The following is a 55117-nucleotide window of genomic DNA, read 5'->3' as shown; positions in this document are numbered from 1 at the left end:
CAGCGCGTCGGGCGGCAGGCCCGCATCCATCGCGAGCCGCGCGAAGGCCAGCGCGGTCAGGCTGGCTTCCTCGGCCGGTTTCAGGACGCAGGCATTGCCCATCGTCAGCGCCGCACCGACCGAGCGGCCGATGATCTGCATCGGGTAGTTCCAGGGCACGATATGGCCGGTGACGCCGTGGGGTTCGCGCAGCGTGTAGACGGTGTAGCCGTCGAGATAGGGAATCGTCTCGCCCATGATCTTGTCGGCGGCGCCGGCGTAGAATTCCAGATAACGGGCCAGCGCCACCGCATCGGCACGGGCCTGGGTCAGCGGCTTGCCGACGTCCATCGCCTCGATCCGCGCCAGCGCGTCGGTGCGTTCCAGCACAAGCTGCCCGATGCGTGCGAGAATCCGGCCGCGTTCCAGCGCGGTCATGCGCCCCCATTCGCCGGTGCGCGCGGCCTCGGCCGCCTTGACCGCCGCGTCGATCTCGGCCGCGCGGCCACGGGCGATCCGGCCGATCGTCTCGCCGGTCGAGGGGTTTTCCACCGGCAAGTGATCGGTCGCGTCCTGCCACGCGCCGCCGATCAGGATCTGATCCGAGGGAAACCACAGGTCTTTCATGCCACGCTCCATTCCGCGGGAATTTCAGGGGCGGCGGCGATCAGCCGCTGCGTATAGGGGTGGGCCGGTTCGGTCAGCACCGTGTCCGTCGGGCCGGTTTCGACGACGCGGCCCTTTTCCATCACCAGCACGCGGTCGGTGATGCCGCGCACGACCGACAGGTCGTGGCTGATGAATAGGTAGGCCATGCCGTGGTCCCGGCGCAAGGTGGCCAGAAGATCCAGCACCTGCGCCCGGACGCGCACGTCGAGCGCGCTGACCGCCTCGTCCAGCACGATCAGGCGCGGCCGGATGATCAGCGCGCGGGCGATGGCGATGCGCTGGCGCTGGCCGCCGGAGAATTCGTGGATGTACTTGCCCGCATCCGATGGCTGCAGGCCGACTTCCTCCAGCGCCTGGCCGACGCGGGTGCGCCAGTCGGCGGGGCGGCCGGTCAGGTGGAAGGGCTCGGCCACCAGCCTCTCGACGCGCCAGCGCGGATCGAAGCTGCCGAACGGGTCCTGGAACACGACCTGCATCTTCGCGCGGAGCGCGGGCGGCATGGCGCGGCCGGCGGTGACCGCCTGACCGTCCAGACGGATGCGGCCGCCCTGCAGGGGATCGAGCCCGAGGATGGCCCGGGTCAGCGTCGATTTGCCACAGCCGGATTCGCCCACGAGGCCGACGCTTTCACCCTCTGCAATGGTCAGGGAGACGTCGTCGACCGCGCGCAGGACCGGATGCGGCGCGAAGGCCGAGGGGCGGGGCAGGCCGTATTCGCGGATCGCGTGTTCGACCTGAAGCAGCGGCGTTTCGGCGCGCGTGGGCACGCGGTCCGGGGCATGGCGCGAGGCCGCGAAAAGTTGGCGGGTATAGGGATGGGACTGGGTGCGGAAAAGTTTTTCAGTCTCGCCTTCCTCGACCACCGCGCCGTCGCACATCACCGCCACGCGATCGGCGATGCCCGCAACCACGGCCAGATCATGGGTGATGAGCAGCAGCGCCATCCCCTCGTCGCGGACGAGATCGCGCAGGAGGTCGAGGATCTGCGCCTGCGTGGTGACATCCAGCGCGGTCGTCGGCTCGTCCGCGATCAGCAGGTCCGGACGCAGCGCGATGGCCAGTGCGATGGCGACGCGCTGGCGCTGGCCGCCGGACAATTCGTGCGGGTAGAGGCTCAGCGGGAAGCGCGGCTCGCGCAGGCCGACGCGGTCCAGCCGGTCGCGGGCGCGCGCCAGCGCCTGGTCGCGGGGCATGTCGCCGTGGATGGTCAGCGTTTCCGCCACCTGGTCGCCGATCGTCATCAGCGGGTTCAGCGCGGTCATCGGCTCCTGGAAGATCATTCCGATGCGATGGCCGCGGATGCGACAGAGCTGGGGTTCCGGGGTGGTCAGCAGGTTCCGGCCATCCATCAGGACCTGACCGCTGGCCTGGGCGCGGTGGGGCAGCAGACCCATGATTGCCAGGGCCGACATCGATTTGCCCGAGCCGGATTCGCCCACCAGACCGGTGATCGTTCCGGGGGCGAGGGTCAGGTTGACGTCCCGCAGGATCGGTGTCGTGCCGATGGTGACGGACAGGTCGCGGGTCTCGATCATCGCATCACCCGCAGGCGTGGGTCGAGCCAGTCGCGCAGACCGTCGCCCAGCAGGTTCAGCCCCAGCACCGTCAACACGATGGCGAGGCCCGGGATCACCGCGACATGGGGGGCGATGGTGACCATGGTCTGCGCCTCGGCCAGCATCCGGCCCCAGCTGGGCGTGGGCGGCTGCGCGCCAAGGCCGACATAGGACAGCCCCGCCTCGGCCAGGATGCCGAGGCTGAACTGGATCGTGCCCTGCACGATCAGAAGGTTGGCGATGTTGGGCAGGATATGTTCGACACTGATCCGGGCGCGGCGCTTGCCCGCGACCTCGGCGGCGCGGATGTAGTCGAGCGTCCAGAGCGGCATCGCGCCGCCGCGGGTCACGCGCGCGAAGACCGGGATGTTGAAGATGCCGATGGCGATGATCGCGTTGACGGCGGACGGGCCGAAGACCGCGGTGATCAGGATCGCGATGACGAGGCTGGGGAAGGCGAAGATCAGGTCGTTGCCGCGCATCACCGTCTCGTCGATCCACGATCCGCGGTTGGCGGCGGCGAGCAGCCCCAGCGGCACGCCGAGGCCCATGCCGATGCCGACCGCGACCAGCGCCACGGCGATGGAGGTGCGCGCGCCGACCATCAGCATCGACAGGATGTCGCGGCCGAAATGGTCGGTGCCGAAGGGATGGCTGGCCGACGGTGTCTGCAGCTTGTCGGCGATGGCCATCGCGGTGACGTCGTAAGGCGTCCACGCGAAGGAGATCAGCGCCGCCAGGACGGCGATGCCGGCAAGGATCGCGCCGAGGATCAGGCCCCATCTCATCGACGCCGCAGCCTCGGGTCGACGGCGGCATAGGCCAGATCGACAAGGAAGGTGACCGCGATGACGGCGGCGACCAGCACGAGGACCGCCGACTGCACCACGATCAGGTCGCGCTGGGTGATCGCCTGGAAGATCAGGCGGCCAAGGCCGGGCAGGTAGAACACGTTCTCGATGATGATCGCCCCGGCCAGCAGGAAGGAGAACTGCATGCCCATGATGGTCAGAACCGGAATCAGCGCGTTCCTTAGCGCGTGGCGGCGCAGCGTCTGGCCCCGGGTCAGGCCCTTGGCGCGGGCGGTGCGGATGTAGTCCTGCCCCTGGGTCTCGATCAGGGCGGAGCGCAGGACGCGGGCGAGGATCGCGGCCTGCGGCAGCGCCAGTGCGATGGCGGGCAGAAGCAGGCTGCGCAGCGCGGCCAGCGGATCGGACCAGCCGGGAAAGCCGCCTGCGGGCAGCCATTGCAGGTGCACGGCAAACAGAAGGACCAAGAGCATCGCGAACCAGAAGTTCGGCAATGCGATCCCCAGTTGCGTCGCACCCATCACCGCCGCGTCGCTGGCGCCGCCTCGGCGGGATGCGGCGAGGATGCCGATCGGAAACGCGATCGCGGTGGACAGCAGCAGCGCCATCAGCGCCAGCGGCAGCGACACCTGCATCCGGTCGAGGATCATCCCCGCGATGGGGGTCTTGTAGGTGAAGCTGGTGCCGAAATCGCCGGTCAGGATCGCGCCAACCCATTGCGCGTAGCGCAGCGGCAGCGGCAGATCGAGGCCCATCTGATCACGCAGCGCGGCGACGGTTTCAGGGCGCGCGCCGGTGCCCAGCATGAAGCTGGCCGGATCGCCCGGAACCAGTTCCACGATGGAAAAGATCAGCGCCGAGGCGACGATCAGGCTGATCGCGAGGATCAGGAGACGGCGGGCGACATAGCGCAGCATGGCGCGACGCTAGTGCGCGTCGCAGGGGGCGTAAAGCGGGTCTTGTCGCCGCGGCGCGCTCTGCCATTGTGGCCGCCAACCAAGGGGGCAAGCATGAGACTTCAGGACAAACTGGCCATCGTGACCGGTGGCGGATCGGGCTTTGGCGCGGGCATCGCGAAGAAATTCGCAGCCGAAGGCGCGCAGGTCGTGGTGGCCGACATCAACCGTGCGGCGGCCGAGAAGGTCGCGGCCGAGGTCGGCGGCATCGCGGTCGAGGTCGACGTGGCCAGCGGCGACAGCATCCGCGCGCTGGTCGCGGGGCTGGACCGCGCGCCCGACGTGCTGGTGAACAATGCGGGCGTGACCCATCTGCCCGCGCTGATGGAAGACGTGTCGGAAGAGGATTTCGACCGTGTCCTGGCTGTGAACTGCAAGTCGGTCTACCTGTTCGCGCGCGAGATCGTGCCGCTGATGAAGCAGGCGGGCGGGGGCGCGATCGTGAACGTCGCCTCGACCGCCGGCGTGTCGCCCCGACCCCGGCTGAACTGGTACAACGCCTCCAAAGGCTGGATGATCACAGCAACCAAGGCGATGGCGGTGGAACTGGCGCCCTTCGGCATCCGCGTGAACGCGCTGAACCCGGTCGCGGGCGAGACGCCGCTGCTGAAAAGCTTCATGGGCGAGGACACGCCCGAGATCCGGGCGAAGTTTCTGTCGACGATTCCGATCGGGCGTTTCTCGACACCCGAGGATCTGGGCAATGCTGCGTGTTTCCTCGCCTCGGACGAGGCCTCGATGATCACCGGCGTCGCGATGGAAGTGGATGGCGGCCGCTGCATCTGAGCGCGCCATTGTCGGGAAGGGTCGCGATGCTATAGCTGATGGACGTTTTGTCCATCGCAGGTCGAACCTTGCCCGATCCCGACGCCACTTCCGGTTTCGTTTCTCTCGTGTCGGCAGGGCCGGGCGATCCCGGTCTGCTGACGCTGAAGGCGGCCGAGCGGCTGCGCGACGCGGATGTGGTCCTGTATGATGCGCTGGTGTCGCAGGCGGTTCTGGATCATTCCGGCCCGCAGGCGGAACGGATCGCCGTGGGCAAGCGCGCCCGCCGCCCGTCGGCCAAGCAGGAATTCGTCAATGAATTACTGGTCGAGCAGGCAAGGTCCGGGCGTCGCGTGGTGCGGCTGAAATCCGGCGATGCGGGCATCTTCGGCCGGCTGGAGGAAGAGATCGTGGCCCTGGATGCCGCCGGCATCGGCTGGGAGATCGTTCCGGGCGTCACCTCGGCCTCGGCTGCCGCGGCGGTGGCGGGGCTGCCTCTGACAAGGCGGCTGACGGCGCGGCGGCTGCAATACGTGACCGCCGCCGACGTGACGGGCAAGCTGCCCGCGGACCTGAACTGGGCGGCGCTGGCCGATCCGCTTGCCGTGACGGTGGTGTTCATGGGCCAGCGCACCTTCCCCGCGATGGCGGCCGAGTTGATCGCGCGCGGCCTGCCCGCGACCACGCCCGCGCTGTTCGCCGAAGCCGTGGGACATCCGGCCGAGCGGCTGGTCAGGACCGACATCGCGGGGCTTGCGACGATGCTGGAGACGGCAGAGATCACCCATCCGGCGCTGATCCTTTACGGGGCGCTGGCACCCGCGCGCGAACCCGCTGCCGGGTCGCCGGTTTCGGGTCAAGCAATCGCTGACAGCTTAAAATTCTAGCCATTTAGCATTGGTGAAGGCATCCGGGATTAAGGTTTTCGCGAACCGGAATCGATAGGGTCGGGACGACGATTCATAGAATGGATTTCCCCTGTGATGGCCGTGATGCGTCATGTGGCCACATTCACCGCTGCGGATTACCTGTCCCGCGTTTCCGACCTGTCGCTGGCACGGGTCGATGGCCATACGGTGCTGTTCAGCGCATCGGAACGGGGTGGCGGGCTGACGGCCTTTGCGGTGGACGGGGCGCTGGACCCGCTGCGGATCATCGATGAACGCGTCCTCACAGGCCCCGCGCAGGCGATGCGCGCGCCGCAGACGGCGCTGATCGATCTGCCTTCGGGATCGTGGATCCTGCCCATCGACGCGCGCGGCAGCAGCGGCGGAAGCTGGCAGGTCCTGGCCGACGGCACGATCGGCAGCGCGGGGCGGCCGCTGGATGCGCGCGTGCTGGGTTCCGGCATCGTCGAGATCGGCCAGTTCGAGACGGTCAGCGGGCAGTTCATCTTCACCGCGCAGAAGGCCTCGCTGACATTGACGACCTGGCGGCTGAACGCGGATGGCAGCCTTGGCGGTGTCTCGATCTCGCCGATGCCGCTGATGTCCGAGATGCGGGACGCCACCTTCGATTCAATCCAGGCCGTCGATGTCGGCGGACGCAAGATTCTGGTCACGGTGTCCGCACTGGGCAATTTCATCGCGACGCATCAGGTTTCGGACGATGGCCGGCTGACCCGCGGCGAATACATGCACATGGAGTCCGGGACCGGCTTCAACATGCCGCGCGACCTTGTCACCGTCATGGTCGACGGCAAGAGCTTTGCGGTGATGTCATCCTCGGCCGCATCATCGCTGACGGTGTTCCGCATCGCCGTCGATGGCAGCTTCCAGCCGACCGACCACGTGATCGATGAGCTGTCGACCCGGTTCAGGGGCGCGACCGCGCTGGCGGCGGCCGAGGTGGGCGGGCGCGGCTATGTCTTCGCGGGCGGCACCGATGACGGGGTCTCGATGTTCCTGATGCAACCCGACGGCAAGCTGATGCATCTCGACACGATCGGTGGCGATCAAGGGGTGCCCCTTCGCGGCGTCAGCGACATCGAGGCCACGGTGATCGACGGCAAGATCGTGCTGTTCGTGTCGAGCGCGGGCGCCGCAGGGATCGTCCAGTTCGTGATCGAACCCGGGCCGGTCGGTCTGACGGTGACCACGACCCAGGATACGGCGCAGGGAACCGCGCAGGACGATTACATGGTCGCTGGCAAGCCGACGATCTGGATGCATGGCGGAGCGGGGGACGACACGCTGGTTGCGGGTGAAAGCTCGATCGCGATGCTGGGCGGGCAGGGCGCCGACACCTTTGTCGCGTCGAACATCACCGGCCGGATCGCGATCAAGGATTTCGAGGTCGGCGTGGACAAGCTGGACCTGTCGCAACTGGGCATGGTGCGCAGCGTCTACCAGTTGACCGTCGTGCCGCAATCCTACGGCGCAAAGGTCTTCTATCATTCGGCGGTGATCGACATCTTCACCAATGACGGCCGGACGCTGCCCGCGAGCTTCTTCACCAATGCGCTGTTTCCGATCGCGCATTACACGCCGCCGGGCAGTTCGACACAGATCTACGGCTCGGATCGGGGCGACATGCTGCGCGCCTCGCTGGTCGGCTCGACCATCCGGGGGCGGGGCGGCAACGACGTGATCCTGGGGGGCACGCGTGACGACACCCTGATCGGCGGTGATGGGCATGACGCGATCTCGGGCGGGCTGGGTGCGGACGTGCTCTATGGCGAGCGGCACAACGACCGCCTTCGGGGCGGTGGAGGACGCGACCGGCTGTTCGGCGGCGACGGCAACGACACGCTGCTGGGCGAGGATGGGGACGACGCACTCGACGGCGGTCCGGGGGCCGACCTGTTGCTGGGCGGAATCGGCAACGACCGCCTGAAGGGCGGATCGGGCAACGATTATCTGCAGGGCGAGGACGGCGATGACCATCTCGACGGTGGTCTGGGCGACGACAGACTGAACGGCGGACGCGGCAACGACACGCTGATCGATACCGCCGGGCGCAACCGGCTGTTCGGACATGATGGCGATGACGTGTTGCTGGGCGGCATTCACCGCGACACGCTGGACGGTGGAATGGGAAACGACACGCTGACCGGCGGCAGCGGCGACAACATCCTGGCGGGCGGGGCTGGTAACGACGTGATCATGGCCGGTCGCGGCAACGACCGGGCGCGGGGCGGACTGGGCAACGATTATATCGACGGTGAGTCCGGCGACGACTTCCTGCACGGTGCGCAGGCCAACGATACGCTGCGCGGCGGTGAGGGCCGCGACACGCTGCTGGGCGGGGATGGAGACGACCTGATGGATGGCGGGCCCGGCGACGATACGCTCGTGGGCGAGCTGGGCAACGACACGCTGGAGGGCGGGGATGGCAACGACCGGCTGCGCGGGCTGTCGGGAAACGACGCGCTGTTCGGCAGTACCGGCGACGACTGGATGAATGGCGGTGGGGGCAATGACACGCTGGACGGCGGTGACGACAACGATACGCTTTACGGACTGAACGACGACGACCTGCTGCGTGGCGGCGCAGGCAACGACTTTCTGGCGGGCGAGACCGGCAACGACTGGCTGGACGGTGGTGACGGACAGGACCGGCTGTCGGGTGGTCCGGGCGACGACACGCTGTTCGGGGGCCGGGGTGCCGACCGGCTGGATGGCGGTTCGGGTCTGGACCTTTATCTGTATCGGGACGCGCTGGAATCGAACGCGGCAACCGGGATCGACACGATCACCGGCTTTACCCGGGGCGACGACCACGTCGATCTGTCGGTGCTGGACCTGGGCTTCATCTTCAACGCCGACTTCACCGGCGCTAGGGAGTTGCGGTTCGTCTATGGCGACAATTTCACCCGGCTGGAGGCGGATCTGGACGGCGACCTGGTCGCCGATCTGCAGATCATCCTGACGGGTATCATCCCGATCGAGCGCGGCGATCTGATTCTGTGATCGCGCTGCTCTTCAAGGAACAGATCCGCCTTTGCGCCGCGACCCGTCAGGATGCGGGATCCAGCCGGATGGCTGCCCATCGGGCTGCGTCGGCAACGGCGGGATCGGGGTCATGGGCCAAGCCCTGCGCCACAGGCCGCAAACGCGCCAAGCCGGAATTTCCGATCGCGTACAGCACGTTACGCACTAGCCGGTCACGCCCGATCCGCTTGATCGGGCTGCCGGAAAAACGTGCCCGGAACGCCGCATCGTCCAGCCCGGCGAGGTCTGCGAGATCCGGGGCCGGGTCGCCGCCGCGATAGCGCATCTCGGTCGCGCCCTGGGCGAACTTGTTCCAGGGGCAGACGGCGAGGCAGTCGTCGCAACCATAGATCCGGTTGCCCATCTTTGCGCGCAGCTCGAGATCGACGGGGCCGTGATGCTCGATCGTCAGGTAGGAAATGCAGCGCCGCGCATCCAGCTGGAAGGGCGCGGGAAAGGCATCGGTCGGGCAGACATCAAGGCAGGCGCGACACGACCCGCAATGTTCGGCCTCGGGGTCGTCGGCGGGCAGGTCCAGCGTGGTGAAGATCGCGCCCAGAAAGAACCAGCTGCCCAGATCGCGCGCCAGAAGGTTGGTGTGCTTGCCCTGCCAGCCCAGCCCCGCCGCCTGCGCCAGAGGCTTTTCCATCACCGGGGCGGTATCCACGAAGACCTTGATCTCGCAGCCGGTGTCTGCGACCAGCCAGCGGCCGAGCCGCTTCAGCCGCTTCTTGACCAGATCGTGGTAATCGCGCCCCTGCGCATAGACGCTGATCGCGGCCTTGTCGGGGCGGTCCAGCACCGCGAGCGGATCGTGGTCGGGCGTGTACAGCTCTGCCAGCATGATGACCGAGCGCGCTTCGGGCCACAGCGCGGACGGGTCGCCGCGCCAGTGGCTGCGCGCCTCCATCCAGGCCATCTGGCCGTGTCGTCCCTGATCCAGAAAATCCTGCAGCCGTCCGGTGAGTTCGGGCACAGCGCCCGGCCGCATGACGCGCATCTTGGCAAAGCCCTCGGCCAGCGCCTGCGCCTCGATCCTTCTCTTCTGTCCCGAAATATCCCGGGGGGAGTCGTCCGCAGGACGGCGGGGGGCAGCGCCCCCCTTAGCCGAAGTCGAGTTCGGCATAATGCGGCGCGGGATGGATGCCCGGCACCTGATCGGCGAGGATCGAGCGGAAGGCGGGCCGCGACTTGATCGTGGCGTACCAGTTGGTCAGCGCCTCTGACCGGTCCCAGTCCACGTCGGAAATGTAGTCGAGGCACGAAAAATGCGCCGCCGCCGCGAAATCGGCCAGGCTCAGCGTGTTGCCGGCAAGCCAGCGGCGGGTTTCAAGAAGCTGGCTCAGATAATCGATATGATCCTTGATCGCCTTCAGGCCGGACTTGACCGCGCGGCTGTCGGGGTGGCCGGTCCGCATGACCTTCTTCCACACACGTTCCTGCAGGATCGGCTGGGTCACCTCGGCGTTGAACTTGTCGTCGAACCAGGCGCAGAGGCGGCGCACCTCGTAGCGTTCCGACGGCACCTTGGGCATCAGCGGCGGCTGCGGCACGGTTTCGTCCAGATACTCGCAGATCGCCTGACTTTCGGCCAGCAGCATGCCGTTGTGGCGCAGCACCGGCACCTTGCCGGCGGGGTTGCGGCGCAGAAGTTCGGGCCCGCCTTCCCAGTAGCGTTCTTCGAGCAGTTCGACCTCGATCCGCTTTTCGCCCAGCACCAGGCGCACCTTGCGGCAGAAGGGCGACAGCGGATGGTGGTAGAGACGGGTGGTCTGGCTGTTCGTGGTCATCGGGAGGCGGCTCGTTCGAAATGTCGTCCGGGGTGATACGCCTGCGCGCCCCGCGTTTCAACCACGCCGGGCAAAGGACGGGTCAGGATCCGCCGTCGAAGCAGGCGGCACGACCGTCGCGCGCGATCGTGGCGGCGCCGTCTGCAATGGCGGCCGAGCGGCGTGACGATTCGGGACGGCGGGTTTTCGGGGCGGGCAGGATCGCCGCCAGACGCGCCGCCTGCACCGTCGTCAAGGCGTTGGGTGTCGTGCCGAAATGATGCCGCGCTGCGGCCTCGATCCCGAAGATTCCGGGCCCGAATTCGGCGACGTTGAGATAGACTTCCAGGATGCGACGCTTGGACCACAGCGCCTCGATCATCGGGGTGAAGGCGGTTTCCAGCAGCTTCTTGGGCCAGGACCGGCCCTGCCACAGATAGACGTTCTTCGCCGTCTGCTGGGTCAGGGTGGAGGCGCCGCCGGAGGAGCCGGCGGCGATCACCTTGCGGATTTCCGCCATGTCGAACCCCCAGTGGGTGCAGAAATTCGCATCCTCGGCCGCGACGACGGCGCGCGTCATCGCCGGCGCGATCTGTTCGATCGGCGTCCAGCGGCGAGGTTCGGTCGCCTCGCGTGCGATGGTCAGCGTGGTCGGCGGATTGATCAGCCCGTAGAAGGCCACCAGCACCGCCATCAGAAGCAGGATGCGGGTGGCGATCCATCCGGTCCAGCGCAGCACCCAGCGGGCAAGGCGGCGGATGCTCAGGGACTTGCGAGCCACGTTTCCGGGCGCTTCCAGTTCGTCATCGATGGTGGTCCGACGGCTCATGCCCTTCGCTGTCCCACGCGCGGCGTCGCTGCGTCAAGAAACCGGCCGCGACCGCCCGCGGGTTTTTCCCGCGGTGCGGCCATTCGGTCAGTCCCGCCCTATTCGGCCGGGACCGCGCGCTCTTCCTCGACCGGCATGATCGGGTGGGGCAGATGGGACAGCATCTCCTGCGGGCAGACCTGCAGGAAGTTGCCCCGCTCGGTCGTCCAGTCCTGCAGGATCGCCGCGGCCTTGCGAGAGCCTGTTTCGCGCACGTGACGCTCGACCAGCTCCTTGAGCTCGGTTTCCCAATGGTCCTGGGTGACCGGGCACATCACCAGCGTTTCCGGGTTGATGTAGTCGCGGGCGATGCCCTGCGGGTCATAGAGATACGCCATGCCGCCGGTCATGCCGGCGCCGAAATTCGCGCCGATCCGGCCCAGGATCACCGCGACGCCGCCGGTCATGTATTCGCAACCGTTGGAGCCGCAGCCCTCGATCACCACCTTGGCGCCCGAGTTGCGGACCGCGAAGCGCTCGCCCGCGCGGCCAGCCGCGAACAGGTAACCCTTGGTCGCGCCGTAAAGGACGGTGTTGCCGATGATGACGTTGTCGGCCGCTTCCAGCGGGCTGATCATCGGCGGACGCACGACGATCGTGCCACCCGACAGGCCCTTGCCGACATAGTCGTTGGCATCGCCCGAGACCTCCAGCTTCAGCCCCGGCGCCGCGAAGGCCCCCAGCGACTGGCCGGCGCTGCCGGTCAGCTTGACCGTCAGGTGATCGGGCTGCAGGTCATTGCGCATGCCGAAGGTGCTGACGATCATGCTGGATGTGCGCGTGCCGATGGTGCGGTGCGTGTTGCGGACCGCGTAGCTGAGCTGCATCTTTTCGCCATCGCTGAAGAAGCGCTCGGCGTCGCGAATGATCTCAGAATCCAGCGTGTCCATCACCGCGTTGCGCGGTTTCGAGCGGTCGTAGACGATCTTGTCCGCGCCATCGACGGTGATCAGCAGCGGGTTCAGGTCCAGATCGTCCAGATGCGCGGCCCCGCGGCTGACCTGGGTCAGCCGATCGGCGCGACCGATCACCTCGTCCAGCGACCGGGCGCCGATCTCGGCCAGGATCTCGCGCACTTCCTGGGCGTAGAAGGTGATCAGGTTCACGACCTTGTCGGCGCTGCCGTTGAACATGGCGCGAAGGCGTTCGTCCTGCGTGCAGACGCCCACCGGACAGGTGTTCGACTGGCACTGGCGGACCATGATGCAGCCCATCGCGATCAGGGCGGCGGTGCCGATGCCGTATTCCTCGGCCCCCATCATCGCCGCCATGACGATGTCGCGGCCCGTCCGCAGACCGCCATCGGTGCGCAGCGTGACGCGTTCGCGCAGACGGTTCATGGCCAGAACCTGATGCGCCTCGGTCAGGCCCATCTCCCACGGCAGACCCGCGAACTTGATCGAGGTCGCGGGTGAGGCGCCCGTGCCGCCGTTATGGCCCGAAATCAGGATCACGTCGGCCTTGGCCTTGGCAACGCCCGCCGCGATCGTGCCGACGCCGGACGAGGCCACCAGCTTCACGGTGATCTTGGCGCGCGGGTTGATCTGCTTCAGGTCGTAGATCAGCTGCGCCAGATCCTCGATCGAGTAGATGTCGTGGTGCGGCGGCGGGCTGATCAGCATCACGCCCGGCGTCGAGTGACGCAGCCGCGCGATCAGCTTGGTGACCTTCATGCCGGGCAGCTGCCCGCCTTCGCCGGGCTTGGCACCCTGCGCGACCTTGATTTCCAGCTCTTCGCAGGCGTTCAGGTATTCCGCGGTCACGCCGAACCGGCCGGAAGCGACCTGCTTGATCTTCGCCGCCGGATTGTCGCCGTTGGGTAGCGGGTGGTGGTGCGCCGGGTCCTCGCCGCCCTCGCCGCTGTCGGATTTCGCGCCGATGCGGTTCATCGCGATGTTCAGCGTCATGTGCGCTTCGGGCGACAGCGCGCCCAGCGACATGCCCGGCGTCACGAAGCGCTTGCGGATCGAGGTGATCGATTCCACCTCCTCGATCGGGACCGGCTTGCCCAGCGGCTTGATGTCCAGAAGATCGCGGATGTGGATTGGCGGATTGGCCCGGATCGTCTTCGAGAACTGCTTCCAGGTGTCGTAGCTGGCCTTTTCGCAGGCCAGTTGTAGCAGCCGCATCGTGTTGGCTTCCCAGGCGTGCTTTTCACCCGAACGGCGCAGCTTGTAGAAGCCTCCGACCGGCAGAAGGTCGGTGGTGTCGCCGTGGAAGCCCTTGCGGTGAATCTCCACCTGCTTTTCCTGCAGGCCGTGCAGCCCGATGCCGGAAATGCGGCTGTGCATGCCGGGGAAATATTCCGCGACCATCGCGCGGGACAGGCCCACCGCCTCGAAGTTCAGGCCGCCGCGATAGGATGACAGGACGGAAATGCCCATCTTGGCCATGATCTTCAGCAGGCCCGCGTCGATCGCATCGCGATAGCGGCGCATGTTGTCGATCAGGCTGCCTTCCAGCAGACCGCGATCGATGCGGTCTTGCACGGAATCCTGCGCAAGATAGGGGTTCACCGTGGTGGCGCCGCAGCCGATCAGCACCGCGAAGTAATGCGGATCGACGCATTCGGCGGAACGGACGTTGATGGAACAGAAGGTGCGCAGCCCCTTGCGGGTCAGCCAGGAATGGACCGCTGATGTGGCCAGGATCATCGGCAGGCCGACGCGGCCCACGCCCTGATCCTCATCCGTCAGAACGATATGGCCCGCGCCCGAGCGGACGGCATCCTCTGCCTCGGCCCGGATACGGGCGAGGTTGTCGGCCATCGCGTCCTGTCCGGCATCCTCGGCGAAGGTGCAGTCGATACGCGTGACCGCCTCGCCGAACATGCGAGTCATCTCTTCGAACTCGCCATTGGCGACGAAGGGCGTTTCCAGCAGCAGGATTTCCGTCTGTGCGCTGGATTCGTCGAGCACGTTCTTGAGGTTGCCGAAGCGGGTCTTGAGGCTCATCACCCGCGTTTCGCGCAGGCTGTCGATGGGCGGGTTGGTGACCTGGCTGAAGTTCTGGCGGAAATAATGCGACATCGGCCGGTATTTCGCCGACAGGACGGCCGCGGGTGTGTCGTCGCCCATGCTTCCGATCGATTCCTTGCCGTCTTCGGCCATGGGCGCCAAGACGGATTCCAGTTCCTCGATGGTGAATCCCGCCGCGATCTGGCGACGACGCAGCTCTTCGCCCGAAAAGCGCGCCGTTTCCGGCAGGTCGCGCATGATGTCGTTGAGCTGGACGATCTTCTCGATCCACTCGCTGAAGGGCTGGCTGGCCGCAAGCCGATCCTTGATCTCGACATCGTGGTAGAGCTTGCCCTCCCACATATCGACGGCGATCATCTGGCCGGGGCCAAGCGCGCCTTTTTCGACCGCCTTCGACTCATCAATCGGAACCATTCCGACTTCGGAGCCGGCGACCAGCAGGCCGTCGCCGGTGACGACATAGCGCATCGGGCGCAGGCCGTTGCGGTCCAGCCCGCCGCAGACCCAGCGGCCATCGGTCATGGCAAGTGCTGCGGGGCCGTCCCACGGCTCCATCACGGCGTTGCAATAGGCGTACATATCGGCCCAGGCCTTGGGCATGTCGGTCGTGGCCTTGGACCAGGTTTCGGGAACGAGGATGGTCTTGGTCATCGGCGCCGACCGGCCCGAGCGCACCATCACCTCGAACACCGCGTCTAGCGCGCCGGAATCCGAGCTGCCCGCCGGGATGATCGGCTTGATGTCTTCGGCCGCTTCGCCGAACGCGTTGGACGCCATGCGAATCTCATGGCTGCGCATCCAGTTGGAATTGCCCTTCAGCGTGTTGATCTCGCCGTTATGGGCCAGCATGCGGAACGGTTGGGCCAGCCACCATTGCGGGAAGGTATTGGTCGAGTAGCGCTGGTGGTAGATCGCGAAGGCGGACTCGAAGCGGTCGTCCTTGAGGTCGGGATAGAATTCCGCGACCTGCTCGGCCAGCATCATGCCCTTGTAGATGATCGACCGGCACGACAGCGAGCAGAAGTAAAGCTGCCCGACCTGCGCCGCGATCGCCGCCTTCTCGATCCGGCGGCGGATGATGTAAAGCTCGCGCTCGAACTGGATCTGGTCGATGTCCTTTTCGCAGCGGATCAGGATCTGCTCGATCTCGGGGCGGGTGGCATTGGCCTTTTCGCCCAGCACGCCGGTATCGACCGGGACGTGGCGCCAGCCATAGATGTAGTGGCCCATCCGCAGGACCTCGGATTCCACGATCGTCCGGCAGCGTTCCTGTGCGCCGAAATCGGTGCGTGGCAGGAAGACCTGCCCGACGGCGATCAGCTTTTCGGTGTCGGGTTCGTGTCCGGTGCGGCGGATCTGGTCGTAGAAGAACTGCACCGGGATCTGGACATGGATGCCCGCACCGTCGCCGGTCTTGCCGTCCGCATCGACCGCGCCGCGGTGCCATACGGCTTTCAGGGCATCGATGCCCTTCTGGACGACCTGCCGGCTGGCGGTGCCGTCGATGTTGACCACCAGACCCACACCGCAGGACGAATGTTCGTCATCAGCCCGGTAGAGGCTGTGCTGATCCATGAAATTGCGGCGCTCTTCTTCCTGGCGCTGCCACTCGGGCGAAAGCTCGGTCATTGTGAGGCCTCCACATGGGGGTTCTGGGATTCGTATTCGGTGCGCTCGATGCGGGGATGATCACCCGCGAGCGTCGCAAAGCGCATGGCGCAATCGGCGTAGACTTCACGCACCAGAGGAAAGGTCGCGGCATCGTCGAAGAGGGCGGGGGACAGTTCGTAGTCCCCGCCATCGTCGCGCAGCCACAGGTTCGCGCCGCAGCGCGGGCAGAAGGCGCGTTCGGCGAAATCGACCGCGCGAAAGCGGCGGACCTCGCCTGTGACGGTCACGGCGTCGGCGGGTGCGTCGAAGCCGGCCATCAGCCCGCCGCCCGCACGGCGGCAATTGGCGCAATGGCACGCGCTGATTTCGGGCGTCCAGCGCGACAGGGCGATGGTGACGTCGCCGCACAGGCAGCGTCCGTGGATCGTCCCGCTCATGATGCGCCGCCATCGTAGCGCTGCATCAGCGCCATCATCATGTCGCAGTCAAATTCCGGCGTGGTGCTGGCAAAGCCTGGCTGACCGGGGAAAGAGAAGGTGACGGGGCTGTCGTTGGTTTCGCCCGATTCGCCGGTCCAGTCCCGGAAGGTCTCGATCCCGCCGAAGAAGCGGCCCATGGCGCGGTTGATGTATTGCTGACCCTCGCGCTCGATCAGCAACTCGCCGGTCGCATCGAAGGTTTGCAGACGGAAACGGGTCTTTTCCAGCTTGATCCCATCGATAGTCACGGTTTCGCCCGTCAACTCGTCGTGGCCGACGTGGTGAAGACGCTCGCCGTTGTTGGACAGGGTCCAGAAATCGAACGTGTCCCGACCTGTTTCGAGCAGTGTCGAGAAGCTGGCGTCATCGGCGGCGCCGTCCTCCAGCGTGTCGCGCAATCCGGTCGCGATCGTGGTGCTGTCCATCCACCGCGTCTCGGCGTCGATGCGCGACAGGTAGGACAGGCCGCCTTCGTCAAAGGTCGCCGTCCATTGATCGCCCTCGGCATCGGCCTCGCAGCGATAGATCTGGTTCACCGTGCAGCTGCGGTTCTGAACCGTAACCTCCAACGTGCAGCCCTGCGGCGGGGTAAAGTTCGCGGCCGTCACTGGCCCGGCCGGAACGGCCAGGAGCAGTGCAGCGAGCAGGCGGGGATGCAGCGACATGCGCTATTCCGCCGCGACCTGACCGGCGCCGGCCAGTTCCGCCATGATGCTGTCGGCCGCCTCGCGCCCGTCGCGGATCGCCCAGACGACAAGGCTGGCGCCGCGCACGATGTCGCCCACGGCATAGACGCCGGGCAGGCTGGTCGCATGGGTGCGGTAATCGGCCTTGATCGTGCCCCAGCGTGTGACCTCCAGTCCTTCGGTGTTCCACAGCTTGGGCAGATCCTCGGGCTCGAAGCCAAGCGCCTTGATGACCAGATCGGCGGGTTCGTCGTAATCGGCGCCCTCGATCAGTTCGGGTGTCTGACGGCCGCTGACATCGGGCTGGCCCAGGCGCATCTTCTGCACGCGAACGGCGCTGATCGTCGCCTGTTCATCGTTAATCGGCGTGTCGAGACCAGTCTCACCCTCGACCGCGCCGGTGCCCGCAAAGCTGCCGGGGGCGGAAAGCCAGACGAATTCGACGCCTTCTTCCTCGGCATTGGCGACCTCGCGCTGGCTGCCCGGCATGTTGGTGCGGTCGCGGCGGTAGAGGCATTTGACCGATTGCGCGCCCTGACGGATCGCGGTGCGGACGCAGTCCATCGCGGTGTCGCCGCCGCCGATGACGACGACGCGCTTGCCTTTGGCGTTCAGTTCGCCGTCTTCGAAATCGGGCACGTCGTCGCCGAAATCGATCCGGTTCGATGCGGTCAGAAAGTCCAGCGCGCGGACCACGCCCTGCGCTTCGGCATTGTCGATATCCAGATCGCGGGTCTTGTAGACGCCGGTCGCGATCAGCACCGCATCATGCTTGCCGCGGATCGCGTCGAAGCTGATATCCTCGCCCACATTGCAGTTCAGCACGAATTCGATCCCGCCCTCTTCCAGCTGGCGGTTGCGACGCTCGACCACCGGCTTTTCCAGCTTGAAGCCGGGAATGCCGTAGGTCATCAGCCCGCCTGCGCGGTCGTGGCGATCATAGACGGTGACCTGATAGCCCTGACGCCGCAGACGGTCGGCCGCGGCCAGTCCGCCCGGACCGGCGCCGATGATGCCGACGCTTTCCGCGCGTTCTTCACGCGGCGCAATCGGGCGGACCCAGCCTTCTTCCCAGGCGGTGTCGGTGATGTATTTTTCGACCGCACCGATGGTGACGGTGCCGTGACCCGATTGCTCGATCACGCAATTGCCTTCGCAGAGCCGGTCCTGCGGGCAGATACGGCCGCAGATTTCCGGGAAGGTGTTGGTTTCCTGGCTGACGTCATAGGCTTCGCGCAGCCGGCCTTCGGCGGTCAGGCGCAGCCAGTCAGGAATGTTGTTGTGCAGCGGGCAATGCGTCTGACAATAGGGCACGCCGCACTGGCTGCAGCGGCTGGATTGCTCGGCTGCCTTGGCGTCGGCAAATTCGCGGTAGATCTCATGAAAGTCGTCGCTGCGATCTGCGGCGCTACGCTTTTCCGGCATCTCGCGCTGCACGGTCACGAATTTCAGCATTTTCTGCGTAGCCAAGGCTGCGTCCTCCCGCGTCGGAATGGTCCGATGCGTTTACGCCAAGTGCAAATCGAATAAAAGTCAGCATTACTGACGTAATTGCTGATTTGTTGGCGCGAGCTTCACCAGGTTCGAGCATAGCGCTCCGAAACTAGGTCAGTATCGCTTACGCAGTCATCAGAAGAGCCAGCAGCGCCACGCTTCCCACGATGATTCGCCACCACGCGAAAAGTGCATAGCCATGCCGCGAGACATAGCCGAGGACCCAGCGCACCACGACCAGGGCGGTAAGGAACGTGCAGACGAAGCCGACGACGATATTCAGGCTTGCGGATGCATCAAGGATTGCGCGGTTCTTGTAGAGGTCGAATGCGAAGGCGCCGAACATGGTCGGCATCGACAGAAAGAATGAGAACTCGGCCGCCGTGCGCTTGTCCGCCCCGAGCAACAGGCCGCCGACGATGGTGGCGCCCGAACGGGACACGCCGGGGATCATCGCCAGACACTGGATGAAGCCGATCGTCAGCGCGACGGGCAGGCTGATCGCCTCGATCCGGTGAAAGCGGGGCGTTGGGGCGTTCCGGTCCACGTAAAGCAGGACGAACCCGCCGAGGATCAACATCACCGCGATCAGCATCGGCGTCTCGAACAGGACCGTCTTGATGAACCCATGCGCCAGAACCCCGATCACCGCTGCCGGCAGGAAGGCCAGTAGAACCGCGATGATGAGGTGGCGCGAGGTCGGGTTTGTCCTTGCGGTCGAGAAGACCTGCCACAGCTTGGCTGCGTAAAGCATGATGACCGCGAGGATCGCCCCAAGCTGGATGACGACTTCGAAGACATTGCCGGGTGAGTTGAAGCCAAGGAAGCGGCCGGCCAGAAGCACATGACCGGTCGATGAAACGGGGACGAACTCGGTCAGCCCCTCGAGCACGCCGAGGAGCGCGGCGACAATCGTGTCCTGCTGCATCAGTCGGCGCGCAGGTTCTTGGCCGATTTCTTGATCGTCTCGTACTGGCCCGAGGGACGGAACCGCCACAGATAATCGTCGATCACCGCCTGCGGGGCGGTGGGGGTGATCCCGAAGGCATCGAAGCCTTGGGCGCCATCCTCGACCACATTATCCTTTGACAGCAGCTTCAGCTGGTCGCGGGTCAGGATGCCGTTGCTGATCAGCCCGCCCGACACGGTCTGCACCATGTCGAGGGCGCCGGCACCCAGCCGGGCAAGCCAGATCGGCTGGTTCACCACCAGCCGCCGCCGGTCGATCGAAGTCAGGGCTTGCTGAACGATATCGCGCAACGTCAGCACGTCGGGTCCACCAAGCTGGTAGATGCCGGGGGCGACGCCACCTTCGGCCGCGATCGCCGCGGCCTGCGCCACGTCGCCGACCCAGACCGGCTGCATCTTCGTGTCGCCAGCGGCGATGTTCACCACCGGGCCGAACCGGGCCATCGAGGCGAATTTGGTATAAAGGCTGTCACCCTCACCGAACATGACCGAGGGGCGCAGGACGACGGCATCGGGCCGCGCCTCCAGCACCGCTGCCTCGCCGCGCGACTTGGCGGCGACATACTTGCTGTCGCTGTCGGGGTCGATGCCGATCCCCGACACATGGACCAGCCGCTCTACCCCCATCTCGCGCGACAGGCGCGCGACATTCGCCGCCCCGTCGACGAAGATGGTCTGGAACGTGCTCTTGCCCTTGGGGCTGGTGATGTTGACGCAGTTGATCGCGGCATCCGCATCGGTCAGGACCGCGCGAACCGACGCCTCGTCCCGGATGTTGCACAGGACCGGCGCGACCTGGCCCACATGGCCGTAGGTCCGGGTGAACAAGGCCTCGTCAGGGCGGCGAACCGCGATGCGGACGCGCCAGCCGCGCCGCGCCAGATCGAAGGCGACATGACGCCCCAGAAAGCCCGAACCGCCGAAGATGGTGACCAGTTTGGCCATAGGTGCCCCCGTCTCTGCCGTGTCTGCTGATACCGCGCGCGACGCGGGCGGGCAAGCCAAGTCGGCTCGGCCGATCGCGTATGGGGGCAGGCGGCAGGTGACCGCGCAAAACTTCACGGGACCCCGTTGACACCCCCCGACACCACGGATACATCCCCCGCTCACGCGACCTGCCCAGGTGGCGGAATTGGTAGACGCGCACGGTTCAGGTCCGTGTGCCGCAAGGCGTGGAGGTTCGAGTCCTCTCCTGGGCACCATTGCTGAAAAGCCCCCCGAAGCCGCATGGTTTCGGGGGGCTTTCGGTTTGTGGCTAAGGGCTGGCCCGGCACGGACTGGATTTGTCCTGCCCGCTGGTCCATAGCGACGAAAATCAAAATGCGGACCAGACGGGCATGAGCATCAATCTCTACCAGAACGACCTGCCGGACGATCTCGACCTGGGCAAGATCGTGGCGATCGACACCGAAACTATGGGCCTCGACCCGCGCCGGGATCGGCTGTGTCTGGTGCAGATGTCATCGGGCGACGGCAACGCGCATCTGGTCCAGATCGCGCGGGGTCAGCACGAGGCGCCGAATCTGACCAAGATGCTCGCCGATCCGAAGGTGCTGAAGCTGTTTCATTTCGGCCGCTTCGACATCGCCGCGCTGGAAAACGCGTTCGGCGTGGTCACGACGCCGGTCTGGTGCACGAAGATCGCGTCCAAGCTGGTGCGCACCTTCACCGATCGGCACGGGCTCAAATATCTGGTGAACGAACTTGCGGGCGAGGATATCTCGAAGCAGCAGCAGACCAGCGACTGGGGTGCCGAGGCGCTGTCGGACGCGCAACTGCAATATGCGGCGTCCGACGTCCTGCATCTTCACAAGCTCAAGGCCGCGCTGGAGGCGCGGCTGAAACGTGAGGGGCGGATGGGTCTCGCGCAGGCGTGCTTCGACTTCCTTCCCGCGCGGGCGCATCTGGACCTGCTGGGCTGGGGGGATGAAAACGACATCTTCCACCACTAGCTTCAGGCGACCGGAACAGGCCGGAGAACGATGATGAGCGACGCACAGAATTACCTCGACACCGCACGCCGGGTAATCCGCATCGAGGCGGACGGCATGGCGGCGCTGGCTGACGGGTTGGGGCCGGACTTCGCGCGAGCGGTCGAAACGATCCTGGCCGCGACCGGACGAGTCGTCGTGTCGGGGATGGGCAAGTCGGGCCATGTCGGCCGCAAGATCGCGGCGACCTTCGCTTCGACCGGGACGCCCGCGCAATTCGTTCACCCGGCCGAGGCGAGCCATGGCGATCTGGGCATGGTGACGCAGGGCGATGTCGCGCTGGTTCTGTCAAATAGCGGCGAGACGCCTGAAATCGCCGATCTGGTCGCGCATACGCGGCGCTTTCAGATTCCGCTGATCGGCGTCGCCTCGCGCCCCGATTCGACGTTGCTGCGGCAATCGGACGTCGCTTTGGTTCTGCCGCGGGCCGAGGAAGCCTGCGGGACCGGGATCGTGCCGACGACCTCGACCACGATGACGATGGCCCTGGGCGACGCGCTGGCTGTCGCGCTGATGGAGCATCGGCGCTTCACGCCCGAGCATTTCCGCACCTTCCATCCCGGCGGCAAGCTGGGCGCGCGGCTGGCGCGGGTGGCCGACCTGATGCATGCCGACATGCCGATGGTGACCGAGGACGCGCCCATGTCAGAGGCGCTTCTGACCATCAGTCAGAAGGGCTTCGGCGTGACCGGTGTGAAGAACGACGACGGACGCCTGGTCGGGATCATCACCGATGGCGACCTGCGGCGGCACATGGACGGGCTGCTGGACCATTCCGCCGCCGAGGTCATGACCCGTGCCCCCCGCACGATCCGACCCGAGGCGCTGGCGGAAGCTGCGCTGGCCGAGATGCAGGACCGCCGTATCACCTGCCTGTTCGCGCTGGACGGCGAAGGTCAACCCGCCGGCATCCTGCATATCCACGACTGCCTGCGCGCCGGCATGGTCTGAGCGCGCGATGAACCGCACCCGCATCGTCCGCTGGCTGCGCGTGATCCTGCCTTTGGCGGCCTTGGCGATCCTGTCGACCCTGTTCCTGCTGTCACGCAAGCCGGGTTCGGAACCTGCACTGCCCTATACGGAAACCGAGCCGGGTGAGGTCGCGTCGGGGCAGCGGATCACCGCGCCGGAATATGCGGGCGTGACGGACGACGGCGCCGCGATCTCGCTGTCTGCCGCGCGCGCCATACCGGCGGGCGACACAACGACGGATGCGCAGGGCCTGCGGTTGACATGGCGCGCGCGCGACGGTTTGTCCGCCGATCTGGCCGCGCCCGAAGCCGCGATGGGCGAGGGACGGGTGACATTAAGCGGTGGCGTTCGCATGACGACGTCTTCCGGCTGGATCCTGACCGCGCCCGAATTCCGCGCCGACACTGCCGAGAGCCGCATCGAGGCCCCCAGCGCGGTACGCGGCAAGGCGCCCTTCGGTGATCTGTCCGCGGGCGCGATGACATTGACGCGCGAGGGCGGCGCCGATGATCACGTCTTGAATTTCACAGACGGGGTTCGTCTGCTATATCAGCCCTGACCGTCCGTTCCGGAGTTGCCGATGCTTTCCTTGCCGCGCGCTGTCCTGATCCTGTCGCTGCTGACGACGGTGCCCGCTTTTGCCCAGAACGTCGCCTTTGGTGGCATTCGCGCCGATACCAGCGCGCCGGTCGAGCTTGCCGCGGATTCGCTGCAGGTGAACCAGTCCGACGGCACCGCCGTCTTCACCGGAAACGTGGTGATCGGGCAGGGTGAGATGCGGCTTTCGGCGGACGAGGTCACGGTCGTCTATGCCGATGGCGACCAGCAAAAGATCGATCGTCTTCAGGCGACTGGCAATGTGACGCTGGTCAATGGCCCGGACGCGGCCGAAGCATCCGAGGCTGAATACGATGTCGCCACCGGCAATATCGCGCTGTCGGGCGACGTGGTGCTGACCCAGGGCCAGAACGTACTGCGCGGCGATCGCATGACCGTAAACCTGGCGGAGGGCTCTGCGCAGGTTGACGGGCGTGTCCGCTCGGTCCTGCAGCCTGGCGGCAATTGATGGACGGCACGCGGGTGACGACCGGCGCCCTTGGCGTTCGCGGACTGCGGAAATCCTATCGCAACCGGCCGGTGATCCGCGACGTGTCGCTGGATCTGGCGCGTGGCGAAGTCGTGGCACTGCTGGGACCGAACGGGTCAGGCAAGACGACCTGCTTCTATTGCATCGCGGGGTTGGTCCAGCCGGATGCGGGGGAGGTGACAATCGACGGGCAGGACGCAACCAATCTGCCGATGTTTCGGCGTGCGCGGATGGGCATCGGCTATCTGCCGCAGGAGATGTCGATCTTTCGCGGCCTGACGGTCGAGCAGAACATCATGGCGGTGCTGGAGCTTGCTCAGCCGAACAGTCATCGTCGGCGTGAGGCGCTGGAAGGCCTGCTGGGCGACTTCTCCATCGGACATCTGCGCGGAGCCCCGGCCATGGCCCTTTCCGGCGGCGAACGGCGGCGGGTCGAGATTGCGCGCTGCCTGGCCTCCAACCCGTCGTTCCTTCTGCTCGACGAGCCGTTCGCGGGCGTCGATCCAATCGCCGTGGGTGAAATCCGGTCTCTGGTCCAGGACCTTAAGTCGCGCGGGATCGGGGTGCTGATCACCGATCACAATGTGCGTGAGACACTGGGGATCGTCGATCGCGCCTACATCCTGCATGACGGGCGTGTCCTGATGTCGGGCACGACCCAGGATATCGTCGCGGATGCGCGCGTCCGCGAAGTGTATCTGGGCGAGGGGTTCAGCCTGGGCTGAGCGTCACGACGTGAGGCCCTTCGAATGACCACAGCGCGATCCGCCTGACGCCGGCATGGGGCGCGTCTGCACCGGCGCGGCATCGTCGGACGGAACGGTTTGCTGGGCTGTCGCCTCACCCTGCGGAAGGGTCGGCATCGTGGTCTGGGGCACCGGGGTCGCCTCTTGCGCAACCACGGGCACCGTGCCGAGGGTCAGGGCGGCAATGGTCAGGACAGTGAACGGTAAACGGCTCATCGTAACCTCTCATCGGGTGAAAGTGTGCGTGGCTGTCGTGCGTCCGTCCAGTATGAGGGGCGTATCCGCGGTGGGGCAAACATTTTCGTCAGCCGCATCGCGCACGGCTTTGTGACCGCCTATTGTCCCAGCACCCGGTTCACAATCTGGCTTTGCGTATTTTTGGAAAGGTGACCGGCTTCCACCTGTTCCTTGACTGCCATCAAGAGGCTGTCGACCTGATTGTCGTCCATCTCGACATTCTCAAGCGGCAAGGCGTTGACAAGCGTAATCGCCTGAGCATCCGTCAACAGCCCTTCGCCGATGGCATCGCCGGTATTCTGCAGGCAGACGAAGATCCCATCAGCGTCCGTCATCTCGCCGCACTGGTCGGCCCAGACATTCACGACCGGCATAGACAGCGCCGTTGACTGCACGCCGCTGATCTCATCCGTCGAGAGCGGCTGGACGGCCTCGATTGTGGCCTTGTAGCAGTCCGGATCGTAATCAGCGTCAGAGAGCGATTCGGCGATTGCGTTTTGCAGACCCTGATAGGCGGTGTTGAGGTTCGAGGGCTGTGCCAGATCGTCCGTAACCAGTTTCAGCACGCGTTCAATCTTGCTGCGCTCATCCTCGATCACGGCAAGCGCGGGACAAGTGGCGGGGTCTATTGCGCCCGCGTCGGCCGTGTCCGTCATCTCGGTGCCAGTATCACTGGTTCCCGCTACCTCGCTCGCCGGCGTGTTCGCCGCATTATCGGCCAACGGCGGCTCTGTCTCGCCAGTCTGGGCCGCCTGCTCGCTGGTTTCTGCCGGTTCTGCATCTGCCCCACTCATCGCAGCGTCTGGCGAAGTCGCGGCCGCGTCCTGCGCGATGGCGGGAGACGACAGCGCCAGCGCAACGGCGAGTGCTGTGATAGAGGGATTGAACAGGTCTCGGGTCATTGCGGTGCCTTTCGGTTTTCAACGGCAATCGTCGCGTCACGTGTCTTAACGCACGAAGCCGGTTCGCGCTCCCCGTCGCGACAAAGCGCGGATTCTTGTGCGGAATATCGCCGAGCCGTTGACAGGCAGACCGGAGTGTCACCAACTTATTTTAAGCGAGGCCGGTGCGCCTCGTTCCGATTGGCCCGCGAGACCTGTCCGGTCTGGCGCGCCAGCCGGACCATCTGAAAGGAACGACAATGCGCTACACCATCAGCGGAAAACAACTCGACGTTGGCGATGCCCTGTCCACGCATGTTGAAACGGAACTGAGCGAAACGCTTGAGAAATATTCGCAGCGACCCACCGATGCGACCGTCACCTTTTCCCGCGATGGCCACCTTTTCCTGTGCGATTCGGTCGCCCATCTGTCGAGCGGGCTGACCGTCCAGGCAAAGGGGTCGGACACCGAGATCTATGCCGCGTTCGAGGCGTGCCGCGAGAAGATGGACAAGCAATTGCGCCGCTACAAGCGCCGCCTGAAGGACCACCACAAGGATCGCTCCAGTCCGGTTGAATTCATGGAAGCCGGCATGTATGTGCTGGCCGCCGACGAGGATGAGTGGGAATCGCGGGACGAAACCGGCCTGCAACCGATCATCATCGCCGAGATGGAGGCGCGTGTTCCGACCCTGTCGGTGGGCGACGCCGTGATGCAGATGGAGCTGGCGGGTTCGCCCCTGCTGGTGTTCCGCAACGAGAAGCACGGGGGCGTCAATGTCGTCCATCGCCGCGAGGACGGCAACGTCGGCTGGATCGATCCCCGCAGCGCAGGCTGACACGGATCGGCCGTTGCGCACGACCGTGACCAGCGGGGTCGCCGTTTGACAAATCTTGTGTGGCCCCGCACCCTGAGGCAGGGAAGACTGGACTGAATGCAGATCGGTGAAATCCTCAAGCCCGAGGCCGTGCGGTCCTTCGGGCAGGTGAGTTCCAAGAAACGCTTGTTTCAGGAATTGGCTGATCTTGCGCATGTCGCCTATGGCTTGTCCGCCTCGGACGTCCTCGATGCACTGCAGGAACGCGAGAGCCTTGGCCCCACAGGCGTGGGGCAGGGCGTGGCCTTGCCGCATGCGCGGCTGCACGGTCTGGACCGGGTCGCGGGGCTGTTTGTTCGACTCGAAAAGCCGCTCGATTTCGACGCGGTGGACCGACAGCCGGTCGATCTGATCTTCGCGTTGCTGGCCCCCAACAACACGGGCGTCGACCACCTGAAGGCGCTGGCGCTGGTCTCTCGCAGTTTGCGCGATTCGGATCTGCGCCAGAAGCTGCGTGCCAATGATGACCCGACCGCATTGCACGCGGTTCTGGCCGCGGCACAGGGCATCAAGGCGGCCTGATCCGCGTTCAGGGCTGAATTTCGGGCGGATCTGGTCTATATTGGCATGGTGAGGAGGATCACCATGACCCGACATCTCAGTGATAAACCGCGCGAGACCGGCGCTGCCCGGATGCGCGAATACACCCGCCAGGAACGCGAGAATGGACGTCACCCGTCCACCGTCGCGCTGCATGAACGGCCACGCTCGGCTGGTGACGGCAATCGCAAGTTGCGGGAATTCACACGGATCGACAGGGGCGGCGAGACCTGATCCCCACGCGTTTCTATCTGCGCTGGATCAGATCCCACAAATTGCCCCACGGATCGGCAAAGACCGCGACCCGGCCATAGCTGGTATCGACGGGTTCGCGAACGATGCGCACCCCTGCATCGCGCAGCCGGGAAAGGTCGCGGTCGAGGTCGTCGGTGTCCAGAAACAGAAACACGCGGCCGCCGGTCTGATTGCCGATGGCCGCCCGTTGATCGTTTGTCGAGGCTCGCGCCAGGAGGATCGAGGCGCCGCCGCCTGAAGGTTGGACCAGAACCCATCGCTTGCCCTGCTGCGACTGGTCGATGTCGGCGGTCAGCTGGAAGCCGACCACCTCCACGTAGAACCGGATCGCCTCGTCGTAATCCGGTACCACCAGCGCGACATGGGCAAGGGTGTGGCTCACGAGCGGACGAGTGCCTCGTAATCCTCGGCGACCTCGCGCGTGGTCTGGCCCACTTGGAAGTGGTATTCACCGATCTGTCCGACGGGCGTGACCTCTGCCGCGGTGCCGGTCAGCCAGCACTCACTGAAATCAGCCATCTCCTCGGGGCGGATACGGCGCTCATGGACCGTCAGGCCCTTGTCTTTCAACATCTGGATAACCGTCTGGCGGGTGATGCCGTTCAGGAAGCGATCGGCCAGTGGCGTGTGGATCTCGCCATCCTTGACGAAAAAGATGTTCGCACCTGTCGCCTCGGCCACGTAGCCTTCCCAGTCCATGAACAAGGCGTCAGAGCAGCCTTTCTCTTCGGCCGCATGTTTGGACATGGTGCAGATCATGTAGAGTCCGGCGGCCTTCGCGGCGGTCGGAATCGTCTCCGGGCTGGGTCGTTTCCATTTGGCGATGTCGAGCTTGGCGCCCTGCCATTTGGCATCGCCATAGTAGCTGCCCCATTCCCATGCCGCGACGGCCATCCGAACCGGGTTCTTGCGGGCCGAGACCCCCATGTCCTCGCCCGAGCCGCGCCACATCACCGCACGAACGTAGGCGTCGGTGAACCCGTTCGCTTCCAGCACGGCCTGCTTGGCCGCGTCGATCTCGTCCGCGCCGTAGGGTGACGTCATGTCGAGAAGTCGCGCCGATTCGATCAGCCGCAGCGAATGTTCGTGACCCTTGAAGATCTTGCCGGAATAGCAGCGCTCGCCTTCGAATACCGAGCTGGCGTAATGGAGCGCGTGGGTCAGCACGTGGACTTGCGCATCGCGCCAGTCGATCAGGTTGCCGTCCATCCAGATCTTGCCGTCTCGGTCGTCATACGCGCCAGCCATCTTGCTCTCCATCGCCGCGGCTTTCCACAAATTGCGCAGATTCGGCTCAGAGTGCCAAAATCTTTCGCAACACGGCTTGACCGCTAGCAACCGTTTCCTAGAAAGTCAACAAGACTGCCATATCGTCGAGAGGAACAGGATGCGCGACAAGGTGCACAATGTCGGGATCGGCGGCGAAAGCCTGCTGTTTCTGACCGACGATCAGCTTCGTCGCGGGATCGAGGCGATGTTCTTCGCCTACCGCGCTTTCACCGCCGATCCCGACCAGATTCTGTCTGAAATGGATTACGGCCGCGCGCATCATCGCGCACTGCATTTCATCAACCGCGACCCGGGACTGACCGTGACCTCGCTGCTGGCCGTGCTGGGCGTGACCAAGCAATCGCTGAACCGCGTCCTGCGAACGCTGATCGAGGATGGGTTGGTCGAAAGCCGCATCGGGCGTCGTGACCGACGCGAGCGGCAGCTTCACGTCACCGACGCGGGCGCCGCGCTGGAACGTCGCCTGTCCGAGGCGCAGCGGGCGCGGATGCGGGCGGCCTATCGCGCCGCCGGCCCGCAGGCCGTCGCCGGTTTCCGGCTGGTGCTGGAGGCGATGATGGACCGCGAAACGCGCGCACAGTATCAGGCAATGAAAGAGCTGCCGGATTGATCCGGCCGTGATGAAACTGCCGGATTGATTGCATGGCCAGCCCCGACACGCATGTTCTGATCGTCGATGACGACGCCCGCATCCGCGCGCTTTTGCGTCGGTTTCTGGAACGCGAGGGGTTCTACGTCACGCTGGCCCGCGACGCCGCGCAGGCACGGCGATTGCTGGGCGGGTTGGAATTCGACCTGATCGTGCTGGACGTGATGATGCCGGGCGAGGACGGCTTTTCGCTGACCCGCGATCTGCGCAAGACCATGCAGACGCCCATTCTGCTGCTGACCGCGCGCGGAGAGACCGAGGATCGCATCACCGGGCTGGAAAGCGGCGCGGACGATTATCTGCCCAAACCGTTCGAGCCGCGCGAGCTTCTCTTGCGGATCAGTGCGATCCTGCGACGGGTGCCGGTCGTCGAGGTTGCCCAGCCCAAGTTCCTGACGCTGGGCGCGCTGCGTTACGACACCGAAAAGGGCGATCTGTGGCAGGGTGAGACGCTGGTGCGCCTGACAGGATCGGAACAGGCGTTGCTGCGCAGGCTCGCGGCCAGCCGCGGCCAGCCGGTCAGCCGTTCCGATCTGATCGAGGATCTGGGCCGTGGCGGTCAGGCCGAAGAAGGCGAACACAGCGAGCGCGCCATCGACGTTCAGATCACCCGCCTGCGTCGCAAGCTGGAGACCGACCCGAAAGAGCCGCGCTATCTGCAGACGGTCCGGGGAACCGGCTACATGCTGGTCGCGGACTGAAGCCCGCGATAGGGTCGCGCGATGGACGATGCGGTGCGATATCTGGGTGCGAACGTGGACGCGGATACGGCTCTGGCGCTGCTGCAATGGCAGGCCGAGATGGGCGCGGACGAGGCGATTCTGGACGAACCGCTGGACAGGTTCGACATTGCCGAACGGACGCCAGCCCCTGTCGCAGCAGAACAGCTTCCGAATCCTGCTGCCCCGCCAACGTCCGAGCGTCCGGCGGCGACCGCCAGTCCAGATCACGCGGCCCTGCTGTCCGAGGCGCACGCCCTGGCCGGGCGTGCCACGACGCTGGCAGAGCTTGCGGCCCTTCAGGAAGGCTTCGACGGGATCGACCTGAAGAAGGGCGCGCGCCGATTCTGCTTTGCCGACGGGCGGCCCGACGCGCGTGTGATGGTGCTGGGCGAGGCGCCCGATGATGACGATGATGTTCAAGGCCGGCCCTTCGCGGGTCCTCCGGGTGCGATGCTGGACCGGATGTTCGCGGCGATCGGCCTTTCGCGCGATGCCGTCGACGCCGAACGCGCGCTCTACCTCGCCAATATTCTGCCATGGCGCGCGCCGACAGGCCGTGATCCCGCACCAGAGGCCATCGAGCTGAGCCTGCCGTTCCTCCGCCGTCACGTCGAACTGGCGCAGCCCGAGGTGATCGTGCTGTTCGGGAATCTCGCCTGCGCGGCGGCGTTGGGGAGACAGGGGATCTTGCGCATGCGCGGTCAGTGGGCCGAGGCGTTCGGCCGCCCGGCCCTGCCGATGGTCCACCCTGCCTATCTGCTGAAGACGCCCATCGCCAAGCGAGAGGCTTGGGCCGACCTGCTGTCGCTGTCGGCCAGGCTGGACGAAATGGCGGCGGGGCGATCCTAGTCGGCGCGGTCGCAGCCGCGGTATTCGGTGGCGCGCCCATCATCGATGGCGGTGAAGACAAGGGCGCTTTCGTCAACCTCGAAAGGTTCACGGCTCGGTCCGACCAGATCGGCCACGGCAGTCCCGCTGTCGTCTATATCGGCGCCTGAAACCCAGACATCTGGCGCATCCGCCAATTCGATCGCGACGGCCTGCGGTCCACCGCGCGACGGGACGCGGGCATGAACGCGCATGCCGTCGTCGATGGCGGCAATGCCGCAGGTGGGCCGCTCGCTGCTGATCACCGGCTCGGCTGCCAGCGCCGCATCGATCAGGGGATCGCGCTCGGGCAGCGGTGATGACGCTTCCAGTGAAAGGTTGGCCGGCACGCAGATCGTCTCGCACAAACCGAAGCTGACCGTGAGCGAGACCGCGACAGGCTCCCTCTTCGCTTCGGGCTGAATCTCGATCGGCAGGACCAGACGATCGTGGAACCCCAGCGTCCGATCGTCACCCGAGACGATGACCTCTGGCGCAGGCCAATGTGGCGTAACGGCGCCCACATTGGTGCTTGCGGACCAGTCGAATTCCGGCGGGATGCCGCTATCGCCGGGCTTGCGCCAGTAAGTCTTCCAGCCGGGTTCCAGCTGCAGGTCCAATGCTACCATGCGATTGCCGTCCTGCGTCACCCATCCGGGCAGCAGGGTGGCGGACCGAAGACCGGGGGGCAAGGTCTCTGCAAGAACGGGTCCGCAGATCGACGACGCGAACAGCACGGCAAGGGCAAGTCTTTTCATGCGGGCCAATCTAGGCGTGGCGACGCTGGCGTTGAAGTCACAACCGCGCGCGGAGCGCGCTCGGCGCTGGCCGGGGCTTGTATAGATGCGGGCCAGTGCCGATCTTTCAGGAAAAGGAGCAGCCATGACAATGCCCACCTCGTTTCGTGATGATACCAACCTGACCGGCCGCATCCTGATCGCGATGCCGGGCATGGAAGACCCGCGTTTCGCCCGGGCGGTGGTTCTGGTCTGCGCCCATTCCGACGAAGGCGCGATGGGTCTGATCCTGAATCGGGCGATGCCGGATGTCAGCTTTTCGGACCTGCTGGAACAGTTGGAGATCAAGACCGAGGATGGCCTGACGCCGGTCGAGGTACGCTTCGGCGGACCGGTCGAGCCCGCGCGCGGATTCGTGCTGCATCTGCTGCCGGAAGACGACGAGGAACCCGAAGATGGTGTTCTGCGCATCAGTCCGCGGCTTGCGATGACCACCAGCCGCGACATCCTTGTGGACATCGCCCATGGCGACGGTCCCGAAGCGGCGGTGCTGGCGCTCGGCTATGCCGGCTGGGGTCCCGGACAGCTGGAGGATGAGATGGCGGCGAACGGTTGGCTGACCGGCGAAAGCGGGGAGGAGTTGATCTTCGCGCCCGCCGACAGCCCGAAATGGGACATCGCCTTGAAGGCGCAGGGGATCGATCCCTCGACCTTGTCGACGATGTCCGGTCGCGCCTAGCGGGGGGCTGCCGCCCGGCGCAGCCGGTCGTTGATCGCGCGCCCCAGACCGTGATCCGGGATCGGCTGCACCGCGATCGGGCGACCGGTGCGGTCGGCCTTGTGCAGAATGTCGAACAGGCGCGCCGCAGCTTCGACCAAGTCACCAGATTCCGACAGGCTGAAATCGCCGGCCCGACCGAAGGTCAGCAGCGTCTCTCCTGGCAAGGCCTCGGTCGCATTCAGGCGCAGGCTGGCCTCGGGCGCGTAATGGCTGGCAAGCTGACCGGGCGAGGTCAGCGGTGCATTGGTCGCCGGTCGCGCCAAGGGGGCGCCCAGAGCATCCTCGATCGACTCTGCAGGAATCCCGCCGGGGCGCAGCAGCGTAGCGGAGCCGTCCTGCCAGCCGACGATTGTCGATTCCACGCCGACGGCGCAGGGACCTGCATCCAGCACCGCAGCGATCCGGCCGCCGAGACCGGTCCGTTCGTCGATCACATGATCCGCCGTCGTCGGACTGATCCGGCCCGAGGGGTTCGCCGACGGTGCGGCGAGCGGACGATCCGCCGCCAGCAGCAGCGCGCGTGCGACCGGATGGGCAGGAACCCGCAAGGCCACGCTGTCGAGACCTGCCGTCACGATCCCCGCGATCCCCGCCCGTGGATGAAGCGGCAGGACCATAGTCAGCGCGCCGGGCCAGAAGGCGGCTGCCAGACGCTCGGCCTCGGCATCGAAGCGGGCAACAGCCTGCGCGGCCTCGACCGAGGGCAAATGCACGATCAGCGGATTGAAGGAGGGTCGGCCCTTCGCCTGATAGACCCGCGCGACCGCCTCTGCATTGGTCGCATCGGCGGCGAGGCCGTAGACCGTCTCGGTCGGCATCGCGACGCATTCGCCGGCGCGCAGCAGCACGGCGGCCTGCGCGATACCATCCTGATCCGCCTTGAGTCGCAGGGTTTCCATCATGACGCGGGGTTCGGGTTGCGGGAAAGCCGACCGTCTCTAGTATGCCGGCTGACGCGCGCTGTTACCCGCAGGCGGTATCGTTGCCAAGTCGCGCGCAGCGGAGGAACCATGCCCTATCAGGCCCCGGTCGATCAGATCAGCTTCATCCTGCGACACGTCGTGCCGTTCGACAAGGTGGCCGGAACCGAGCGTTACGCCGAGGCTACGGACGATACCGTCGATGCGATCCTGACCGAGGCAGGCCGGATGGCGGCCAATGTTCTGGCACCGCTGAACCGCGCGGGCGACCTGAACCCGGCGCGGCTGGAAAACGGGGTCGTCCGGACCTCGCCCGGTTTCGACGCGGGCTTTCAGGCCATTGCCGAGGGTGGCTGGATCGGTCTTTCAGCCGATCCCGATCATGGCGGCGCGGGCCTGCCACAGGCCCTGAACATGGCAGTCAACGAGATGCTGTCCTCGGCCTGTCTCGCGCTGCAGCTGAATCCGCTGCTGACCCAGGGCCAGATCGAGGCGCTGGAGCATCATGCCAGCGACGAGCTGAAGGCGCTGTACCTGCCCAAGCTGATCTCGGGCGAGTGGACTGGCACGATGAACCTGACAGAGCCGCAGGCGGGCAGCGACGTCGGCGCGCTGACGACCAAGGCCGAACCGCAGGGCGACGGAACCTACAAGATCACCGGCCAGAAGATCTACATCACCTGGGGTGACAGCGACTTCGCCGGGAATGTCTGCCACGCGGTTCTGGCGCGGCTGCCGGATGGCGAAAAGGGCACGCGCGGGATCAGCCTCTTCATGGTGCCGAAATATATTCCCGATGCCGAAGGCAAGCCGGGCGTGGCCAACAGTCTCAAGGTCGTCTCGCTGGAGCACAAATTGGGTATTCACGGCAGCCCGACCTGCGTGATGAGCTACGAGGGCGCGACCGGCTGGCTGATCGGCGAGGAGCACAAGGGCATGGCCGCGATGTTCACGATGATGAACAACGCCCGCCTTGGTGTCGGTGTCCAGGGCGTCGGCGTCGCCGAAGCCGCGCTGCAGCAGGCGGTCGCCTACGCGCGCGACCGCGACCAGATGGGGCCGATCTTGGGCCACGCCGACGTTCGTCGCATGCTGGCCGTCGCGCGGGCCGAAATCTTTGCCGCGCGCGCGATCTGTCTGGCCTGCGCGACGGCGACCGACATGGCGCGCGCGACGGGCGATGCCGACTGGGCCGCACGCGCGGCGCTGCTGACCCCGATCGCCAAGGCCTACGGCACCGATGTGGGTGTCCGGGTCGCCGATGCCGGTGTGCAGGTCCATGGCGGCATGGGTTACATCGAAGAGACCGGCGCTTCGCAATTCCTGCGCGATGTCCGCATCACCCCGATCTACGAGGGGACGAACGGCATTCAGGCGATGGATCTGGTCGGCCGCAAGCTGATGGACGAGGGCGCGGCGGCGCAGGCGCTGCTGGACGAGGTGATGGACGGCGCGCGCGAGATGAGCCACGTCAACCCCGAGCGGGTCGAGGAATTGTGGAAGGCCGCTGAAACGCTCAGCGATGCCACCGCGCGGATGGTCGCGCGCGCACCCGAGGATCGCTTCGCCGGAGCGGCGCCCTATCTGTCGGCCTTCGCGCGGGTGCTGGGTGCCTATTATCATCTTCGTGCCGCGCAGGCAGGGGACGATGACCACAAGGCGCTGGCGCGGATCTATCTGGATCGCATTCTGCCGCGCTATGCTGCCGATCTCGCCGAAGCGGCTGCGGGCGTCGCGGATCTGAACGCCGTCTCTGACGAAGCCCTGGGGCTGACGTGACGGGCGGCGGGATCCGCACGCCCTTCTCCGAGCCGCCCGCCGAGGGCGAGGCGCAGGAAATCGCACCGGGCGTCCTGTGGATGCGGTTGCCGCTGCCGATGGCGCTGGACCATGTGAACGCCTTCGCCTTCGCGGACGACGATGGCTGGACCACCGTGGATACGGGTTTCGACTCGCGCCGGACCCGCGCCATCTGGGAGGCGCTGCTGGCGGGTCCCCTGGCGGGGCGCCCGGTCGCACGCCTGCTGGCTACGCACCACCATCCTGACCACTTGGGTCTGGCTGGCTGGTTCCAGGGCCGGGGTGCTGCGCTGCTGACCAGCCGGACGGCGTGGCTGATGGCGCGGATGCTGGTGCTGGACGATCAGCCGCGCCCCGTTCCGCAGGCGCTGGAATTCTGGCGCCGGGCCGGGATGCCGGCCGATCTGCTGGCCGAACGGGCTGCCGAAAGGCCCTTCAACTTCGCCGATGTCGTGCATCCGCTGCCGCTTGGCTATACCCGGCTGACCGAAGGCGATCGCATTCTCTTCGGTGGGCGCGACTGGCTCGTGCGCGTGGGTCACGGTCATGCGCCCGAGCATCTGACGCTGTGGTCGCAAAGCGATGATCTGGTGATCGGGGGCGATCAGCTACTGCCTTCGATCTCGCCCAATCTCGGCGTCTATCCCAGCGAACCGGATGCCGATCCGGTGGGCGAGTGGCTGTCGTCCTGTCGGGCCTTTGCCGAGCTGGCCGAACCGCGGCATCTTGTCCTGCCCGGCCACAAGCTGCCGTTCACCGGCCTGCCACACAGGCTGGGCCAGCTGATCGAGAACCACGTCTCGGCGCTGGACCGGATGGAGGCCGCGATGGCGCTGCGCCCGATGAGCGCCGTCGATGCCTTCGAAACGCTGTTCAAGCGACCGATCGGACGCGGAGAGTTCGGTCTCGCGCTGGTCGAGGCTGTGGCCCATGTGAACCACCTGCGCAGGCAGGGTCGCGTTCACAAGGCTGGTGAAAGGGACGGTGCGGTGCTGTGGGGGGCGTGACAGGCGCGCATCGATCCGCTATCGGACATTGCAGAGAACCACGAGGGATCCCATGGCAGGCCATCACGAGATCGACGAACACGAGCAAGGCTCGATGGACATCACCGAGCATCGCAAGACATTTGCCGGTTTCATCAAGCTGTTGACCTGGGGCGTGATCCTGTCGCTGCTGTCATTGATCTTCATGGCGCTGGTCAATTCCTGACCGCCGCGCCTCGATAGAATGAATTTCGATAGATGAAGCGACGCGTCTTCCTTGCCGCTGCACTGCCCGCCGCCCTGTCGGCCTGCGGTGCGCAAAACATCTGGGCCAGCGACGAGGCTGTGCGCGCGGCGCGCTATGTCGCCGACGAACCGCCCTCGATCACGCTGTTCACGGTGATCGGAATTCCGCGCGGCGAAGGCGGTCATTCCGCGCTGATGATCAACGGCAGCCAGCGGGTCATCTTCGACCCGGCCGGTAGCTGGCGCCATCCGCGCATCCCCGAACGCAACGACGTGCTTTACGGGATCACGCCGAACTTCAAGAATTTCTACATCGATTACCATGCCCGCTCGACCTATTGGGTCGCCGAGGACACGGTGATCGTCTCGCCCGCCGTCGCGGAGCAGGCGATCCGTGCGGCCGAGGCACAGGGCGCTGTCAACAAAAGCTTCTGCGCCGTCGCGACCGGTTCGGTCCTTCAGCGCGTGCCGGGTTTCGAGGGCGCGCCGTCGGGCTTCTCGCCGATCAAGCTGCGCAACTGGTTCCTGACCTTGCCGAACGTGACCTCGCGTCGCCATCAGGACGGCGATCCGGCCAACAACCACGATGTGTTGCTGCGCCAGAAGGACGGCGTCGTCGTCGGCTATCCCAGAAACTGAAGCATGCCCACCAGCGTGATGGCGCCTGCCGCGATGGCGGCCATCATACTGCGGGCGACGACGCCGACCAGCACCGTGACGATCGCCGCCGAAAGCCGCGCGGGGTCGGTTTCACCGCCCGTCGCTTGCGGCCAGACTACCAGCGGTGCGACCAGCGCGGGCAGGACCGCGACCGGGGTATAGCGCAGCAGGCGCAGAACGACCGGCGGCAGCGGCCGATTTCCGAGCGCGCCGAGAAACGAGAATCGGATCAGGAATGTCCCGATCCCCAGCACGATGATGACGAACCAGATCGTCGCGTCGCTCATGTCCCGGCCTCACTGCGAACCGCGTGGCTTCGTTCGGCGCGCGTCTCGACCCAGGCCCCGACCGCCATGCCGGCGCCCGAGGCGATCAGAAGACCCAGACCTGATGGCATCCAGACCAGCAGCAGCGCGACGACGACCGCCGTCAGCGCCGCCAGGCGATGCGCGCTGGTCCGCAGCATCGGCGCGATCATCGCAAGGAAGGTGATCGGCAGCGCGAAGTCCAGCGGCCAGCTTTCCGGGATCAGATTGCCGACCGCAACGCCGACATAGGTGAAGACCACCCAGCCAAGGCAGATCGGCAGCGCGGTGCCGTGGAAATAGGCCAGGCGCTGGCGCAGCGTCGTGTCGGGATTGGCCTCGGAAAAGGCCAGCCCCAGCACATAGGTCTGATCGACCAGCAGGAAAGACATCAGCGCACGATCGCGCAATCCCGCCTGCCCGTACCAAGGCACGAGCGAGGCCGAATACATCGCCATGCGCAGGTTCACCGCCAGCGCAGAGATGAAGATCAGAACCAGCGGCACGTTGTCGTTGATCAGCTGGACGGCGGTGAACTGTGACGCACCCGCCAGCACGAGCGTCGAAAAACCCATGATCTGGGCCAGGCTCAGACCGGCATCGCTGCCGACGACGCCGAAGAGCATCGCGAACGGTACAATCACCAGCATCAGCGGCGCGGCCTGGATCAGGCCGGCGGTGAAAATCTGGCGCGTGCTTCGCGGATCGACCGGCTTGCGCGCGGCGCTCGGCGCGTCAGGCGCGATCTCTGGGCGATGCGGAATGGGGGGTGCCATGGGATGAAATCCGACGGGGCAACGAGGTCGGGCCTTGGTGTCACGCCCGATCGCCGCTGGCAAGGCTGACTGACGCGATCAGCCGAAGATACCCGTCACCCTTCCAATGACGACGAAGGCCAGGGCTGAGCGGGTCCGCGCCAGCGCCTCGATCTCGTCATCCGATAGGCGCGGCAGCCAGCGCACCAGCGCGAGATCGAAGTGACGCAGGAAATGATGCGCGACGTCGCGGAAAATCTCGTCACCCTTCAGCATGGCCGCAACGCCGTCCATCATGGCGTCATCGTTCACGGTGGCCATGCCGCCGACGCCCGCGCCGCGAACGCCATCCCCGAAGCGCCGCCACAAGGCGACATCGGCCGGTCCCGGCGTCACGTCGTCCATATAGATGTCGCCGGCGGCCAGAAGCGTGACAACATCCTGCGCGGACCGCAGAACACGCGCCGCGTCGTGATCGCGCAGCGCCTGGCGCAGGGCGGCAATCCCCTCCGCATCGTCCGGTCCGTCGGGGAAATCCAGCGCACGGATCAGATCGGCCGTTGCGACGGCCTCGGATTCGGGTGTCTCGAAACGCAACGCGGTCTGGCGGCTGTCGGTGGCCGGTGCCCGGACAGGCGCGGCGGGGGCGGGACGTGCGGCCACGGGGACGCTGCGCGGCGCTTCTGCGGCGGGCGGAGGCGGCGCAGGCCGCGAAGTGGGTTCGCGACCGGCCCCCCGCATCTGCGATAGACGCTCGTACAGATCATCGGCCTCCGCCCGAAGCGTGGCGATGGCCTGAACCAGACCGACAGCCGTCCAGATCAGGACCAGCGGCAGGACCACAGCCACGACCGACGCAAGCCGCGCCAGCCCACCCTGGGCTGCGTCGGGTGACGATCCCAGCCACCAGAACAGCAGCACGAGCAGCAGCCACACGGCAGTGGCGGCAAGCCCCAGCGTCGTGGCGCGTCCGCTCTCCATTAGCGCACGGATGCGGTCACCCGCGCCCATCACTCGTAGCGCACGTCGAGGATTTCGTAGCTGCGCTGTCCGCCAGGCGTCGTCACCTCGACCGAATCGCCGGTCTCCTTGCCAATCAGCGCGCGTGCCAGCGGCGATTTCAGGTTCAGAAGGCCGCGCTCCAGATCCGCCTCGGCCTCGCCGACGATCTGATAGGTCTTCTCCTCGTCGGTATCTTCATCGACCAGATCGACGGTCGCGCCGAACTTGATCGCGCCCGACAGCTTCTTCGGGTCGATGACCTCTGCGCGGCCCAGAAGCCCTTCGAGCTCCTTGATCCGGCCCTCGATGAAGCTCTGCTTTTCGCGTGCCGCGTGATACTCGGCGTTTTCCGACAGGTCGCCGTGTTCGCGCGCTTCGGCGATCTGGCGGATCACCGCGGGGCGTTCATTCGCTTTCAGGTCGCGAAGCTCTGCGTCGAGCGCCTGATGGCCGGCGCGGGTCATCGGTATCTTGTCCATGCGCGTCTTTCCCTTCCGGATCTCGTCCAACCCGGTCGATGTAACCGAACGCCCCCGCCAGCAGGTGGCAGGGGCGCGAATTCGGTCTTCAGCCTGATGCGGGCGCGCGCCTTATGCAAGAGCCGATGCGCCGGCCGGCGAAAATCGCCCTACCGTCACGATTGCCCCAGGGAGACATGGCGTTTACTGCTGTGTTCGCCAGATGCCAGCGAAGGATCGCCCGCCATGACTGACGAAGCCGCGATAAGCCGCGAATCGATGGAATACGACGTCGTGATCGTCGGCGGTGGTCCTGCGGGGCTTTCGGCAGCGATCCGGCTGAAGCAGATCGACCCCGAGATATCGGTCGTCGTGCTGGAAAAGGGGTCCGAGATCGGCGCCCACATCCTGTCAGGCGCGGTGCTGGACCCTTCGGGACTTGACCAGCTGATCCCCGATTGGCGCGAAAAGGGCGCCCCTGTCACGACCGAGGTGACCGACGACAACTTCTTTGTGCTGGGCGAAGCGGGCGAGGTTCGTGTTCCGAACTGGCCGATGCCGCCGCTGATGTCGAACCACGGCAACTACATCGTCAGCATGGGCAATGTCTGCCGCTGGCTGGCCGAGCAGGCCGAGGCGCTTGAGGTCGAGATCTTTCCCGGGATGGCCGCAAGCGCTGTCGTGTGGGATGGGGATCGGGTGAAGGGTGTCGTCGCGGGCGAGATGGGTCTGAACGCCGATGGCACACCCGGCCCGCAATACGAGCCGGGGATGGAGCTTCACGGCAAGTACGTCTTCATCGCCGAGGGCGTTCGCGGATCGCTCGCCAAAGAGATCATGGCCCGGCTGAACCTGTCGGACGGCCATGATCCGCAGAAATTCGGCCTTGGCATGAAAGAGATCTGGGAGGTTTCGCCCGAGAAATTCCAGCAGGGCCGCGTCGTTCACACGATGGGCTGGCCCCTTGGCAAGAATGCTGGAGGCGGCAGCTTCATCTATCATTTCGAGAACAATCAGGTGCTGGTCGGTTTCGTCGTCCACCTGAATTACCAGAACCCCTATGTGAATCCCTACCTGGAATTCCAGCGCTTCAAGCACCATCCGATGGTGGCTGACCTGCTGGAAGGCGGCAAGCGAGTGGCCTACGGCGCGCGGGCGATCAGCGAGGGTGGCTGGCAGTCGATCCCGCAGCTGTCGTTCGACGGCGGCGTTCTGTTGGGTTGTTCCGCCGGGCTGGTGAACGTGCCGCGGATCAAGGGCAACCACAACGCGATGCTCTCGGGGATCGAGGCTGCGGATGCGGCCGCTGCCGCGCTGAAGGACGGGCGTGAGGGTGATCGGCTGGCCACCTACGATGACGCCGTTCGCGGTGGCGCGATCGGCAAGGATCTGAGCCGCGTTCGCAACGTCAAGCCGATCTGGTCGAAGATGGGATTGTGGGCCAGCCTTGCGCTTGGCGGGTTCGACATGTGGGTCGCGAACCTGACGGGCTGGAATCCGCTGGGAACCTGGTCGCACGGAAAATCCGACGCCGCCGCGACCGGCAAGGCTGCGGATTACACCCCGATCGCCTATCCCAAGCCGGACGGCAAGCTCAGCTTCGACCGTCTGACCAATGTCAGCTTCAGCTTCACCAACCACGAGGAAAGCCAGCCCTGCCATCTGAAGCTGCGCGATCCGTCCATTCCGATCGGGGTGAACCTGCCCGTCTATGCCGAGCCCGCACAGCGCTATTGTCCGGCGGCAGTCTACGAGGTGGTCGAGGAGGGCGGCGAGGAGCGGTTCGTCATCAATTTCCAGAACTGCGTCCACTGCAAGACCTGCGACATCAAGGATCCCAGCCAGAACATCGTCTGGACCACCCCTCAGGGCGGTGACGGGCCGAACTATCCCAACATGTAGGGCCACCCGAAGAAGTGAAGCGCGCGTGATGGGGTGACGTTGCCCCGGCGCAGCGCTGCGGCTAGGGTTCGGCCCAAGCCAACGTGATCAACCCGGACGGATGACTTGACCCTGAGCCGCCTATTGCTGACCACGGCCCTTCTGGCCGCGACCGCGCTGCCCGCTGCAGCGCAGGAACCGCCCCCGCCGCGTCCCACCGCACAGCAGGGCGCGCAGGACGGCGCGCCCGCGCAGCCGCCAGCCGCGCCCGCGGCAGAGCCCGAGACAGCGACGCAGAGTGGCGAGGCGCCGGCAGAGCCGGTGGAAGGCGCCCCGCTGACCTACGGTCTGGCCGGTCCCTATCTGGCCGCGCGCATGGCAGCGGTGCAGAACGATTTTCTGGCGGCGGCGCGCTATTATCAGGTCGCGGTCCAGAACGACCCCGGCAATCGGTATCTTCAGGATTCCGCGCTGGTCGCGCTGATCTCGGCGGGACAGATCGACCGCGCGGTCTCGCTGGCGCAGACCATGTCCGATCAAAACGGGCGCACCGAATTGTCCGGCCTCGTAGATCGCGCGCGGCTGGCCCGTGAGGGGGATTGGCAGGCGTTGCTGGACCTTCTGGGCAGCGACGCCCCGACCGAGGCCAGCCCTCAGGGGCCCGAGCTTCTGGACGGGATGTTGCGGGCCTGGGCCGAGTTGGGCGCAGGACGCGCCTCCGAGGCGATGGCCGATTTCGAGGCGCTGACTTCGGTTCAGGGCGCGGCGCCGATGGTCAATTACCATCTGGCCTTGGCACGTGCGCTGGCAGGGGATTTCGAGGGCGCCGAAAGCCTGCTTCAGGATCAGGAGACCGGCGCGCATATCCTGGGCTACATCGTTCATGCACAGGTGCTGGCACAGCTCGACCGTCGCGACGAGGCGGTCGCTCTGCTTGATTCCGTGCCCGGGGTCGAGGCCGAGCCCGCGCTGCTGGCGCTGCGTGAGCGACTGCAATCCGACGAGCCGGTCGCGTTCGACGTGATCGACACGCCGCAGGACGGGATCGCACAGGTCTTCCTGACCTTCGCGACCGCACTGATGCAGGGTGCCGAGCCCGAGCCTCTGTCACTGATCCATGCCCGGCTGGGCGCCTGGATAGCGCCCGATCTGATCGAGGCGCGGCTGATGGTCGCCCAGCTTCTGATGGCCCATCAACAGCTGGATCTGGCCGAAGCCGAATTCACCGCGCTCCGCGAAATGGGCGAGGTTCGTCCCATCGCTGAACTGTCGCGCATCGACGCGCTGTCCCGCGCCGATCGTTACGAAGAGGCCGAGGCTGCAGCGAATGCGCTGACCGAAGCCAATCCCGACCTGCCGCAGGCGTGGATCGCAAAAGGCGATGTGCTGCGCCAGCAGAACAAGTTCGGCGATGCGATCCCCGCCTATGATCGCGCGCTGGAGCTTTTGGGCGAGGATGCTGGCGATGCGCGCTGGTTCCCGCTTTATGCGCGCGGCATCGCGTTGGAGCGTAACGGTCAGTTCGACCGGGCCGAGGCCGATTTTCTAGCCGCCCTTCAATTGCGCCCCGATCAGGCGAGCCTGCTGAACTATCTGGGTTATTCCTGGATCGACCGGAACGAGAATCTGGAACAGGGGCTGGAACTGATCCGGCAGGCGGTCGAGCTTGCGCCCACGGACGGCTACATTCTGGACTCGCTCGCATGGGCTTACTACCGTCTCGGCCGCTATCAGGACGCAGTCGAGCCGATGGAGCAGGCGGTCCTAACCATGTCGGGTGATCCGGTGGTCAACGACCATCTGGGCGACGTCTACTGGATGGTCGGTCGCCAGCGCGAGGCGGAGGTGCAGTGGCGCCGCGCCCTGTCGCTGAACCCTGGGCCCGATGATGACGTCGATCCCGATCGCATCCGCGACAAGCTTGAGCGTGGTCTGGACGCCGTGCTGGCAGAGGAGGCGAAAGCGCCCGCGCCGCGTCGCGCGGCGGAACCACGCAGCGAAGCCGATGCCGGCCCAGCGGAGGAAGGTGCCGAAGCCGGCGAGACTGAAGCCACGCCTGGCGGATGATCGAAGCCGCACCGGCCAAGATCAATCTGGCGCTGCATGTCACCGGACGCCGCGCCGATGGCTATCACCTTCTCGATTCCCTCGTGGCCTTCGCCAGATCCGGCGACGAAGTGCGGTTGACCGATGGTCCCCTGTCGCTGACGCTCGACGGGCTGTTCGCCATCGGTCTTGGCGATGGCGATGACAACCTGTGTCTGCGTGCGGCCCGCCTTGCCGGGGCCGAGGCTTCGATCCATTTGACCAAGAACTTGCCGATCGCGTCGGGAATAGGCGGTGGATCGGCTGATGCCGCGGCGGTGCTGCGCGGCCTTGCAAGACTTGGCCATTCGCTGCCTGATGATCCCGAACGGCTTGGCGCGGACATTCCCGTCTGTCTCGCCGGCCGGCCCGCCCGGATGCGGGGCGTTGGGGAGCGTCTTGACCCCGTCCCGCCGTTGCCGCCCATGCCGATGGTGTTGGTCAACCCGGGGGTCGCGTTATCGACACCGAATGTCTTCGCCGCCCTCGACCGGACCGACCACGCGCCGCTGCCCGAGCCTGAATGGACCGGCGCAGACACGCTGCTGCACTGGCTTGCGCGAACACGCAACGACCTCCAGCCTGCGGCGCAGAGGTTGGTTCCTGCGATCACGGACGTGCTGGCCGCATTGGACAGTCACGGAGCGCGTTTGTCGCGGATGTCGGGATCCGGCGCGACCTGCTTCGGGCTTTTCGACGACGATGCGACCGCTGCGCGTGCCGCGGCCGCGCTCTCGCGCCGTGGCTGGTGGGCGGTGGCGACCGAACTGGCGCAGGGGCCGGCCGCCGTCTAAGGTGACGGCCAGAACGAAGGAGCTGTCATGCTGCGACTTGGCGTCAACATCGACCACGTGGCCACCATCCGCAACGCGCGCGGCACGCCCTGGCCCGATCCCGTGCGCGCTGCGCAGATCGCGGAAGAGGCTGGAGCCGACGGCATCACGGCGCATCTGCGCGAGGATCGTCGGCACATCACCGATGCCGACATCGACGCGCTGATGGAAGCGCTGCGCCTGCCGCTGAACCTGGAAATGGCGGCGACCGCCGAGATGCAGACCATTGCCTTGCGCCACAAGCCTCACGCGATCTGTCTGGTCCCAGAAAAGCGCGAAGAGCGTACGACCGAAGGCGGCCTCGACGTCGCCGGAAACGAGAACGCACTGGCGCATTACATCGCGCCGCTGCGGGACGCGGGCAGCCGCGTGTCGCTGTTCATCGGTCACCAGCCCCGCCAGATCGAGGCTGCCGCCCGGATCGGCGCTGCGGTGGTGGAGCTTCACACCGGCGCCTATTGCGACCACGACACCGACGGCGATCATGCTGCGCGAGACGAAGAACTGAAGGGCCTGCGGGATGGCGCCGCGCTGGCTGCCTCACTGGGGCTGGAGGTTCACGCGGGGCACGGCCTGACCTTCGACACCGTCGGCCCGATCGCAGCCATCCCCGAGATCGCGGAACTGAACATCGGCCATTTCCTCATTGCGGAATCCGTCTTCATTGGACTGGGGCCCGCCATCCGAGAGATGCGCCGCTGCATGGAGGAATCGCGTCAATGAAGATCCTGCCCGTCATCCTCGCCATGGTGTTGGCGACACCCGCCGCGGCGCAGAGCGTCGGCGAATGCGGCGACGTCGTCACTGCACGCAATCTGGCCGAGCCTTGGGAAGAAAACAGCGCGACCTACGCGAATGGCGACGTTCGTGTGGCCGTCATCGACACGATCGAACCGGCTGCCGCCGGTTTTCATCTGATGGTCCTGTCGCCGCCCCGCAATGAGATCGGCGACAGGCAATGCCGCCTGATTGCGCTGTCGCGAGCCGAGGGTGGCGGGCCGGTCGGTTTCTATGGCATCGATTTTCAGGGTCGCAGCGCCGACTACGACGCTGCGAAGGGATTGGTCCTGCAGGTTCCGATCAAGCTTTTCGATCCCGACACGGGCGGCGGAAAGCCGGCAGAGCTGACGGTGACGATCAATCAGCAGACGGGTGAGATCACGGCGCAGGCCGTCGAGTGAGCCTCCGGATCGCTGCATGATCCTGGGCATCGGCGCCGACCTGGCCAATATCGAGCGCATCGCGGGCGTACTCGACCGACACGGTGATCGCTTTCGCAATCGGGTCTTCACCGACATCGAGATCGCCAAATCACGGCGCCGCCTTGACGAGGCGGGCACGCTTGCCAAACGCTGGGCTGCCAAGGAAGCCTGTTCCAAGGCGCTTGGGACCGGGCTGCGCATGGGGATCGCGTGGCGCGACATGGCGGTCAGCAATCTTCGCACGGGTCAGCCGGTGATGCATCTGTCCGGCTGGGCCGCCGACCGGTTGGCCCAGATGACCCCGCCCGGCCACAGCGCCCGCGTTCACGTCACGCTGACCGACGATCACCCCTGGGCGCATGCCTTCGTGGTGATCGAGGCGCTGCCTGCAGCCAACCTTGACTCGGGCACGGGCGCGCACCATGACGGGCGCAACCGCTAACCAAGGACGCATCATGGCCGACGGCACGACCCGCAAGGAAGGCGGATTCATGGAAACGATCCGCACCATCTTCTGGGCGCTGGTCATCGCGGGGATCTTCCGCACGCTGTTCTTCCAGCCCTTCTGGATTCCGTCGGGCAGCATGAAGGACACGCTGCTGATCGGCGACTTCCTGTTCGTGAACAAGATGGCCTATGGCTATTCGCAGCATTCCTGCCCGTTCTCGCTGTGTCCGATCTCGGGCCGGCTGCTGGCGTCCGAACCAGAGCGCGGCGATGTCGTTGTCTTCCGTCATCCGGTGCGGAATGTCGATTTCATCAAGCGCGTGATCGGTCTGCCGGGCGATACGGTGCAAATCCAGAATGGTCGCCTGTACCTGAACGGTGAGGCGGTCCCGACCGAGCAGGACGGCGTCTTCACCGAACTGAAGCAACCGCAAGGTCCGCAGCAACTGGTCCCGCGCTGCGCAAACGAGCCGGTCGCCGAGGGCGGTGAATGCCAGAAACCCCGGCTGCGCGAAACGCTGCCGAACGGCGTCAGCTACGACACGCTGAACATCACCGACACCTGGATCGCCGACGACACGCCGACCTTCACCGTGCCCGAAGGTCATTATTTCTTCATGGGCGACAATCGCGACAATTCCGAGGATTCGCGCTTTTCGCCCACGACGGGCGGTCTGGCCTTCGTGCCGGCGGAATATCTGATCGGGCGTGCCGACCGGATCATGTTCTCGTCGGCCGGAAAATCGCTGCTGTACTTCTGGACGTGGCGGGCCGATCGCTTCTTCAAGGCGGTGAATTGAAGGTCTCGGCCGAGATCGCGGGATTCATGAAACGGCTGGGCCACGAGTTTGCCCAGCCCGAATTGCTGGTGCGTGCGCTGACCCATTCCTCGGTCGTCTCGCCGACCCGGCCGGACAATCAGCGACTGGAGTTTCTGGGGGATCGCGTTCTGGGGCTGGTCATGGCCGAGGCGCTGTTCGCCGCCGATGCCAAGGCCAGCGAAGGACAATTGGCGCCACGTTTCAACGCGCTGGTGCGGGGCGAGACCTGCGCCGCCGTTGCCCGTCAGATCGACCTTGGCCAGGTCCTGAAGCTCGGCCGGTCCGAGATGATGTCGGGCGGGCGTCGCAAGGAAGCGGTACTGGCCGACGCGATGGAAGCGGTGCTGGCGGCGGTTTATCTCGACGCCGGTTATGCAAAGGCGCAGGCGGTGGTGCTGAAGCTGTGGGGTGCGCGGCTGGACGGCGTGGCCGAGGATGCGCGCGATGCCAAGACCGCGCTGCAGGAATGGGCGCAGGCCAACGGCATGCCGCCGCCGGTCTATGACGAGACCGATCGATCCGGACCGGACCACGCGCCGATTTTCCACGTCACCGTGCGGCTGGCCGACGGACGCAGCGCCGAGGCGCGCGGGCAGGGCGCACGCCGCAGCATCGAGCAGGCCGCAGCGCAGTCGCTGCTGGCGCAGTTGGAGGCCTTGGCATGAGCGAAACACCCACCCGCGCAGGCTTTGTCGCCCTGATCGGCGAGCCGAATGCCGGAAAGTCTACGCTGCTGAACCAGATGGTCGGCGCGAAGGTCAGCATCGTCACACACAAGGTTCAGACCACGCGCGCGCGCATCCGCGGCATCGCGCTGGACGGCGCGGCGCAGATCGTCTTCGTGGACACGCCGGGCATCTTCCGGCCGCGGCGCAGGCTCGACCGCTCGATGGTCGCCGCCGCCTGGACCGGCGCCGACGATGCCGACGTGATCCTGCTGCTGATCGAGGCGCATCGCGGGCTGACCGAAGGCGTGGGCCGCATCCTCGATGCGCTTATGGAACGCGCGCAGGGCCATACGGTCGCGCTGGCGATCAACAAGATCGACCGGGTGAAGGCCGAGACGCTGCTGGCGCTGTCCGAAAAGATGAATGCGGCCTTTCCCTTTGCGCAGACCTTCATGATCTCGGCCGAGCGCGGCTATGGTTGCGACGATCTGCGCGGCTGGCTGGGCGAAGCGATGCCCGAGGGCCCGTGGCTTTACCCCGAGGATCAGATCGCCGACCTGCCGATGCGGATGATCGCGGCAGAGATCACGCGTGAGAAGCTGACCCTGCGGCTTCACGAGGAAATTCCCTACCACCTGACCGTCGAGACGGAAGGCTGGGAAGAACGCGAAGACGGATCGGCCCGCGTTGACCAAGTCGTCTATGTCGCGCGGCCGGGCCACAAGGGGATCGTGCTGGGCAAGGGCGGCGAGACGATCAAGGCCGTCAGCCAGGCGGCACGAACCGAGCTTGCCGAATTCATGGGCCGTAAGGTTCACCTTTTCCTGCAAGTCAAGCTGCGCGAGCGCTGGCAGGACGAGGCCGAGCGCTATTCGGAGATGGGTCTCGACTTCAAGGATGGGGATGGCTGAGCCGCGGCTCGCCACCGGAATCTGGGTCTCGGCTTATCTTGCCCGATTGGGGCAGGCGAACATCCCGGCCTATGTCCTTGCGCATGGCGACGACACCGCCGGGGCTGTCATGGTCAAATGCGCTCGGCTGGATGGCAATGCCGATCTGTGGCGGCGTGAATGGGATCTGGAGACCGACACCCGCCACTGGCGCCTGACTGAGACCGGACCCGAACGCGACATCGATGCGGCGATCCAACGCGAGCGGGGGTTCGACCCGGACCTGTGGGCTATCGAGATCGAGAGCCGAGAGGGGCGGACGCTACTGGGCGAGGACGGGCTTTAGCGCGCGCGGACCGGTTCGAGGCGACGATAGATGAAATCCTCGGTCGTGCCGCCTGCCGCGCTTTCGGCGTTCTCCGTCAGCAACGCATCGACCTTGGGCCGGTCAGGCGAAAGCTTGCAGACAGGATCGGTCGCCTCGGCACGACCGACAATCGCCATCGCCTGACAGCGGCAGCCGCCGAAATCGACCTCGCGTCGAGAACAGCTTTGGCACGGCTCGGGCATCCAGTCGGTGCCGCGAAAGGCGTTGAAGGCCGCGCCATCGTACCAGATCTGGTCAAGGGGCACCTCCGTCGCGTTCTGGAAGGTCAGCCCCGGGATCGTTTCGGCCGCGTGGCAAGGCAGGACTGTGCCGTCGGGCGTGACGTTCAGGCCGGTGCTACCCCATCCGCCCATGCAGGCCTTGGGATAGTCGGCGTAGTAATCGGGCGGCACGAAGTCGATCACCAGCGTTCCGCGCATGTCACGGCGCGCCTGATCGACCAGCGCCTTGGCCTGCGCCACCTGTTCGCGGGTCGGCTGCAGCGCGGCGCGGTTCTTCAATGCCCAGCCCTGGAACTGCACGCAGGCGATCTCGATGCGGCGCGCCCCAAGCTCGACCGCCATGTCCAGCGTCTGCGGCAGGTCGTCGAGGTTGTGGCGATGCATCACCGCATTCAACGTCAGCGGCATCCCGATCTCGCCGATCATGCGGGCGACCTGCATCTTGCGGTCGAACCCGCCCTTGTAGCCGCCGATCAGGTCCGCGATGCCGGCGTTCACGCCCTGCAGCGACAGTTGCACATGCTCGACCCCGGCCGCATCCAGTTCGCGCAGCCGCGCTTCGGTCAGGCCGATGCCGGACGTGATGAGGTTGACGTAGAGATCGACGTCTCGGGCAGCGCGGACCAGATCGGTCAGGTCGCGGCGCGAGGCGGGCTCGCCGCCCGAGAGATGCAGTTGGAGCACGCCGAGCTTTGCTGCCTGCGCGAAAATGTCGGCCCAGGCTTCGGTCCCGATCTCGCCCTCGCGGGCGACCATTTTCAGCGGGTTGGAGCAATAGGGGCAGGCAAGCGGGCAGCGATGCGTCAGCTCTGCCAGCATCGCGATGGGTGGTGCAGGGCGCGGGGCGGTCATGTCCGCATCTCCAGCAGGCGCTTGTCGGCTAGATCGGACAGGAACGCCTCCACATCGCCTCGGATCACGTCCGCAGGCGCATCATAGGCGGCAGCCAGGTCGACAACGATGCCGTCTAGGTCCCGTTCGCCATCGACCCGGTCAAGGATGGCTGCGCCAATCGGGTCCAGCATCAGCGCGCGTTCCGGTCCCAGCAGCACCGGCATGTCGCGCACGGTATCCTGCTTGACCCGCACGCCGCGCAGAAGGGCCGGTACGCTCACAACAGCCCCTCATTCGGCTGCCAGCCACCCGGCGGAATGCGGCCGGGTGCGACATACGCCGAGTACAGTGCGTCGAGTTGCGCCCACAGCACTTCGGTCTTGAAGATTAGGGCGTTCGCGGCGGCATCCTGATCCGCCTCGGTCACGGCATGGGCCTTGACCCAGTCCAAGCCGAATTCGACGTCCTTGGGTGCCTCGGACAAGCGATGCTCGAAATAGGCGATCGTGTCAGGATTGGCGAAATCGTAGTGCTTCAGAAGCCCGGCGATGCGGGTCTTGTGGATTTCTGGCGCGAAGAGTTCGGTCAGCGACGACGCCATGGCGGGAAGCAGCGGCTGTTCGCGCACGAAATGAACATAGGCGTCTACGGCAAATTTCGTGGCCGGCAGGATCCCGCGTTCCGAAGCGACGTAATCGGGGTCCAGCCCCACGCCCTCGGCCAGTTTCAGCCAGCGTGCAATCCCGCCTTCGCCCGGCGCGCGACCGTCATGATCCTCGATCCGCGAGCGCCACTCCCGCCGCAGCGCCGGGTCGGTCACCCGCGAGATGAAGGCTGCGTCCTTCATCGGAATGCGGCTTTGATAATAGTAGCGGTTGATCACCCATGCCCGCACCTGATCGATGGTGCATCCGCCCGAATGCAGCAGGATGTGAAACGGGTGCTTGTCATGATAGCGCTCGGCGCCGATGCGATGCAGGCGCGCCTCGAAATCGGACATGTCCTTCATGGCGAAAGCTCCATCCCATCCTGCGCCTGCGTCCAGCCGGCGGCCATGATCGCGGCGCGTTCTGGTCCATCAGGCTGCAGCACGGGGTTGGTGTTGTTGATGTGAATGAACATCTTCGTCCCCCCCAGTCCTTTCAGCCTTTCGAGCGATCCGGTCGGTCCGGACATCGGCAGGTGTCCCATGCGCGTTCCGGTCTTATCGCCCGTCCCCGAACGAGCCATGTCGTCGTCTTCCCAGACCGTTCCGTCGAACAACAATGCATCTGCGTCAGCAAGTTTCTCGACCAGCCAGTCGGGCAGGGCCGCGCAGCCGGGAATGTAGTAAAGCCTGCGCCCGTTGGCATCGATCCGCAAGCCGATCGTCTGGTCGCCCATTGCGTTGGTGTCCACTATCTCACCCTCTTTGTAGAGCGCGACCTTTCCGGGCACAGCAAAGGGAAGGATGGACAGCCCTGCGATTTCAAAGGTTTCGTCCAACACGATGGTGTGGTTCGTCACGACGTCCTTGGCCAACACCCCGAAGACAGAATTTTCGTGCAGAATGCCGTGAATGTCAGCGGTGGCCAAAACATTGAACGGCGTGCGCTCCCGCAGCGTCAGCAGTCCTGCAATGTGGTCGACGTCGCCATTGGTCAGGACAACCGCCTTGATCGGCGAACCGCGAAGGCCGGGAGGGTACAACGCCGGGGTCGCAGCAAGCTGGGCCCGTATATCGGGCGATGCGTTCAGTACAACCCAGTCTTCCTCGTCGGCGCTGACAGCAACCGACGACTGGGTCATTGATGGTAATTTGCCCTCACGCGCATCTCGGCAGTTCGGACATCCGCAATTCCACTGGGGCAGGCCACCGCCTGCCCCAGCACCGAGAATTTTGACGATCACCCGTTCAGATCAGAACAGGGTGTCTTCCCGGCGATCATCCTCGGCCGGCCCGTACATGTTGATTTCCATGCCACAGGCGATTTCGCGGACGCTGGGTTTGCTCCAAGCCATTCGTTTCCTCCACTCGGTTTCGAGCCTCGTCGACTCAAGACTCAAATGTAGCCACTCGCCCGCGCCGTCTGTATGGGACTTTGGTACGAGATAAGGGCGGTCGCGCCCGCTGGCGCGTGTCAGGGCGGCGCTGTATCAGGCCGCATGACCGAATCTTCCGATCAGAACGGCGACGATCCACGCGGCCTTGCCCTCGCGGTGGCGACCTATGGCCTGTGGGGGTTCCTGCCGCTCTACATGAAGGCGTTGCAGGTCGTGCCGCCGACCCAGATCATTGTGCATCGCGTGCTATGGTCGCTTCCGATCGCCTTCGCGGTCCTGTGGGTCCAGCATCGTGCGCGCGATGTGCTTCAGGCCCTGCGACAACCGCGGCTGCTTGCGATGGCGGCGCTGACTGCGGCGCTGATTTCGGTCAACTGGCTGATCTATGTCTGGGCCATCGTGAACGATCACGCGCTGCAAGCTGCGCTTGGCTATTACATCAACCCGCTGTTCAGCATCTTCCTGGGCTGGGCGATGCTGGGAGAGCGGTTGAACCGCCCGCAGGTGGCCGCGATCGTGCTGGCCGCGACGGCCGTCGCCATCCTGACATGGGAGGCGGGCAGTCTGCCGCTGGTCTCATTGGGGCTGACGTTTTCCTGGGGCTTCTATGCCTATTTCAAGCGCAGCCTGCCGCTGGGACCGACGCAGGGCTTCACGCTGGAGGTGATCCTGCTGATGCCGATCGCGCTGGCCTATCTGGCATGGGTGACAGCAAACGGCACGAGCGCCTTTGATGACAGTTGGACCCTGGCCCTGTTGCTGATCGGCTGCGGCCCGATCACCGCAGTGCCGCTGCTGATGTATGCGACCGCAGCCAAGCTGGTGCGGCTGTCGACGATGGGCGTGCTGCAATACATCGCGCCGACGATGATCTTCCTGACTGCCGTCCTGATCTTCGGCGAGCCGTTCGACGGTGCCAAGCGGATCGCTTTTCCGCTGATCTGGGCGGCGCTGGTGATCTATTCGGTGACATTGATCCGGCAGGCCCGCGTGCGTCGACGGACCCGCCGGGAGCTGGCGGCACAAAGGGCGCAGTAAGCGCGGCTACAGCGTCAGATCGACGATCTCGAACGCGGTCACATCGACGATACCCTTGTCCGAAATGCGCAGCTCGGGGATGACCACCAGAGCCAGCAGGGAATGCTGCATGTAGGCGTTGTTGAGCGAACAGCCGCAATCGACGATTGCCTGCATCACCGCCTGTGCGTCGTCCGCGACCTCGGGGGCAGGGCGGTCGCTGATCAGGCCCGCGATGGGCAGCGCGACCGTCGCCAGTTCGGCGCCGTCACGGAACACCGTGACACCGCCGCCGATCTCGGCCAGATGGTTCGCCGCTGCAGCCATGCTGTCGCGACAGGTTCCGACCACGATCATGTGGTGACTGTCATGCGCCACGGTTGATGCGACGGCCATGCGCCCCCGATAGCCAAAGCCCGATACGAAGCCGTTGGTGACGCCCCCTGTCGCGCGGTGCCGTTCGACCAGCGCAATGTGGCAGGTTTCACCCTCTGCCTCGATCCGTCCGTCGCGAACCGGCAGTTGGGCTTCCAGCGCGCGGGTGGGGGCCTGGTTTTCGACGACGCCGATGACGCGGACGCGGACGTTATCGCCCTTGGCTTTGACGGCGAAGTCGTCGGCCTTCACGGCGCCACCCAGATGCACGGTGTCACGGGCCGTGGCGGGCCAGTCGATCTGCGGGCAATCGACCAGCAGACGCCCGCTTTCGGCCACCAGCACCCCTTGTGCGATCACATGTTCGATGGGAAGCGTCATCAGGTCGGGGGTCAGGATCACGTCCGCCCGCCGTCCCGGCGTCAGGCTGCCCAGCTCACGCTCAAGCCCGAAATGCGTTGCCGTGTTGATCGTCGCCATCTGGATCGCGATCAGCGGGTCGCAGCCGCATTCGATGGCATGGCGCACCACGCGGTTCATATGTCCGTCATGGACCAGCGTGCCCGAATGGCTGTCGTCGGTGCACAGGATGAAGCCGCGCGGATCCAATCCCTTTTCGGTGATCGCGGTGATCTGGTGTTCGACGTCATACCAGGCACTGCCGAGACGCATCATGCAGCCCATGCCCTGACGTGCGCGGGCGATGCCCTGCTCCTCGGTCGTGGTTTCGTGATCGTCGGCGGCGCCGCCCGCGACATAGGCCGCAAAGGGCCGGCCCAGATCGGGACTGGCATAATGGCCGCCGACGGTCTTGCCCGCTGCGCGCGTCGCCGCGATCTCGGCCAGCATCTGCGGGTCACCCGAAGCGACGCCCGGGAAATTCATCATCTCGCCAAGGCCGATGATCCCGTCCCAGCCCATCGCCTGTGCGACTTCGCCTTCGGTAATCTCGTGTCCGGTCGTTTCCAGCCCCGGCGCCGATGGCGCGCAGGAGGGCATCTGGGTGTAGAGGCTGATCGGCTGGATCAGGCTTTCGTCGCGCATCAGCCGCACGCCTTCCAGCCCCAGCACGTTCGCGATCTCGTGCGGATCATGGAAGATCGTGGTGGTGCCGTGGGGGATGACGGCGGCAGCGAAACCGGCGGGGGTCAGCATCCCCGATTCGATGTGCATGTGCGCATCGCAGAGACCGGGGATCATGTATCGCCCGTTCGCCTCGATCACCTGCGTCTCTTCGCCGATATTGGCGCTGGCATCGGGCAGGATGCAGGCGATGCGGCCATCGGCGATGGCGATGTCGTGGCCGTCCAGAACCTCGCGGGTGTGGACGTTGACCCACCGCCCGCCACGGATGACCATGTCGGCGGGCGCACGGCCGGCGGCCACCTCGACCAGTCTCGGCTGCGCTTCGGTCCAATCCTTCAGCATCGCGATCTCCTTTTCGTGGCGCGCAGGATGGGGCAGGCTGCGGGCGAAGGGAAGGGGAGTCCAAGGATGGAATGGCAGGCCGAGGGCACGGTGATCGCGCGGCGTCCGCATGGCGAGAATGCGGTGATCATCGAGGTCATCACCACCGAGTACGGCCGCCATGCCGGGCTGGTGCCGGGCGGCGCGTCGCGCAAGCGCGCAGCGATGCTGCAGCCGGGCAACCGGCTTGCCCTGCGCTGGCGGGCGCGGACCGAGGATCAGCTGGGCCATTTCGCGGCAGAGCCGGTGCGGGCGCGGGTTAACCTGTTGACCGACCCCTTGGCCCTGGCGGGACTGAACGCGGTGTCGGCGCTGCTGTCCTTTGCCCTGGCCGAGCGCGATCCGCATCCGCGGCTGGCCCTGATGACAGAGGCGCTGCTGGACGCGATGGATGCGGGCGAGGACTGGCCCGCCGCTTACCTGCAATGGGAGATGCGGCTGCTGGAGGAGATGGGCTTCGGCCTTGATCTGGTCGAATGCGTGGTGACGGGCGCGACGGAAGGGCTGGCCTATGTCAGCCCGCGTTCGGGCCGTGCGGTCAGCCGGCAGGGGGCAGGCGAATGGGCCGATCGATTGCTGCCCCTTCCCGCCCTGCTGGGCGGCGTGGCGGGCAATGGCGACGGGCTGGCGCAGGGGCTGGCGATCACCGGACATTTCCTC

General features: G+C 65.8%; 60 protein-coding genes and 1 tRNA gene (2 of these 61 running past the window's edge). 32 read left to right on the top strand and 29 right to left on the bottom strand.

Going from position 1 to position 55117, the window contains the following annotated elements; translation table 11 throughout:
- The 4 genes in view from MLD63_RS01170 to MLD63_RS01155 are tightly spaced (each overlapping or abutting the next) and all read right to left on the bottom strand, a layout consistent with a single transcriptional unit that may run on beyond the window.
- Positions 1-606 carry the beginning of an aldehyde dehydrogenase family protein gene (locus MLD63_RS01170; protein ID WP_255328005.1) on the bottom strand. 837 nt of this gene lie to the left of the window's left edge, so only the first 606 of its 1443 coding nucleotides appear in the window; it begins with the start codon at positions 604-606; its stop codon lies off the left edge, out of view.
- Entirely contained in the window at positions 603-2183 is a 1581-nt protein-coding gene (locus MLD63_RS01165) for an ABC transporter ATP-binding protein (protein WP_255328004.1), read from the bottom strand. Before MLD63_RS01165 ends, MLD63_RS01170 begins: the two co-directional genes overlap by 4 nt.
- The gene (locus MLD63_RS01160; RefSeq protein ID WP_255328003.1) at positions 2180-2992 is read right to left on the bottom strand and encodes an ABC transporter permease; all 813 of its coding nucleotides are present in this window, start codon (positions 2990-2992) and stop codon (positions 2180-2182) included. Before MLD63_RS01160 ends, MLD63_RS01165 begins: the two co-directional genes overlap by 4 nt.
- On the bottom strand, positions 2989-3930 hold the full coding sequence (locus MLD63_RS01155) for an ABC transporter permease (protein ID WP_255328002.1): 942 nt from the start codon (positions 3928-3930) through the stop codon (positions 2989-2991). Before MLD63_RS01155 ends, MLD63_RS01160 begins: the two co-directional genes overlap by 4 nt.
- Positions 3931-4023: 93 nt before the next feature.
- Here MLD63_RS01155 and MLD63_RS01150 point away from each other — a divergent pair, with 93 nt between their 5' ends.
- The 3 genes from MLD63_RS01150 to MLD63_RS17930 all read left to right on the top strand — a co-directional run bounded on the left by MLD63_RS01150 (position 4024) and on the right by MLD63_RS17930 (position 8645).
- Positions 4024-4755 carry a glucose 1-dehydrogenase gene (locus MLD63_RS01150; protein WP_255328001.1) on the top strand — a complete coding sequence of 244 codons (732 nt, stop codon included), beginning with the start codon at positions 4024-4026 and terminating at the stop codon, positions 4753-4755.
- 38 nt (positions 4756-4793) lie between these two features.
- A complete protein-coding gene (gene cobA, locus MLD63_RS01145) occupies positions 4794-5621 on the top strand; it encodes a uroporphyrinogen-III C-methyltransferase (protein WP_255328000.1) in 828 nt (275 codons plus the stop codon).
- Between the two features lie 96 nt (positions 5622-5717).
- On the top strand, positions 5718-8645 hold the full coding sequence (locus tag MLD63_RS17930) for a calcium-binding protein (RefSeq protein WP_304363985.1): 2928 nt from the start codon (positions 5718-5720) through the stop codon (positions 8643-8645).
- Positions 8646-8691: 46 nt separating this feature from the next.
- Here MLD63_RS17930 and queG read toward each other — a convergent pair whose 3' ends face one another.
- From queG to MLD63_RS01090, 9 genes are all read right to left on the bottom strand, one after another.
- Positions 8692-9792, bottom strand: coding sequence for a tRNA epoxyqueuosine(34) reductase QueG (queG, locus tag MLD63_RS01130; protein WP_439957601.1), 1101 nt, complete (start codon positions 9790-9792; stop codon positions 8692-8694).
- A complete protein-coding gene (gene fzlA, locus MLD63_RS01125) occupies positions 9770-10456 on the bottom strand; it encodes an FtsZ-binding protein FzlA (protein ID WP_255327999.1) in 687 nt (228 codons plus the stop codon). The genes queG and fzlA overlap by 23 nt, the downstream gene beginning before the upstream one ends.
- Positions 10457-10538: 82 nt before the next feature.
- Positions 10539-11264, bottom strand: a complete 726-nt coding sequence (gene mtgA / locus MLD63_RS01120) for a monofunctional biosynthetic peptidoglycan transglycosylase (protein ID WP_255327998.1) — start codon at positions 11262-11264, stop codon at positions 10539-10541.
- 98 nt (positions 11265-11362) lie between these two features.
- A complete protein-coding gene (gene gltB / locus MLD63_RS01115; RefSeq protein WP_439957615.1) occupies positions 11363-15856 on the bottom strand; it encodes a glutamate synthase large subunit in 4494 nt (1497 codons plus the stop codon).
- Positions 15857-15906: 50 nt separating this feature from the next.
- Positions 15907-16329, bottom strand: coding sequence for a GFA family protein (locus tag MLD63_RS01110; RefSeq protein ID WP_255327996.1), 423 nt, complete (start codon positions 16327-16329; stop codon positions 15907-15909).
- Entirely contained in the window at positions 16326-17036 is a 711-nt protein-coding gene (locus MLD63_RS01105; protein WP_255327995.1) for a hypothetical protein, read from the bottom strand. The genes MLD63_RS01110 and MLD63_RS01105 overlap by 4 nt, the downstream gene beginning before the upstream one ends.
- 3 nt (positions 17037-17039) lie before the next feature.
- Complete coding sequence (locus MLD63_RS01100) at positions 17040-18527, bottom strand: NAD(P)-dependent oxidoreductase (RefSeq protein WP_255327994.1); 1488 nt, start codon at positions 18525-18527, stop codon at positions 17040-17042.
- 148 nt (positions 18528-18675) lie between these two features.
- Entirely contained in the window at positions 18676-19479 is an 804-nt protein-coding gene (locus MLD63_RS01095; protein ID WP_439957600.1) for an undecaprenyl-diphosphate phosphatase, read from the bottom strand.
- Positions 19479-20465: a complex I NDUFA9 subunit family protein gene (locus tag MLD63_RS01090; protein WP_255327993.1), complete on the bottom strand. Its 987-nt coding sequence runs from the start codon at positions 20463-20465 to the stop codon at positions 19479-19481. The genes MLD63_RS01095 and MLD63_RS01090 overlap by 1 nt, the downstream gene beginning before the upstream one ends.
- 172 nt (positions 20466-20637) lie before the next feature.
- Here MLD63_RS01090 and MLD63_RS01085 point away from each other — a divergent pair.
- From MLD63_RS01085 to lptB, 6 genes are all read left to right on the top strand, one after another.
- Positions 20638-20722 (top strand) — tRNA-Leu (locus MLD63_RS01085).
- Positions 20723-20857: 135 nt separating this feature from the next.
- Positions 20858-21472, top strand: a complete 615-nt coding sequence (locus MLD63_RS01080; RefSeq protein ID WP_255327992.1) for a ribonuclease D — start codon at positions 20858-20860, stop codon at positions 21470-21472.
- A 30-nt stretch (positions 21473-21502) separates the two neighbouring features.
- Positions 21503-22462: a KpsF/GutQ family sugar-phosphate isomerase gene (locus tag MLD63_RS01075; RefSeq protein ID WP_255327991.1), complete on the top strand. Its 960-nt coding sequence runs from the start codon at positions 21503-21505 to the stop codon at positions 22460-22462.
- Positions 22463-22469: 7 nt separating this feature from the next.
- Positions 22470-23042 carry a hypothetical protein gene (locus MLD63_RS01070; RefSeq protein WP_255327990.1) on the top strand — a complete coding sequence of 191 codons (573 nt, stop codon included), beginning with the start codon at positions 22470-22472 and terminating at the stop codon, positions 23040-23042.
- 21 nt (positions 23043-23063) lie between these two features.
- Entirely contained in the window at positions 23064-23549 is a 486-nt protein-coding gene (gene lptA, locus MLD63_RS01065) for a lipopolysaccharide transport periplasmic protein LptA (protein ID WP_255327988.1), read from the top strand.
- Positions 23549-24295, top strand: coding sequence for an LPS export ABC transporter ATP-binding protein (gene lptB / locus MLD63_RS01060; protein ID WP_255327986.1), 747 nt, complete (start codon positions 23549-23551; stop codon positions 24293-24295). The genes lptA and lptB overlap by 1 nt, the downstream gene beginning before the upstream one ends.
- A gap of 3 nt (positions 24296-24298) precedes the next feature.
- On the opposite strand, the gene MLD63_RS01055 is transcribed toward lptB, so the two are convergent.
- A complete protein-coding gene (locus MLD63_RS01055; RefSeq protein ID WP_255327985.1) occupies positions 24299-24532 on the bottom strand; it encodes a hypothetical protein in 234 nt (77 codons plus the stop codon).
- A 119-nt stretch (positions 24533-24651) separates the two neighbouring features.
- Positions 24652-25455 (bottom strand): hypothetical protein, encoded by an 804-nt coding sequence (locus tag MLD63_RS01050; RefSeq protein ID WP_255327984.1) that lies wholly within the window; start codon positions 25453-25455, stop codon positions 24652-24654.
- A gap of 239 nt (positions 25456-25694) precedes the next feature.
- Here MLD63_RS01050 and hpf point away from each other — a divergent pair, with 239 nt between their 5' ends.
- The 3 genes from hpf to MLD63_RS01035 all read left to right on the top strand — a co-directional run bounded on the left by hpf (position 25695) and on the right by MLD63_RS01035 (position 27086).
- Positions 25695-26273 carry a ribosome hibernation-promoting factor, HPF/YfiA family gene (gene hpf, locus MLD63_RS01045; protein ID WP_255327983.1) on the top strand — a complete coding sequence of 193 codons (579 nt, stop codon included), beginning with the start codon at positions 25695-25697 and terminating at the stop codon, positions 26271-26273.
- A gap of 96 nt (positions 26274-26369) precedes the next feature.
- Positions 26370-26834: a PTS sugar transporter subunit IIA gene (locus tag MLD63_RS01040; protein WP_255327982.1), complete on the top strand. Its 465-nt coding sequence runs from the start codon at positions 26370-26372 to the stop codon at positions 26832-26834.
- A 63-nt stretch (positions 26835-26897) separates the two neighbouring features.
- Entirely contained in the window at positions 26898-27086 is a 189-nt protein-coding gene (locus tag MLD63_RS01035) for a hypothetical protein (RefSeq protein WP_255327981.1), read from the top strand.
- 13 nt (positions 27087-27099) lie between these two features.
- Here MLD63_RS01035 and MLD63_RS01030 read toward each other — a convergent pair whose 3' ends face one another.
- A complete protein-coding gene (locus MLD63_RS01030; protein WP_255327980.1) occupies positions 27100-27489 on the bottom strand; it encodes a VOC family protein in 390 nt (129 codons plus the stop codon).
- Positions 27486-28355 (bottom strand): branched-chain amino acid aminotransferase, encoded by an 870-nt coding sequence (locus MLD63_RS01025; protein WP_255327979.1) that lies wholly within the window; start codon positions 28353-28355, stop codon positions 27486-27488. The genes MLD63_RS01030 and MLD63_RS01025 overlap by 4 nt, the downstream gene beginning before the upstream one ends.
- Before the next feature lie 139 nt (positions 28356-28494).
- On the opposite strand from MLD63_RS01025, the gene MLD63_RS01020 reads away from it, so the two are divergent.
- The 3 genes from MLD63_RS01020 to MLD63_RS01010 are packed head-to-tail and all read left to right on the top strand — an operon-like array spanning position 28495 to position 30617.
- Positions 28495-29007 carry a MarR family winged helix-turn-helix transcriptional regulator gene (locus MLD63_RS01020; RefSeq protein WP_255327978.1) on the top strand — a complete coding sequence of 171 codons (513 nt, stop codon included), beginning with the start codon at positions 28495-28497 and terminating at the stop codon, positions 29005-29007.
- Positions 29008-29039: 32 nt separating this feature from the next.
- Positions 29040-29747, top strand: coding sequence for a response regulator (locus tag MLD63_RS01015; RefSeq protein ID WP_255327977.1), 708 nt, complete (start codon positions 29040-29042; stop codon positions 29745-29747).
- Positions 29748-29768: 21 nt separating this feature from the next.
- Positions 29769-30617 (top strand): uracil-DNA glycosylase, encoded by an 849-nt coding sequence (locus tag MLD63_RS01010; protein WP_255327976.1) that lies wholly within the window; start codon positions 29769-29771, stop codon positions 30615-30617.
- Here the strand turns inward: MLD63_RS01010 and MLD63_RS01005 are convergent.
- Positions 30614-31393: a protein-disulfide reductase DsbD domain-containing protein gene (locus MLD63_RS01005; RefSeq protein ID WP_255327975.1), complete on the bottom strand. Its 780-nt coding sequence runs from the start codon at positions 31391-31393 to the stop codon at positions 30614-30616. The genes MLD63_RS01010 and MLD63_RS01005 overlap by 4 nt on opposite strands.
- 124 nt (positions 31394-31517) lie before the next feature.
- Here MLD63_RS01005 and MLD63_RS01000 point away from each other — a divergent pair, with 124 nt between their 5' ends.
- Positions 31518-32111 (top strand): YqgE/AlgH family protein, encoded by a 594-nt coding sequence (locus MLD63_RS01000; RefSeq protein WP_255327974.1) that lies wholly within the window; start codon positions 31518-31520, stop codon positions 32109-32111.
- Here the strand turns inward: MLD63_RS01000 and MLD63_RS00995 are convergent.
- Positions 32108-33052 (bottom strand): L-threonylcarbamoyladenylate synthase, encoded by a 945-nt coding sequence (locus MLD63_RS00995; protein WP_255328470.1) that lies wholly within the window; start codon positions 33050-33052, stop codon positions 32108-32110. The genes MLD63_RS01000 and MLD63_RS00995 overlap by 4 nt on opposite strands.
- 111 nt (positions 33053-33163) lie before the next feature.
- Here MLD63_RS00995 and MLD63_RS00990 point away from each other — a divergent pair, with 111 nt between their 5' ends.
- The 4 genes from MLD63_RS00990 to MLD63_RS00975 are packed head-to-tail and all read left to right on the top strand — an operon-like array spanning position 33164 to position 36744.
- Complete coding sequence (locus MLD63_RS00990) at positions 33164-34852, top strand: acyl-CoA dehydrogenase (RefSeq protein WP_255327972.1); 1689 nt, start codon at positions 33164-33166, stop codon at positions 34850-34852.
- Positions 34849-35880: an MBL fold metallo-hydrolase gene (locus MLD63_RS00985; protein ID WP_255327971.1), complete on the top strand. Its 1032-nt coding sequence runs from the start codon at positions 34849-34851 to the stop codon at positions 35878-35880. Before MLD63_RS00990 ends, MLD63_RS00985 begins: the two co-directional genes overlap by 4 nt.
- Before the next feature lie 52 nt (positions 35881-35932).
- Entirely contained in the window at positions 35933-36085 is a 153-nt protein-coding gene (locus tag MLD63_RS00980; RefSeq protein ID WP_255327970.1) for an aa3-type cytochrome c oxidase subunit IV, read from the top strand.
- 32 nt (positions 36086-36117) lie between these two features.
- Complete coding sequence (locus tag MLD63_RS00975; RefSeq protein ID WP_255327969.1) at positions 36118-36744, top strand: hypothetical protein; 627 nt, start codon at positions 36118-36120, stop codon at positions 36742-36744.
- Here MLD63_RS00975 and MLD63_RS00970 read toward each other — a convergent pair.
- From MLD63_RS00970 to greA, 4 genes are all read right to left on the bottom strand, one after another.
- Positions 36729-37052, bottom strand: a complete 324-nt coding sequence (locus tag MLD63_RS00970; protein ID WP_255327968.1) for an AzlD domain-containing protein — start codon at positions 37050-37052, stop codon at positions 36729-36731. The genes MLD63_RS00975 and MLD63_RS00970 overlap by 16 nt on opposite strands.
- Positions 37049-37846, bottom strand: coding sequence for an AzlC family ABC transporter permease (locus tag MLD63_RS00965; protein WP_255327967.1), 798 nt, complete (start codon positions 37844-37846; stop codon positions 37049-37051). Before MLD63_RS00965 ends, MLD63_RS00970 begins: the two co-directional genes overlap by 4 nt.
- A 78-nt stretch (positions 37847-37924) precedes the next feature.
- Positions 37925-38836 carry a hypothetical protein gene (locus tag MLD63_RS00960; RefSeq protein ID WP_255327966.1) on the bottom strand — a complete coding sequence of 304 codons (912 nt, stop codon included), beginning with the start codon at positions 38834-38836 and terminating at the stop codon, positions 37925-37927.
- Positions 38836-39306, bottom strand: a complete 471-nt coding sequence (greA, locus tag MLD63_RS00955; protein WP_255327965.1) for a transcription elongation factor GreA — start codon at positions 39304-39306, stop codon at positions 38836-38838. The genes MLD63_RS00960 and greA overlap by 1 nt, the downstream gene beginning before the upstream one ends.
- A gap of 225 nt (positions 39307-39531) precedes the next feature.
- Here greA and MLD63_RS00950 point away from each other — a divergent pair, with 225 nt between their 5' ends.
- The 10 genes from MLD63_RS00950 (at position 39532) to MLD63_RS00905 (ending at position 48458) form a co-directional block, all read left to right on the top strand.
- Positions 39532-41187 carry an electron transfer flavoprotein-ubiquinone oxidoreductase gene (locus tag MLD63_RS00950; protein ID WP_255327964.1) on the top strand — a complete coding sequence of 552 codons (1656 nt, stop codon included), beginning with the start codon at positions 39532-39534 and terminating at the stop codon, positions 41185-41187.
- 105 nt (positions 41188-41292) lie between these two features.
- Positions 41293-43233 (top strand): tetratricopeptide repeat protein, encoded by a 1941-nt coding sequence (locus MLD63_RS00945; RefSeq protein ID WP_255327963.1) that lies wholly within the window; start codon positions 41293-41295, stop codon positions 43231-43233.
- Positions 43230-44045, top strand: a complete 816-nt coding sequence (locus MLD63_RS00940) for a 4-(cytidine 5'-diphospho)-2-C-methyl-D-erythritol kinase (RefSeq protein WP_255327962.1) — start codon at positions 43230-43232, stop codon at positions 44043-44045. Before MLD63_RS00945 ends, MLD63_RS00940 begins: the two co-directional genes overlap by 4 nt.
- A 27-nt stretch (positions 44046-44072) precedes the next feature.
- Positions 44073-44807 (top strand): pyridoxine 5'-phosphate synthase, encoded by a 735-nt coding sequence (locus tag MLD63_RS00935; RefSeq protein ID WP_255327961.1) that lies wholly within the window; start codon positions 44073-44075, stop codon positions 44805-44807.
- On the top strand, positions 44804-45265 hold the full coding sequence (locus MLD63_RS00930) for a hypothetical protein (protein ID WP_255327960.1): 462 nt from the start codon (positions 44804-44806) through the stop codon (positions 45263-45265). The genes MLD63_RS00935 and MLD63_RS00930 overlap by 4 nt, the downstream gene beginning before the upstream one ends.
- A 16-nt stretch (positions 45266-45281) precedes the next feature.
- Complete coding sequence (gene acpS, locus MLD63_RS00925; RefSeq protein ID WP_255327959.1) at positions 45282-45728, top strand: holo-ACP synthase; 447 nt, start codon at positions 45282-45284, stop codon at positions 45726-45728.
- Positions 45729-45741: 13 nt separating this feature from the next.
- Entirely contained in the window at positions 45742-46533 is a 792-nt protein-coding gene (lepB, locus tag MLD63_RS00920; protein ID WP_255327958.1) for a signal peptidase I, read from the top strand.
- Positions 46530-47219, top strand: a complete 690-nt coding sequence (gene rnc, locus MLD63_RS00915; protein ID WP_255328469.1) for a ribonuclease III — start codon at positions 46530-46532, stop codon at positions 47217-47219. The genes lepB and rnc overlap by 4 nt, the downstream gene beginning before the upstream one ends.
- Positions 47216-48133: a GTPase Era gene (gene era / locus MLD63_RS00910; protein ID WP_255327957.1), complete on the top strand. Its 918-nt coding sequence runs from the start codon at positions 47216-47218 to the stop codon at positions 48131-48133. The genes rnc and era overlap by 4 nt, the downstream gene beginning before the upstream one ends.
- A complete protein-coding gene (locus MLD63_RS00905) occupies positions 48126-48458 on the top strand; it encodes a DUF1491 family protein (RefSeq protein ID WP_255327956.1) in 333 nt (110 codons plus the stop codon). The genes era and MLD63_RS00905 overlap by 8 nt, the downstream gene beginning before the upstream one ends.
- On the opposite strand, the gene pqqE is transcribed toward MLD63_RS00905, so the two are convergent.
- Genes pqqE through pqqA form a run of 5 tightly spaced genes read right to left on the bottom strand, consistent with a single transcriptional unit; the run spans position 48455 to position 51556 of the window.
- Entirely contained in the window at positions 48455-49573 is a 1119-nt protein-coding gene (pqqE, locus tag MLD63_RS00900) for a pyrroloquinoline quinone biosynthesis protein PqqE (RefSeq protein ID WP_255327955.1), read from the bottom strand. The two genes, MLD63_RS00905 and pqqE, sit on opposite strands and share 4 nt — an antisense overlap.
- On the bottom strand, positions 49570-49836 hold the full coding sequence (gene pqqD, locus MLD63_RS00895; protein ID WP_255327954.1) for a pyrroloquinoline quinone biosynthesis peptide chaperone PqqD: 267 nt from the start codon (positions 49834-49836) through the stop codon (positions 49570-49572). Before pqqD ends, pqqE begins: the two co-directional genes overlap by 4 nt.
- On the bottom strand, positions 49833-50564 hold the full coding sequence (gene pqqC, locus MLD63_RS00890; RefSeq protein ID WP_255327953.1) for a pyrroloquinoline-quinone synthase PqqC: 732 nt from the start codon (positions 50562-50564) through the stop codon (positions 49833-49835). The genes pqqD and pqqC overlap by 4 nt, the downstream gene beginning before the upstream one ends.
- Positions 50561-51445, bottom strand: a complete 885-nt coding sequence (pqqB, locus tag MLD63_RS00885; RefSeq protein ID WP_255327952.1) for a pyrroloquinoline quinone biosynthesis protein PqqB — start codon at positions 51443-51445, stop codon at positions 50561-50563. The genes pqqC and pqqB overlap by 4 nt, the downstream gene beginning before the upstream one ends.
- Positions 51446-51454: 9 nt before the next feature.
- A complete protein-coding gene (gene pqqA, locus MLD63_RS00880) occupies positions 51455-51556 on the bottom strand; it encodes a pyrroloquinoline quinone precursor peptide PqqA (protein ID WP_255327951.1) in 102 nt (33 codons plus the stop codon).
- Positions 51557-51700: 144 nt separating this feature from the next.
- Here pqqA and rarD point away from each other — a divergent pair, with 144 nt between their 5' ends.
- Entirely contained in the window at positions 51701-52636 is a 936-nt protein-coding gene (gene rarD, locus MLD63_RS00875) for an EamA family transporter RarD (protein ID WP_255327950.1), read from the top strand.
- Between the two features lie 6 nt (positions 52637-52642).
- On the opposite strand, the gene MLD63_RS00870 is transcribed toward rarD, so the two are convergent.
- Entirely contained in the window at positions 52643-54418 is a 1776-nt protein-coding gene (locus MLD63_RS00870) for an adenine deaminase (protein WP_255327949.1), read from the bottom strand.
- 66 nt (positions 54419-54484) lie between these two features.
- Between MLD63_RS00870 and recO the strand changes: the two genes are divergently transcribed.
- On the top strand, positions 54485-55117 hold the 5' portion of the coding sequence (gene recO / locus MLD63_RS00865; RefSeq protein WP_255327948.1) for a DNA repair protein RecO. It continues 108 nt past the right edge of the window; 633 of the gene's 741 nt are visible here — the first part of the coding sequence; its start codon is at positions 54485-54487; its stop codon lies beyond the right edge, outside the window.

The sequence above is a fragment of the Paracoccus albicereus genome (assembly GCF_024359525.1).
Taxonomy (GTDB): Bacteria; Pseudomonadota; Alphaproteobacteria; order Rhodobacterales; family Rhodobacteraceae; genus Paracoccus; species Paracoccus albicereus.
The sequence above is the reverse complement of the archived record's forward strand: the minus strand, read 5'-3'. Positions and strand labels throughout refer to the sequence as shown.

Coding starts and splice junctions, on each gene's coding strand:
- MLD63_RS01165 (WP_255328004.1), bottom strand. CDS start 2,183: ATGATCGAGACCCGCGACCTGTCCGTCACCATCGGCACGACACCGATC.
- MLD63_RS01160 (WP_255328003.1), bottom strand. CDS start 2,992: ATGAGATGGGGCCTGATCCTCGGCGCGATCCTTGCCGGCATCGCCGTC.
- MLD63_RS01155 (WP_255328002.1), bottom strand. CDS start 3,930: ATGCTGCGCTATGTCGCCCGCCGTCTCCTGATCCTCGCGATCAGCCTG.
- MLD63_RS01150 (WP_255328001.1), top strand. CDS start 4,024: ATGAGACTTCAGGACAAACTGGCCATCGTGACCGGTGGCGGATCGGGC.
- cobA (WP_255328000.1), top strand. CDS start 4,794: ATGGACGTTTTGTCCATCGCAGGTCGAACCTTGCCCGATCCCGACGCC.
- MLD63_RS17930 (WP_304363985.1), top strand. CDS start 5,718: ATGGCCGTGATGCGTCATGTGGCCACATTCACCGCTGCGGATTACCTG.
- queG (WP_439957601.1), bottom strand. CDS start 9,792: ATGCCGAACTCGACTTCGGCTAAGGGGGGCGCTGCCCCCCGCCGTCCT.
- fzlA (WP_255327999.1), bottom strand. CDS start 10,456: ATGACCACGAACAGCCAGACCACCCGTCTCTACCACCATCCGCTGTCG.
- mtgA (WP_255327998.1), bottom strand. CDS start 11,264: ATGAGCCGTCGGACCACCATCGATGACGAACTGGAAGCGCCCGGAAAC.
- gltB (WP_439957615.1), bottom strand. CDS start 15,856: ATGGATCAGCACAGCCTCTACCGGGCTGATGACGAACATTCGTCCTGC.
- MLD63_RS01110 (WP_255327996.1), bottom strand. CDS start 16,329: ATGAGCGGGACGATCCACGGACGCTGCCTGTGCGGCGACGTCACCATC.
- MLD63_RS01105 (WP_255327995.1), bottom strand. CDS start 17,036: ATGTCGCTGCATCCCCGCCTGCTCGCTGCACTGCTCCTGGCCGTTCCG.
- MLD63_RS01095 (WP_439957600.1), bottom strand. CDS start 19,479: ATGCAGCAGGACACGATTGTCGCCGCGCTCCTCGGCGTGCTCGAGGGG.
- MLD63_RS01090 (WP_255327993.1), bottom strand. CDS start 20,465: ATGGCCAAACTGGTCACCATCTTCGGCGGTTCGGGCTTTCTGGGGCGT.
- MLD63_RS01080 (WP_255327992.1), top strand. CDS start 20,858: ATGAGCATCAATCTCTACCAGAACGACCTGCCGGACGATCTCGACCTG.
- MLD63_RS01075 (WP_255327991.1), top strand. CDS start 21,503: ATGATGAGCGACGCACAGAATTACCTCGACACCGCACGCCGGGTAATC.
- MLD63_RS01070 (WP_255327990.1), top strand. CDS start 22,470: ATGAACCGCACCCGCATCGTCCGCTGGCTGCGCGTGATCCTGCCTTTG.
- lptA (WP_255327988.1), top strand. CDS start 23,064: ATGCTTTCCTTGCCGCGCGCTGTCCTGATCCTGTCGCTGCTGACGACG.
- lptB (WP_255327986.1), top strand. CDS start 23,549: ATGGACGGCACGCGGGTGACGACCGGCGCCCTTGGCGTTCGCGGACTG.
- MLD63_RS01055 (WP_255327985.1), bottom strand. CDS start 24,532: ATGAGCCGTTTACCGTTCACTGTCCTGACCATTGCCGCCCTGACCCTC.
- MLD63_RS01050 (WP_255327984.1), bottom strand. CDS start 25,455: ATGACCCGAGACCTGTTCAATCCCTCTATCACAGCACTCGCCGTTGCG.
- hpf (WP_255327983.1), top strand. CDS start 25,695: ATGCGCTACACCATCAGCGGAAAACAACTCGACGTTGGCGATGCCCTG.
- MLD63_RS01040 (WP_255327982.1), top strand. CDS start 26,370: ATGCAGATCGGTGAAATCCTCAAGCCCGAGGCCGTGCGGTCCTTCGGG.
- MLD63_RS01035 (WP_255327981.1), top strand. CDS start 26,898: ATGACCCGACATCTCAGTGATAAACCGCGCGAGACCGGCGCTGCCCGG.
- MLD63_RS01025 (WP_255327979.1), bottom strand. CDS start 28,355: ATGGCTGGCGCGTATGACGACCGAGACGGCAAGATCTGGATGGACGGC.
- MLD63_RS01020 (WP_255327978.1), top strand. CDS start 28,495: ATGCGCGACAAGGTGCACAATGTCGGGATCGGCGGCGAAAGCCTGCTG.
- MLD63_RS01015 (WP_255327977.1), top strand. CDS start 29,040: ATGGCCAGCCCCGACACGCATGTTCTGATCGTCGATGACGACGCCCGC.
- MLD63_RS01010 (WP_255327976.1), top strand. CDS start 29,769: ATGGACGATGCGGTGCGATATCTGGGTGCGAACGTGGACGCGGATACG.
- MLD63_RS01005 (WP_255327975.1), bottom strand. CDS start 31,393: ATGAAAAGACTTGCCCTTGCCGTGCTGTTCGCGTCGTCGATCTGCGGA.
- MLD63_RS01000 (WP_255327974.1), top strand. CDS start 31,518: ATGACAATGCCCACCTCGTTTCGTGATGATACCAACCTGACCGGCCGC.
- MLD63_RS00995 (WP_255328470.1), bottom strand. CDS start 33,052: ATGGAAACCCTGCGACTCAAGGCGGATCAGGATGGTATCGCGCAGGCC.
- MLD63_RS00990 (WP_255327972.1), top strand. CDS start 33,164: ATGCCCTATCAGGCCCCGGTCGATCAGATCAGCTTCATCCTGCGACAC.
- MLD63_RS00980 (WP_255327970.1), top strand. CDS start 35,933: ATGGCAGGCCATCACGAGATCGACGAACACGAGCAAGGCTCGATGGAC.
- MLD63_RS00975 (WP_255327969.1), top strand. CDS start 36,118: ATGAAGCGACGCGTCTTCCTTGCCGCTGCACTGCCCGCCGCCCTGTCG.
- MLD63_RS00970 (WP_255327968.1), bottom strand. CDS start 37,052: ATGAGCGACGCGACGATCTGGTTCGTCATCATCGTGCTGGGGATCGGG.
- MLD63_RS00965 (WP_255327967.1), bottom strand. CDS start 37,846: ATGGCACCCCCCATTCCGCATCGCCCAGAGATCGCGCCTGACGCGCCG.
- MLD63_RS00960 (WP_255327966.1), bottom strand. CDS start 38,836: ATGGGCGCGGGTGACCGCATCCGTGCGCTAATGGAGAGCGGACGCGCC.
- greA (WP_255327965.1), bottom strand. CDS start 39,306: ATGGACAAGATACCGATGACCCGCGCCGGCCATCAGGCGCTCGACGCA.
- MLD63_RS00950 (WP_255327964.1), top strand. CDS start 39,532: ATGACTGACGAAGCCGCGATAAGCCGCGAATCGATGGAATACGACGTC.
- MLD63_RS00940 (WP_255327962.1), top strand. CDS start 43,230: ATGATCGAAGCCGCACCGGCCAAGATCAATCTGGCGCTGCATGTCACC.
- MLD63_RS00935 (WP_255327961.1), top strand. CDS start 44,073: ATGCTGCGACTTGGCGTCAACATCGACCACGTGGCCACCATCCGCAAC.
- MLD63_RS00930 (WP_255327960.1), top strand. CDS start 44,804: ATGAAGATCCTGCCCGTCATCCTCGCCATGGTGTTGGCGACACCCGCC.
- acpS (WP_255327959.1), top strand. CDS start 45,282: ATGATCCTGGGCATCGGCGCCGACCTGGCCAATATCGAGCGCATCGCG.
- lepB (WP_255327958.1), top strand. CDS start 45,742: ATGGCCGACGGCACGACCCGCAAGGAAGGCGGATTCATGGAAACGATC.
- era (WP_255327957.1), top strand. CDS start 47,216: ATGAGCGAAACACCCACCCGCGCAGGCTTTGTCGCCCTGATCGGCGAG.
- MLD63_RS00905 (WP_255327956.1), top strand. CDS start 48,126: ATGGCTGAGCCGCGGCTCGCCACCGGAATCTGGGTCTCGGCTTATCTT.
- pqqE (WP_255327955.1), bottom strand. CDS start 49,573: ATGACCGCCCCGCGCCCTGCACCACCCATCGCGATGCTGGCAGAGCTG.
- pqqC (WP_255327953.1), bottom strand. CDS start 50,564: ATGAAGGACATGTCCGATTTCGAGGCGCGCCTGCATCGCATCGGCGCC.
- pqqA (WP_255327951.1), bottom strand. CDS start 51,556: ATGGCTTGGAGCAAACCCAGCGTCCGCGAAATCGCCTGTGGCATGGAA.
- rarD (WP_255327950.1), top strand. CDS start 51,701: ATGACCGAATCTTCCGATCAGAACGGCGACGATCCACGCGGCCTTGCC.
- MLD63_RS00870 (WP_255327949.1), bottom strand. CDS start 54,418: ATGCTGAAGGATTGGACCGAAGCGCAGCCGAGACTGGTCGAGGTGGCC.